Origin of the sequence: Lapillicoccus sp. (genome assembly GCF_039935575.1) — a bacterium.
GTDB lineage: Bacteria > Actinomycetota > Actinomycetes > Actinomycetales > Dermatophilaceae > Lapillicoccus.
In genome coordinates this window covers 1-55,527 of record NZ_JBDTKA010000060.1, presented here as the reverse complement: position 1 = coordinate 55,527, position 55,527 = coordinate 1, and the positions used below count along the sequence as shown (strand labels likewise).

Genomic DNA, 55,527 nt, shown 5'->3' with positions numbered 1-55,527 from the left:
GTCGGCGGTCTCATCGGCACCCTGCTCATCGGCTTCTTCGCCACCACGGGCAGCCCGACGGGGGCCGCGGGGCTCGACGTCAACTCCGGCCTCTTCTACGGCGGCGGTCTCTCGCAGCTGGGAGCGCAGGCGGAGGGCGCGTTCGCCGTCCTGATCTTCTCGTTCGTCGTGACGTACGCCATCGGCTGGGTGCTCCACAAGACGATGGGCTTCCGGGTGAGCGAGGACGACGAGGTGGGTGGTATCGACCTCGCCGAGCACGCGGAGACCGGCTACGACCTCGTCTCGTTCGGCGGCTCGCGCACCGGCTCGTTCCTCAGCGGGGGGCACCTTGCGGCACCCTCCCCATCCTCCGCCGGCCCGCGGCCCACGGATGCCGCGTCAGCGGCCAACAAGGAAGGAGCCTCGGCGTGAAGCTCATCACCGCAGTCATCAAGCCCCACCAGCTCGACGAGGTCAAGGAGGCCCTCGAGGCCTACGGCATCTCGGGGATGACGGTCAGCGAGGTGAGCGGCTACGGTCGCCAGCGCGGCCACAGCGAGGTCTACCGGGGGGCGGAGTACACCGTGGACTTCGTGCCGAAGGTCCGGCTCGAGGTGCTCGTCGACGACCTCGACGCCGGCGGCGTGATCGACGTCATCCTCAAGGCGGCCCATACCGGCCGCATCGGAGACGGCAAGATCTGGGCCACCCCGATCGACGACGTCGTCCGGGTCCGCACCGGCGAGCGCGGTCACGACGCGCTCTGACGGAAACTGACGGCGTGAGAGCCGGCATGCGGCCCGCGCTCGCGGTGATCGCGTGGGCGCGAGCCAACCGAAAACCTGTCGCACGAAGGACAGCACCATGACCGACGTCACGATGCGGCGGCTCGACCTGGCCGGCACCCGGAGCTTCTCCGCCCCGGGTGCCGGCCAGGCGCGCCGGGCCGCCCTCGCCGAGTTCGGGTTCGAGTGGCTCGGGGACCTCTGGGCCACCGCGTCCGATGGTCGTCAGCTGCCCGGCGTGGCGCTGGCCGCCGTCGGCAGCCTCGCCCGCGGCGACGGCGGACCCCTCAGCGACTTCGACCTCGTGCTGCTGCACCAGACGCGCGCGCTCGGTGCGCACGACCTGACCGCGCTGGCGGACAAGCTCTGGTACCCGATCTGGGACCAGGGGGTCAGGCTCGACCACAGCGTCCGGACCGTGAACCAGTGCCGGTCCGTCGCGGGCGCTGACCTCTCGGCTGCGGTGGGCCTGCTCGACATCACCTTCGTCGCCGGGGACGCCGACGTCGTCAACGCCGCTCGGTCGACCGTCGCCCACGACTGGCGGGCCAACGCACGCACCCGGCTGCCTCAGCTGCAGGAGCAGATCCACCAGCGGCACGCCCGGCAGGGCGACCTGGCCCATCTGCTCGAACCCGACCTCAAAGAGGCGCGCGGTGGTCTGCGGGACATGACCGTGCTGCGGGCCCTCGCTGCGGCCTGGCTCGCCGACCGTCCGCACGGAGCGGTCGACGAGGCATTCCAGAAGCTGCTCGACGTGCGCGACGCCGTGCACGTGGTCACCGGACGCTCTCGTGACCGGCTCGGCCGCGAGGACCACGACTCCGCGGCCGCGCTGCTCGGGTACCACGACGCGGACCTGCTGCTCACCGACATCTCCTCCTCCGCGCGCGTGATCGCGTACTCGCTCGACGGGACGTTGCGGCGCGCGTCTCAGTCCCAGCGGGCCCGCACCCTGCGCGTCGGCCCGCGCCGCCCACGGATGACGCCGCTGGGCTACGGGCTGTTCCTCAGCGACGGGGAGGCGGTGCTCGGCTCAGGGGTCGACCCGAAGAAGGACCCGCTGCTCGTCATGCGTGCCGCCCTCGTCGCGGCCCGCAACGGCGTCAACATCGCGCCGGCGACCCTCGCCAACCTTGCGGCGAGCTGCCCTGCGTTGCCCACCCCCTGGCCGGAGCCTGCACTGGCCGTCTTCGGCGACCTGCTGGCGACCGGCCCTGGCCTGGTCGGCGTCTGGGAGGGGCTCGACCTGTCCGGGATCGTGCAGCGCTGGATCCCCGAGTGGTCGGCGGTCCGCAGCCGTCCACAACGCAACGCCGTTCACCGGCATACCGTCGACCGGCACCTCATCGAGACCGTCGTGCGCGCCAGCGGCCTGCTGCGCGAGGTCACCCGCCCTGACCTGCTGCTGCTGGCGGCGCTGCTGCACGACATCGGCAAAATCGCCGGCTCCCGCGACCACAGCGAGACCGGAGCACCGATCGCCGACACTGTCCTGCGGCGGTTCGGGGTGGACGACGCGGACCGCGAGCTCGTGGTCCACCTGGTGCGCGAGCACCTGACCCTGATCGACCTGGCGACCCGCCGTGACGGCGACGACCCGCAGACGATCGCGGCCGTCTCGCGCGCGGTCGGCGGCAGCCTGGACAACGTGGACCTCCTGCGGGCGCTGACCGAGGCGGACGCGAGTGCCGCCGGACCCGCGGCCTGGACCGACTGGCGTGCCAACCTGCTCGACAAGCTCGTCGTCACGGCCCGCGCCTCGCTCGCCGCCGGGGAGCAGCGCGACGACGTCCCGCGCGACGCGGAGCCGGTGCCGGCGGAGGCGCAGAGTCGGCTGGTGACGGGGCAACCCCTCGTGGTGGTCACCCCGCTCGGCGGGGCGCACCGGATCGACATCTACGACCGCGACCGGCTCGGGCTGTTCGCCGAAACCGCCGGGCTGCTCGCGGCGCAGGGTCACATCGTCCGTTCGGCGATGGTCCGAACCGTCGACGGGGTCGCGGCGAACGAGTGGCACGTCGAGACCCCCGGCGGCGACTCCCCGAACGAGGGCGCGATCGTGCGCGGCCTGGTCCGGCTCGCCGAGGGTGACCGTGAACCGCTGGCCATGCTGAGCCGGCGCCGTCGCGCTTCGGCGTCGGACAGCTCACGGGCTCCGTCCGGCATGTCCGGCTCGCCCGGGCAGTCGCGCGCCATGGTGATCTCGCACGCCTCGGACTCGGCGACGGTGATCGAGGTTCGGGCGACCGACCGGCCAGGTCTGCTCCACGACATCGGCATCACGTTGTCGCGGGCCAGCCTGAGCGTGCGCAGTGCTCACATCGCGACGTATGCCGGTCAGGCGCTGGACACGTTCTATGTCACCGAGTTCGGGGGACGCCCGTTGCCGCCGGCCCGGGTGGCCCAGGCGGTGTCGATGATCATCGACACCTGCGACGGCGACTGACCCGCTCTCGCCCGGTTAGGCTTTCGGGGTGTTTAACTCTCTGTCCGACCGGCTGACCGCGACCTTCAGCAGTCTGCGCGGCAAGGGTCGGCTCTCCGAGTCCGACGTCAACAAGGCGCTGCGTGACATCCGCCTCGCCCTGCTCGACGCCGACGTGGCGCTTCCCGTGGTGCGGCAGTTCGTCGGCGCGGTGCGCGAACGGGCGCTCGGCGAAGAGGTCAGCACGGCGCTGAACCCCGCCCAGCAGGTCGTCAGGATCGTCAACGAGGAGCTCATCGCCATCCTCGGCGGTGAGACGCGGACGATGCGGTTCGCCAAGACCCCGCCGACCGTGATCATGCTTGCGGGCCTCCAGGGGTCCGGTAAGACGACGCTTGCCGGCAAGCTCGGCGCCTGGCTGCGCGGCCAGGGCCACACCCCACTGCTCGTCGCCGCCGACCTCCAACGGCCGAACGCGGTCACCCAGCTGCAGGTCGTCGGCGAGAGAGCCGGCGTGCCCGTCTTCGCACCCGAGCGGGGCAACGTCGGTGGCCACGACGCCGTCCTGTCCTCCGGTGAAGGGACGCGCTCCTTCGGTGACCCGGTCGCGGTCTCGCGCGCCGGCATACAGGAGGCTCGCACCAAGCAGTTTGACGTCGTCATCGTCGACACCGCTGGTCGCCTCGCGGTCGACACCGTGCTCATGCAGCAGGCCGCGGACATCCGCGCGGCGATCCAGCCCGACGAGGTGCTGTTCGTCATCGACGCGATGATCGGTCAGGCCGCGGTGGAGACGGCGCTCGCGTTCCAGGAGGGCGTCGACTTCACGGGGGTGGTGCTGTCCAAGCTCGACGGCGATGCCCGCGGTGGCGCAGCGTTGTCGGTGGCGGGAGTCACCGGGCGGCCGATCATGTACTCGTCGATCGGTGAGAACACCAAGGACTTCGAGGTCTTCCACCCCGATCGAATGGCCGGTCGGATCCTCGACATGGGCGACGTGCTCACCCTCATCGAGCAGGCCGAGCAGGCGTTCGACCGCAGCCAGGCCGACGAGATGGCACGCAAGTTCCTCGCCGCGGAGGACTTCACCTTCGACGACTTCCTCCAGCAGATGGCCGCCATCAAGAAGATGGGGTCGCTGAAGGCGATGCTCCGAATGATGCCCGGCATGTCGGGGATGCGCGAGCAGCTCGACGCCCTCGACGAGCGCGAGTTCGACCGGGTCGAGGCGATGGTGCGGTCGATGACGCCGTTCGAGCGCAGCCACCCCAAGCTCATCGACGGGTCGCGGCGGGCGCGGGTCGCGCGGGGTTCCGGCGTGTCGGTGTCCGAGGTCAACCAGCTGCTCGAGCGGTTCCGCGAGGCCCAGAAGATGATGAAGTCGCTGGCCCGCGGTGGCGGTGGCGGCCTGCCCGGTATGCCAGGAATCCCCGGCGCGCGCAAGGGCGGCAAGGCGGCGGCCCCGGTCCGGCGCAAGTCCAAGAGCGGCAACCCGGCCAAGCGCGCCGCCGAGGAACGCGAGGACGCCCAGCGGGCGGCGGGGGCTCGGACGGCTGCGGCCGGCAAGGCGTTCGGTATGCCTGCCGACGATGACGGGGGAGACGTTCCCGAGCTGGACCCGGCCAACCTGCCGGCCGGTTTCGAGAAGTTCCTGGGCGGCCGTTGACCTCTGATGGCCGGGGGGTGAAGTCAACCTGCGGATCAGATGCGGTCCGGTGTCGTCCTGACAGCACCTATCGGCATCTGACCGGCAGGATGACCGTACGCCAGCCCTCGGGTTCGGGTCCGGGGCGTCGTCCACAACCCCTGGCCGACTCGTCCCACGATCCACAGGCAGCCAAGTGCGTCTGGTGGACGTGGTTAGACGACAGCAGGCTCTCCTCATGGATCTCCCCGCTCCCCTCGCGGCCCTGGCGTCCGCTCAGCTCGGTGTCCTCAGCCGGGCGCAACTGCTCGACGGTGGGGTCAACGCCTCTGCTGTGAGGTGGGGAGTCGGGACTGCGTGGACGGTGCTCCTCCCAGGGGTCGTGATGCTGCATACCGGCGTTCCCAGTTATCAGCAGCGACTCGTTGCAGCCCTCTTGTACGCGGGGACAGGCAGCTGGTTGGCCGGCCATACCGCAGCTACCTTCTACCGGATCCCGTTCTGCGAGCCCCGGCTGCCCGTCGAGGTGCTGGTGCCGGCACCGAGGCGTTCGCGAACCGTGGCCTGGGTCAACGTCCGGGCCACGACCATCACCGGAGAACGGCTGGTCGAACGCGGGCCCTTGACGCTGTCGTGTCGTGCTCGAGCCGTCGTCGACGCGGCGGCGGACTGCTCCGACGACCGAGCGGTGGCCGCTCTGATGATCTCGTCGGTCCAGGAACGCCTGGTCAGGCTCGACGACCTCCATCACTGGGCGAGACTGCGTCGACGCAACGGCAGCCGTCGGTTGGTCGCCGCGCTGGAGGCATCAGCGCTCGGCGCATGGTCGATTCCGGAGGCAGAGCTCGGCTTCCTCCTCAAAGCCACCGACCTTCCCCCGGCTTGGGCGAACCCAGGACTGTCTGGCAGCAGGGGCGCCGACTGACGACACCGGACCTGTGGATCGACGATGTGGCACTCGCGGTGATGGTCCACTCGCGGGAGTTCCATGGCGAGCACCTGGACTGGGAGGCGACCGTGGACAGCGACGAGGACCTGCGGGAATCGGGCGTGGAGGTTGTGGCGGTGACCCCTATGGCGATCCGCCGGTATCCAGCGCGCGTGGTGCAGCGGATCGAGCGTGCCTACGCACGTGCCTCTGCCCGCCGGCGCCCGCTCGTGACAGCGACTCCCAAGATCACCGTTCCGGTGTGAGCGGGCGAGCCGGAGAGGGCACGGCGACCAGATGACGCCGGTCGGTTAGGTTTCTGCAATGGGCCACGACGTGCTGCACCTCACCGGTCGCATCCTGGTCGGCCCCGACGACGAACGCCCCGAGGCCTGGGTCGTTGGCGGCCGACTGACCTTTACCCCACCCATCGGTGGCACGCAAGGCAGGGACGTCCAGACGGTGGACGGCTGGGTGCTCCCCGGCCTCGTCGACGCTCACTGCCATGTCGGGCTCGGTCCGCAGGGCGCCGTGGACGCGCAGACGGCCGAGCAGCAGGCCAGCACCGACCGCGACGCCGGCACCCTGCTCATCCGCGACGCCGGCTCGCCGGTCGACACCCACTGGATCGACGACCGGGACGATCTGCCACGGGTCATCCGCGCCGGCCGGCACATCGCGCGGACCCGCCGGTATATCCGCAACTTCGCTCACGAGGTCGAGCCACCGGACGTGGTCGAGTACGTCCGCCGCGAGGCTCGTCGCGGCGACGGCTGGGTCAAGCTCGTGGGGGACTGGATCGACAGGGAGACCGGTGACCTCGCGCCGTCGTTTCCTCGGGAGACGGTGGTGGCTGCCGTCGCGGCGGCGCACGAGGAGGGTGCTCGGATTACGGCGCACTGTTTCGGCGAGGAGTCGCTCGAGGATTTCGCCGCGGCGGGGACCGACTGCATCGAGCACGCCACCGGACTCCAGCCCGGCACCATCGAGGCGTTCGCTGCCCAGGGGATCGCCATCGTCCCCACTCTGGTCAACGTCGCTACCTTCCCGGCGCTGGCGGCCCCGGCTCGAGCGAAGTTTCCGACCTACTTCGCGCACATGCTGGACCTGCACCGCCGCCGGTTCGAGACGATCGCTGCCGCGCACGACGCCGGCGTGCCGATCTACGTGGGCACCGACGCGGGAGGGAGTCTGCGGCACGGGCTCGTCGCCGAGGAGGCCCTCCAGCTGTCGACGGCCGGGCTCAGTCCTGTCGAGGTGCTGACGGCGGCCTGCTGGGGGGCGCGGGACTGGCTTGGGCGTCCCGGGCTCGAGGAGGGCGCGTCGGCGGACCTCATTGTCTACCAAGCAGATCCGCGTGATGACCTGAGGGTGCTGGGCTCACCCCGAGCGATCGTGCTGCGTGGGTCGACGGTGAGATGACGGGAACTCGCCCGATGCGAGCACCCGGCGAGCGTGTGTGGGTCGCGGACGCCATGCACACCGACGAGGCCGCATACATCTCGGCCAACCGCATGTCGCGGCCACGGATCAGCGAGTGGAACCCGGTCGATATTTTCGGCCTGCCCTCGCTGATCCGCGCGTCGTCGCGACACCATCACACCCTCCTGATCCATACGCGGGAGCCAGTCGGCGACCACGACCTCGTTGGAAAAGTCAATATCACCAACGTCGTTCGCGGTCGAGCAGACTACGGGACGCTCGGCTACGACGCGTTCGACCCGTATTCGGGACAGGGACTCTTCGCCGAGGGGCTCGCCCTCGCCGTGGGGCTGGCTTTCGCCCCTGAACCGGGCGGCATGGGACTCCACCGCCTCGAGGTCAACGTCCAGCCAAGCAACGTGCGCTCGGCAATGGTGTTGCGACCTTTGGGTTTTCGGCTGGAGGGCCACTCGCCGCAATACCTGCGTATGCCTGACGCCTCCGGTCGGGAGGCCTGGCGGGACCACGACCGCTACGCCCTGCTGGAGAGCGAGTGGCCGCCCTCGGCGACGTCAGCCCGGACCGGCCCACGGGTCGTCGCAGTCGTCAACGGAGTTCCCGGGTCGGGGAAGTCCACGCTGGCTGCGCGACTCGCCGCGGAGCTGGCTGTTCCGCTCCTCTCCAAGCACGTCGTCAAGGAGGCTGTCGCCGACGCGCTGCCGGCCGAGTTCCTGAAGCAGCACGGGGCCGGACGCTCGGCGCTCGGGGCGGGGGCCAGTGAGGCGCTGTGGGCGCTACTCGCCCATTCGCCTGCGGGCGCGGTCGTCGAGAGCTGGTTCTGGCCGGGCGACGAACGCTACGTGGTCGACGGGCTGCAGCAGGCCGGCCTCGACCCCTCCAGTGTGCCTGAGGTGTGGTGCGACCTCCCCGTTACCGTCGCCCGCGAGCGCTTCGAGGCGCGGGCGGCCCGCGGGGACCGACATCATGCCCACGGGACACAGGTCGGGCTCGAGGACCTGTGGATCCGGGTGGCCGACGCCGCGCGTCCGTTGGGGTTGGGACCGGTGCTGCGCATCGATGCCAGTGCACCGCTGACGGACCGCGACCTGGTCCGCCTCGCACTCCAGGTGCGCGCCGCTGCGTTCGCGGGTCTTCACCCGCTCGGCTGACGAGTCCGTCGTGTCTGAATCCGGGTGTCGGGACGGGTTCTGGCGCACCCGCTCGGCCGACTGGTCCGCCCGTCCTCGCGATTCTGGCAGAATGGACCGCTGTACCCGTCCGGCTGGGCTCTCGCCCGAGCCGGATGCCTACCCCCGAGTGTCGGCTCCCCGCGTACCCCATCCGGTTGTGCGGTCTCGCCGATGCTCACCACACAGAAACAGGAGTGACCACGACTGTGGCCGTCAAGATTCGCCTGAAGCGGATGGGCAAGATCCGTGCACCGTTCTACCGGGTCGTCGTCATGGACTCGCGCACCAAGCGCGACGGCCGGGCGATCGAGGAGATCGGCAAGTACCACCCCACCGAAGAGCCCTCGCTCATCGAGATCGACTCCGAGCGGGCCCAGCACTGGCTCAGCAACGGGGCGCAGCCGACCGAGGCCGCGCTCGCGCTGCTCAAGATCACCGGCGACTGGCAGAAGTTCAACGGCACCGAGGGTGCCGAGGGAACGCTGAAGGTCAAGGCGCCCAAGAAGAGCAAGAGAGAGCTCTACGAGGCGGCCATCGCGGCCGCTGGCGGCAGCAGCCTCGACGTCAAGGACCCGACGCCTCGCAAGAAGGCGGCGCCGGCCAAGAAGGCAGCGCCCGCCGCGCAGCCCGCGCCCGCCGCGCAGCCCGCGCCCGCCGCGTCGGAGAGCAGCGCAGAGAAGCCAAACCCGGAAGAGACCTCGCAGGCCGCGGCCGCCGAGGCCACCCCGGTCGCTGCTGACACCGACTCGGGTGCCGCGTCCACCACCAGCGTCGACGCGGCCGACATCCCCGAGGACACCTCCTCCAGCGCCGCTGACGCCGAGAAGAGCGAGGCCTGAGGGTGCTCGAGGAGGCTCTCGAGCACCTCGTCAAGGGCATCGTCGACCACGAAGACGACGTGGTCGTGCGCCGCAAGGAGCTGCGTCGCGGTGATCTCCTCGAGGTACGCGTGCACCCCGACGACCTCGGTCGTGTGATCGGCCGGTCCGGTCGCACAGCCAGCGCGCTGCGGACCGTCGTGAGTGCGCTTGCCGGTGGCGGTTCGGTGCGAGTCGACATCGTCGACACCGACAAGCAGGGCTGAGCCCCACTGCTCGGTGTGGATGGCAGCACGGATGAACGAACCGCAGTCGGGGTGATCGCCCCTTCTGCGGTTCATTCATCTGCCCCCTTACGGAGGCACCACCGCCGTATGCCTGCTGAGAGGATCGCTGTCATGGCAGGAACCGAGCTGGTCGTTGCTCGCATCGGGAAGCCGCACGGGTTGCTCGGTGAGGTCACCGTGCAGCTGCACACCGACGACCCCGAGAGGCGGCTGGTCACCGGCGCGACGTTCGCCACGCAAGCGCAGCCGGGGAGCGGCGTGCCGCGCACGCTGACCTTGCGCTCGACGCGGGTGCACAACGGCACCTGGCTGCTGGCGTTCGAACAGATCCCGGACCGGACCGGCGCCGAGTCGCTGCGGGGGACTCAGCTGCTTGCCGACGTCGACGACCTGCAGCGGTTGGACGACGATGACGACGAGGGCTGGTACGAGGACGAGCTGCTCGGTCTGGCCGTCGTCACCCGCGACGGCCGACAGGTGGGCACGGTCAGTGGTCTGCAGACCGGGACGGTCCAGGACCTGTTGGTCGTGGCCCTGACAGGAGGCGGCGACGCATACCTGCCGTTCGTCGAGGCGATCGTCCCGGAGGTCGACGTGCCGGCCGGGCGAGTGGTCGTCGCCCCGCCCGACGGCCTGCTGGAGCTCAACACGTGAGCCTGCGTGAGCCTAGGACCCGGGTCGGCCCGTGAGGGTCGACATCGTCTCGATCTTCCCGGACTACCTCGCGCCCCTGCGTCTGTCGCTGATCGGCAAGGCCCGCGACCAGGGGCTGCTCGACGTCCGCGTGCACGACCTGCGGGACTTCACGCACGACCGGCACCGCACGGTGGACGACTCGCCCTACGGCGGAGGCGCCGGCATGGTGATGCGGGCCGAGCCCTGGGGCGAGGCGATCGACGCTCTGCTGCAGTCCGGGGAGGGGGTCCCACACCTGCTCGTCCCGGGGCCGGGCGGTACCCCGTTCACGCAGGCCATGGCCCGCGAGCTGACGGCCGAAACCTGGTTGGCCTTCGCGTGCGGGCGCTATGAAGGCATCGACGAACGGTTCGTCGAGGACGCGGCCGAGCGGATGCCGGTGACGGTGGTCTCGCTCGGCGACTACGTCCTGGGCGGCGGCGAGGTCGCGGTGCTCGCGGTCATCGAGGCAGTGGCGCGGTTGCTTCCCGGAGTCATCGGCAACGCGGACTCGCTCGTCGAGGAGTCCCACGAGGACGGCCTGCTGGAGTACCCCGTCTATACGAAGCCGGCGTCCTGGCGCGGCCATGAGGTGCCACCGGTCCTGTTGTCCGGCAACCACGGCGCGATCGCGCGCTGGCGTCACGAGCAGCGGCTGTCGCGCACTGCCGCCCGGCGGCCGGACCTGCTGCACGCATCGGCGGGAATGCTCCCCGGCGACCTCGCTCCGATGCTGGCGACCCCCGCCGACTCCCCCGAGCTACTGGTCCTGCAGCGGGCCTGCTGGGTGCCAGAAGGTCGCAGCGCGGACAGCTGGGAGATACCGCCTCTGGTCGAGACACTCGACGAGGTCGTCACGTCCCTGGGCACGTGGCGCACCTGGGTGGTGCGCTCGGGAGGTCGGCTCGTCGGGTCGGTACGCGGGCGTTCCGTGCCGGACGACGCAACCGTCTGGGAGACCGGCCGGCTCATGGTCGCCCCGGACGTGCAGGGCCGAGGGATCGGCCGGTCGCTCCTGGGGTACGCCGAAAGCGCTGCGCCCGAGGGAACGCGCCGGTTCTGGATCAACACCGGTGCGCGGTCGGAGCGGAACCTGCGGGCCTACAGGAAGGCGGGGTACCGGGTGGTTCCGGGGGAGGGGCGCTTTCCCGGTACCGTCGACCTGGTCAAGGCCGCGCCCGCTCGCAGCTGACAACAGAGTCGGCGGCTGACCCGACCCGCGCTCGTGGGGATTTCGTCCCGGGCGCCCTGGTCTGGCAGAATCGATCCTTGCGTCCGGTATAAGACGCGCCCCTGCCGCAGGGGGAGCGTGAGCAGCAGCTCACGCGAGGCCGACCGGAACGCACTCCACGCATACGCAGACTCTCTCCCGGTCTGCACCAACCCGCGGTGACCTGTGGCACCCGAAGAAAGCGAAGCAGTCATGCATCAGCTCGACTCCGTCGACAGCGCCTCCCTGCGCACCGACGTCCCGGCCTTCCGCGCCGGCGACACGCTCAAGGTGCACGTCAAGGTGGTCGAGGGCACCCGCTCGCGGGTCCAGATCTTCCAGGGCGTTGTCATCCGTCGGCACGGCGGTGGGATCGGCGAGACGTTCACCGTCCGCAAGGTGTCCTTCGGCGTCGGTGTCGAGCGGACCTTCCCGCTGCACACGCCGATCATCGACAAGATCGAGGTCGTCACCCGCGGTGACGTGCGTCGCGCGAAGCTCTACTACCTGCGCGATCTGCGCGGCAAGGCCGCCAAGATCAAGGAGAAGCGCGACTCCGTTCCCGTCAAGGGTGCGAAGAAGGCCGCTGCGGCCCCTGCGGCCCCTTCGGCCCCTGCGGCGGGCGCGTCGCCGGCCGCATCGCAGGGTTCTGCCGCACACTGACCTCCGCCCGACCTGGCTCTGGGTCCGTGGACGGTACGGAGCCGGAACCGGTCACACCGCTGAGTCGGCTGGGTCGGCCACATCGGCGGAGTCGCCGCGGCGGCTGGTGGTGGTATGCCGCCGCCACGCTGGTTCTGTTGTTGCTGCTGCGCACCTTCGTTGTGCAGTCGTTCTCCGTCCCGAGTGGGTCCATGCAGCCGACGATCGAGCCGGGCGACCGTGTCCTGGTTTTCGCGCCTGCCGGCAGGCTCGTCCGCGGCGAGAGCATCCACCGCGGCGACATCGTCGTGTTCGACGGTACCTCTGCCTTCGCCTCCGGCCCGCCGGTGCAGTCGAGCCCGTTCGTCGACGTCCTCGACGCCCTCTCCTCGGTCCTGACGCTGGGAAGCGGTACCGACTACGTCAAGCGCGTGGTCGGACTGCCGGGTGACCACGTCGTCTGCTGCGACAGCACCGGCCGGATCGTCGTCAACGGGACCCCGGTGGACGAGACGGTATACCTGAACGAGGGCGACCGGCCGAGCGACGTGACCTTCGACGTCACCGTGCCGAAGGGCGCCGTCTGGGTGATGGGCGACCACCGCGGCGACTCCAGCGACTCGCGCTCCTATCTCGGACGACCCGGCGGCGGCATGGTTCCGCTGGATGACGTGATCGGACAGGCGACGGTGCGATACTGGCCGCCCGGTCGCCTCGGATCCCTCGGCGAGCCCGGCCCTCTCGCCACCATCCCTCGATCGCCCGGAGCAGGTCAGTGACTCGCCAGCCAACGTCGCCCAGCCCCCTGACTGCCGGGCCTGACGCGCGTGGCTGACGACAGCGCGTCGCCGGTGAGCGCGAATGAGCGGGCCCGATCGGCCTCGGATAAGGACGTCGATGACTTCGAGGACTTCGACGACCTCGACGACAGCAAGGGTTTCCTCGAGAACGTCTGGGGCGGGGTCAAGGAGATCCTCCTCATCGCCGTCATGGCGATCGCGCTCTCGTTCGTCGTCAAGACCTGGCTCATCCAGGCGTTCTACATCCCGTCGGGGTCGATGGAGAACACCCTGGTCAAGGACGACCGGGTCATCGTCAGCAAGCTGACACCCGGACCGTTCGACCTCAGCCGGGGCGACGTCGTCGTCTTCACCGACCCAGGCAACTGGCTCGGGACGGCGCCACAGACGCAGGAGACAGGCCCGCGGGCGTCACTGCACCGCGCACTGCAGTTCGTCGGCCTCCTTCCCGACGACTCCGACGACCACCTGATCAAGCGGGTCATCGGGCTGCCGGGCGACCACGTCGTGTGCTGCGACCAGAACGGCCAGCTGACGGTCAACGGCGTGCCCATCACCGAGACCTACGTCAAGAACGGCGACCTCCCGAGCGGCAGCAAGCCCCCGTTCGACATCCGGGTCCCCGCGGGCAGAGTATGGGTGATGGGTGACCACCGCAGCGACTCGTCCGACTCCCGGTTCCACGACAACGGCACCGGAGCCACCGGGTCGGTCCCCATCGACGACATCACCGGACGAGCCGTGATGATCGTCTGGCCGATCGACCACGTGCGTTGGCTCTCCGTGTCCGAACGGATCTTCGCCGACGTCCCCTCGTCGGGCGGCCCGGTGCCCCAGCCCAGCTCGACCGGCGGAACCGGCTGACGCCGACCTCTGTCCTGTGGCCGTCGTCCGGAGTAAAAAGCCCTCGCTGCGGGTCGAGCGCGCCCTCCAGCGCGACGGGCACCGCGTCCTCGCCGGCATGGACGAGGTCGGCCGCGGCGCCCTCGCCGGGCCGGTCTCGGTGGGAGTCGTCGTCATCGACGAGTCCTGTCGCTCCGCCCCTGCAGGGGTCAAGGACTCCAAGCTGCTCACCCCGGCCCACCGCGAGCGGATGGTTCGCCCGATCCGTCGGTGGGCCTACGCCTACGCGGTCGGTCATTCCTCTCCTGCGGAGATCGACGAGGTCGGGATCATGGGAGGCCTGCGGCTCGCCGGTTTGCGTGCCCTCACCTCGCTGGGCGAGGCCGGCGTGGTGCCCGACCTGGTGATCCTCGACGGCAACCACGACTGGCTCACCCCGCCCTACGAGCTCGGGCTGTTCGCGTTCGCGACCGAGGCCGGGCCGAGCGTCCCGCCGGTGACCACGATGGTCAAGGCGGACATGAAGTGCTCGTCGGTTGCCGCCGCGTCCGTGCTGGCCAAGGTCGAACGTGACGCGATGATGGTCGCGATGTCCGACGACCACCCGGTGTACCAGTGGGCGGTCAACAAGGGCTATGCCGCGCCCGAGCACATGGCGGCGCTCGAGGCGCACGGTCCGTGCGTCCAGCACCGTCGCTCGTGGCGACTGCCTGCGATGATAGAACTGGTCGAACCGACGGCGCCCACCCCGGAGCCGGCGGGTGAGCCGACATCGCGGGGAGCCGCAGGGGACGAGGCAGCTGTGAGCATGGGTCACCGATGAGCTCCGAGGACCTCGAGAAGTACGAGACCGAGATGGAGCTGCAGCTCTACCGGGAGTACCGCGACGTGGTCACGCTGTTCTCGCACGTCGTGGAGACCGAACGCCGGTTCTACCTGTGCAACTCGGTGGACATGAAGGTGCGTGGCGACGGCGGCGAGGTGTTCTTCGACGTGACGATGCACGACGCCTGGGTGTGGGACATCTACCGGCCGGCCCGGTTCGTCAAGACGGTACGGGTGGTGACGTTCAAGGACGTCAACATCGAGGAGCTGCCCAAGTCGGACCTCGAGCTGCCGTCCTGACGTTCGGCGCGCCCGAGGTTGTCCACACGGTAGTGCACGTTCGTCCCACTATCCCCAGGTCCGTGCCTGCCGCGTGACCTGGCCGCCGTCGCCCGCGAGGGTGGCGCCATGGAGACGACAGGGATGCCGTGGCAGACGGCGAACGCGGTGGGCGGCTACGGCGAGCGGATGGCCGCTCGCTACCTGACGGACCTCGGGTTGGAGGTGCTGGACCGCAACTGGCGCTGCGAGCTGGGTGAGATCGACATCGTCGCGCGCGACGGGACCTGCCTGGTTGTGTGCGAGGTCAAGACGCGTCGCAGCACGACCTTCGGCGACCCGGTCGAAGCGGTCGACCACCGCAAGCTCGCCCGGTTGAGACGGCTTGCCGGCGCCTGGCTCGCCGAGCACTCCGCTCACTCCGCTCACTTCGCGCACCCAGCGCACCCAGCGCACCCAGCGGTGGTGACGCGTGGATGGGCGGAGGAGGTGCGGGTCGACGTCATCGGAATCCTGCGCCCCCGGCGCGGGCCGTGCCGGATCGAGCACCTGGTGGGGGTGCTGTCGTGACTCTCGGGTGTACGCGTGCCGTCGGGTTGCAGGGCATCGCCGGGTTCGTCGTCGATGTCGAGGTGGACGTCTCGAGCGGGTTGCCCGCCTTCACGATCGGCGGGAGCCCCGACCGGTCCTGTGCCCAGGCACCCGGTCGCGTCAAAGCTGCCGCGGCCAACTCCGGTCACGCGATCCCCAACCGACGCGTGACGGTCAACCTGTCGCCGGCGTCGATGCCGAAGCTCGGGTCCGGGTTCGACCTGGCGATCGGCGTGGCGGCCCTCGTCGCGTGCGGCAAGATCGCACCCGAGGTGGTATCCGACGTCGTGCACATCGGTGAGCTGGCGCTCGACGGTGCGGTGCGCCCGGTGGTCGGCGTGCTGCCGCTGGTCCTGGCGGCGGCTCGCGCCGGTGTGGGCCACGTGGTCGTACCCATCGCCAACGCCCCCGAGGCCCGGCTGATCCGAGACGTCCAGATCCATCCCGTCGCCCACCTGTCCGAGCTGGTGGCGCGCTACGCCGAGCTGCGCCAGCGCCGGGTCCCGACGCCGGTCGCCGAGCCCCCGATGGTTCACCGCGACCCACCACAGACCCCCGACCTCGTGGACGTGATCGGCCAGACCGACGCGCGGCACGCTCTCGAGGTAGCTGCTGCCGGCGGGCACCACCTCTACCTCGTGGGTCCGCCGGGCACCGGAAAGACGATGCTCGCCGAGCGACTGCCGGGGCTGCTGCCGGAGCTCGACGACCAACAGGCGATGGAGGTGAGCGCAGTCGCCTCCGTCCTCGGTCGGTTGGGTCCGTCGAGCAGCCTCCAACGCCGCCCGCCGTTCGTTGCGCCGCACCACAGCGCCTCGCTCGCCGCCCTGCTCGGAGGCGGCAGCACCCGGGTCCTTCCTGGCGCGATCACCCAGGCGCACCATGGGGTGCTGTTCATGGACGAGGGACCCGAGTTCGGCGGGTCGGTGATCCAGGGACTGCGCCAACCGCTGGAGTCGGGCCAGGTGGTGGTGGCCCGCGCGTCGGGCGCGTTCACCTTCCCCTGCCGGTTCCAGCTCGTCATCGCGGCGAACCCGTGCCCGTGTGGGCTCGGGTTCGGAAAAGGCACCAAGTGCAGGTGCTCGGCCCTGCAGCAGCGCCACTATCGGAACCGCCTCAAGGGGCCGGTGCTCGACCGTATCGACATCCAGGTGTTCGTCCCCGCACCCTCGCGGGCCACCCTGGTGCTCAGCCCGGGCGAGACCAGCGCGGCGGTGGCGGCGCGGGTCGCCGTCGCCCGGACGCGGCAGCTCGAGCGGTGGGGGCGGACCGAGTGGCGGCTGAACGCCCACGTCCCGGGACCGCTGTTCCGCGCCGGTCGTTACCGGCTGCCACGTGATGTGACGCGGGCGCTCGACCGGGCCCTGGACCGGGGACAGCTGACCCTGCGCGGATACGACCGCTGTCTGAAGCTGGCCTGGACGTTGAGCGACCTGTCCGGCGTGGACCGTCCGACGGCCGACGAGATCGGTTCCGCACTCTGCCTGCGCCAGCCCGACGCGCTGGCCGCATGAGGAGGGAAGTCCAGTGAGCTCCAGTGAGCACGACGTGACCAGCGGGGCGACGGGCGGCGTCGGTCCGCAGGAGCGGGCCGCACGAGCGACATGGTCGCGGCTGGCAGAGCCGGGGGACCCGCGCGCGACCGAGCTGGTCGCGACGTATGGCGCCGTCCTGGCCCTGTCCCTCGTCCTGGACGGTGACCCGAGGACGCCCGAGATTTTCCGGATCCGCGCGTCCCGGCGAGAGGGGCCTCCCGAGATCGAGGCCGCCGCGGCGCTTGGCGCCCGGGTACTCTGCCCGGGAGACGACGAGTGGCCGGTGGGTGTCGACGACCACCCCGAGCCGCCGCTCTGCCTCTGGGTCCGTGGCCCGGCGGACCTGTCGATGCTGGCCCGCCGGTCCGTTGCGGTGGTCGGAGCACGCAACTGCACCAGCTACGGGGACCACGTCGCCTCCGACCTCGCTGCGGGCCTGGCCGAACGCGGCTGGACTGTGGTCTCGGGGGCCGCGTTCGGCATCGACGTGGCAGCGCATCGGGGTGCCCTGGCCGTGGGCGGGGCGACCGTCGCGGTGCTGGCGGGTGGGGTGGACCGGCACTATCCGGTGGCCCATGATGAGCTCCTCCGGCGTCTCGTGGAGGTCGGGGCGGTCGTCTCCGAGCCGGCCCCGGGCTCCGCGCCGACGGCCGGACGGTTCTTGCTGCGCAACCGGCTGATCGCCACGATGACGCGCGGCACGGTGGTGGTCGAGGCCGGGCTCCGGTCGGGATCCCTCAACACCGCCCGATCGGCGGCCAGCTGCGGTCGACCCGTCGGCGTCGTTCCGGGACCGATCACCTCGGTGGCGTCGGCGGGGTGTCACCAGGCGGTGCGTGAGGGGGTGGCCCAGATCGTCACGGATGTGGAGGAGGTACTCGATCTCATCGGTTCGATGGGGGTGGACGCGGCGCCCCGGCGCAGCGCACCCGTCGCGGCTGTCGACCTGCTCGACCCCGAGGACGCCGCGGTGCTCTCGGCCGTCCCGGTCCGCAGGGGCGGGAGCGTGGACCGGGTCGCTGTCGCCGCTGGGGTGTCGTCCACGGCCGCCCAGGCCGCACTGGGCCGGCTCCTGCTCGGCGGGCTGGTCGTCCGGGACACGGTGGGCTGGCGCAAACCCGGGGCGGGACGTCGATGAGCGCACCGACCCGCGGCTCGGTCGTGCTCGGTCGTGCTCGCTCGTGCTCGCTCGCGCTCGGTCGTGGCGCGCTCGCGGCTCGGCCGCGGCTCGGCTGTTGGTTCTAGGCGGACGACGTTTCGTCTGGGACCGTGGGGCGGGTGGGGACGTCGGACGAGCGCTCGGAGCTGGTGGCGGCTTTTGTGCGGCACCTGCGCTCGGAACGTGGGCGCTCCGAGCACACCCTGCGTGCCTACGGGTCCGATGTGGCCGCCCTGCTGGAGTTCGCTGCCGACCGCGGCGTCGACGACGTCGAGGCGCTCAGGCTCGCGGACCTGCGGGCCTGGCTCGCGGCGCAGTCGACTGCTGGCGCGGCCCGGTCCACGGTGGCACGACGGGCCGCTGGCGCTCGCACGTTCTTCCGCTGGACTACACGCACGGGTCACACGAGCGCTGACCCGTCGCTGCGACTGGTGGCGCCACGCCGGTCAGGGTCGTTGCCAGGTGTGCTGCGCCAGGGCGAGGCAGAGCGCCTGCTCGACACAGCGGCGGTAGCGGCGGATGACGGCGACCCCGGGCACGTTCGCGACCGAGCCGTGCTCGAGCTGCTGTATGCCAGTGGGATCCGGGTCGGGGAGCTCACCGCCCTCGACGTCGACGACGTGGACCGCGCCGTCGACCTGGTCCGGGTGGTCGGCAAAGGCGACAAGGAACGCATGGTGCCGTTCGGGCTGCCGGCCCGCCGGGCCCTAGATGGCTGGCTCTCTCGTCGGAGCGAGCTCGCGACGTCCGACAGCGGTCCGGCGTTGTTCCTCGGCAACCGGGGCAGACGTGTCGACCCCCGCCAGGTCCGTACCCTCGTTCACCGGATGCTCGCGCAGGTGCCGGGCGCGCCAGATCTAGGCCCGCACGGGTTGCGACACAGTGCCGCTACCCATCTGCTCGAAGGGGGCGCAGACCTGCGGATGGTCCAGGAGCTGCTCGGACACGCGAGTCTCGCGACGACCCAGATCTACACGCACGTCTCCATCGACCGGCTGAGGCGCTCCTACGAGCAGGCACACCCGAGAGCGTGACCGGCGGCGGAACACGCCGGGCGAGCCACCGGCCAGCGTCCCCCTTGACTCGTGACCTGGGGACGATACTGACAGGCGCCACACGCACTCGAGCGGAGACCATGTCGACCCTGGACACCCATCTCTCCCCGCCGGGCGCCGACCGTCCGGGGCCGGAAGAGCGCACGTCGTCCTCGTCCGCATCCACGTCGGTCGACCGTTCGACGTCGGATCTGGGACTAGGCGCCAGGCGACAGGCACTCGAGCCGGACGCATCGCAGGCCGGGTGGCGCAGTCGCCCAGAACGGGCCGAGACTACGTGGCCGGCTTCCGGACGGGTCGAGCTGCGCCGCCGCGACTCGAAGGACGGCCGCGAGCGCACCGTCCCTGACCGGGTTCGCCGTCGTCGCCGTCGCAACGCCCGGCTGCGACGGACCGCGGTCGTCGCCTTGACCGTCCTGCTCGCCGGCACAGTCATCGCCAGATGGCACGAGGACCCGGCGACGATCCTGGCCTCCGGGGCGACCGTGGGAGCGTTGACCGCTCAGGGCCCGGCCGCGCTGGACCAGGGCGAACCGGCCGACGACGTGGTGCAGGGCAGGACGGCCGACGGTGACCTGCCTGGTCCGCCGATCACCACGACAACGCCTGCGGCACCTTCCTCAGCAGGGGCGACAGCACAGACGACGGGAACCGCGACAGCGCCGTCCAGCGCTCCGTCGATCGGGGTCTCGGCACCGGTCCCCGCGTCCACCTCGGTGCTCCAGAGCGGGGCTGGCACCTTCACGCCGATCGAGATCCCTGACGGCCCCGTGAAGTCGACCGGTCGCACGGTCACCTACGGGGTGGACGTCGAGGACGGGCTTCCGCAGTCCCGCGATGAGTTCGCCGAGGTCGTGCACGCGGTGCTCACCGACTCCCGCGGGTGGCAGACCCAGGACGACATCAGGTTCGTCCCCCTGAGCATCGCCGACCGTGCCGCCGGCGCCCACGTCGACATCCGCGTGACGTTGGCCAGTCCTGCCGCGACGCAGCGGCTCTGCGCACCGCTCGATGTCACCACCGACCAGGTGTCCTGCTGGAACGGGTCCCGCGCCGTCCTCAACCTCACCCGTTGGGTCACCGGCGCCGTCACCTACGGCATCGACCTCACCTCATACCGTGCGTACCTGGTCGGCCACGAGGTCGGCCACGGGCTCGGCTACCAGCACACCCATTGCCCCGGACCCGGACATCGCGCGCCGATCATGGTCCAGCAGACCAAGAGCCTCGAGGGATGCGTGGCCTGGCCGTGGCCGCACCAGGCCTGACCGGACCGGGCCGGGACCTCACCGGACCTGACAGGACCTGACCGTCAGCGACTGGCGGGCCGCGCGGGTCTGGCGAGACCGTCTCCTCGACCGACCGACCTGACTCGACCAGACCGCTTGGTCACGGCCCGTCCAACGGCAGCAGTACCACCGGTCTGAGACCGAGCAGGGCCAGTGGGTCGAGGTAGGTGTCGCCGCGCAGCACTCCCCAGTGCACGCACGTCCCCGGAGTGCAGTGGCCGGCCTGCGCGCCCAGCGTCCCGATCTCCTGGCCCCGCACCACCACGTCACCGACGGCCACCTGGGGCTCGACGGGCTCGAGGGTCGCCCGTAATCCCGCGGTCGTACTGACCACCACGACCCCGCGCCCGGCGATCGTCCCGGCGAACGTGACTCTGCCGGACACGGGCGCCATCACGGCGTCGCCGACCGACGCGGACAGGTCGACGCCTCGGTGACCGGTCAACCAACGGGCCAGGGGTGGGTCGAACGGGTGGACCACCGTCGGCTGCCCGGCCAGCGGCCAGACCCAGAGGCGGCCAGCCGGGGCCACGACACCGAAAGGCAGGACCTCGGCTGGCGCCGTGCTGAGGACCGGGAGCTGCGTATTGTCGGCGACCTCACGACCCGGGTCGACGGGTCGCGCCGCGGCCCTCGGGGTCGGCGCCAGGATCAGCATGATCGCGGACACGCAGCCGATGACCAGCAGCGCGAGCGGGTTCGTGGTGCGCCTGGGCCGGTGCGACTGAGTCATGGGTGCAGCCTCGTCACAGCCGGAACGGGCACCAAGCGCAGCGGCCGGCCCTGTGGACGACGGGGCGATCGGGGCCAGGGGTGTGGACAAACCCCACGTCACCCCAGCTCCGGGACCGCCGTCGTCAGACCCGGTCAGTTGGTGTCCAGCCGGCGGTTCCCAGCTCCCGCAGCCGGCGGGCCGCTTCGACGAGCACCTCGTCCCGCTTGCAGAACGCGAACCGGATCAGCGTGCGGGCGGCGTCCACGTCGTCGTGGAACACCGACACGGGAACCCCGACGACGCCACACAGGCGAGGCAGCTCCCGACAGAACTGCAGGCCGTCCAGCGCGCCTAGCGGGGCCGCGTCGGCCACGACGAAGTACGTCCCCGCCGGCCGCGACACCGTCAGCCCGGCGTCCGACAGGCCCTGGCAGAGCAGGTCCCGCTTGCCCTGGAGCGACCTGGCCAGACCGGCATACACCTCGTCGCCGAGGCCGAGGGCCAGCGCCACGGCCGGTTGGAACGGTCCGGAGGCGACGTAGGTGAGGAACTGCTTGACAGTTCGGGCCGCAGCAACCGCACGCGCCGGCCCCGTCACCCAGCCGACCTTCCAGCCCGTCGCGGAGAACGTCTTGCCGGACGAGGAGATCGAGATCGTGTGCTCCGCCATGCCGGGGAGTGTGGCCACGGGGATGTGCTCGACGCCGTCGAAGACCAGGTGCTCGTAGACCTCGTCGGTGACCACCCAGGCGTTGTGCTCGCGGGCCAGCGCGCAGACGAGGTCGAGCTCGGCGCGCGTGAAGACCTTGCCGGTGGGGTTGTGCGGGCTGTTCAGCAGCACCAGCCGGGTTCGTGACGAGAATGCCGACCGCAGGGACGCCTCGTCCACCGCGAAGTCGGGGAAGCGCAGCACCGAGGTCCGTCGCACCGCACCCGCCAAGGCGATCGTGGCGGCATACGAGTCGTAGTAGGGCTCGAACGTGACGACCTCGTCGCCGGGTTCGCAGAGAGCGAGGACCACGGCGGCGATGCCCTCGGTCGCGCCGGCGGTGACCAGGACCTGGTTCGCCGGGTCGAGCTCGATGCCGTAGAACCGCTTCTGGTGCCGGGCGACCGCCTGCAGCAGCTCGGGCACCCCCGGCCCGGGTGGGTACTGGTTGCGCCCTCCTCGGATCGCGGCTACCGCGGCGTCGAGCAGCTCCGCCGGGCCGTCGGTGTCCGGGAACCCCTGACCGAGGTTGATCGCACCGGTGCTCGCCGCGAGCGCCGACATCTCCGCGAAGATCGTCGTCCCGAACCCGCGCATCCGCTCGATCAGCAACGGACCGTCCACGGTGTCAGGCATGCAGCCACCGTATGCCGTGGCAGCCGCCCCCAGCCTCAGGACCTCGCTGGCAGCCAGGACGGGTCGAACCCGCACGCCCGTATGCGGTAGAGCCGGTAGCGCCCTGCGGCACCCACCTGTTCGAACCCGTCCACCCCGCCCAGGGCGGCCATTCCCGACGTCCGGTCGCTGAGGCTCAGCCAGTACCGCACAGCCCCGGTGACGGCGTACTGGACATTCTTGCGGCGCAACGCGTCACACACCTGCGTGTTGGTCGCCGCCTCCTTCAGGTGCAGGCCGATCAGGGCGCTGTCGGGATCGGGGTCCAGCAGCAGCGAGTCGAACAGGACCGGTCGGTCGAAGAACGCGTAGAGGAACGCGGACCCGTTGGCCGGGACGTCGGTGGTGACGACACCCGGCGGGATGAGGGCGGCCAGACGTCTGAGCTGGGCCACCTCGGTGGGAGAGAGCAGCCGATGCGTGACCTCGGGCGGATGGTAGTACCGGTCGACGAGGTAGTAGGCCTTGTCGTGGTTCGCCCCGCCGGTGACCAGCAGGAGCAGGACGAGTGCGGCGCCCACCGCGGTCGCTCGCGTCGCCCTCGGCTGCCGGGTGGTTCTCCTGGCCGGGGGAGAGAACGTCGTCAGCGCGCGTTCGACGAGCCGGGCCGACCACTGGGTGCCGGCGACGGCCAGCAACGCTGTCGGAACCGCCGCGAGTGCGGCCAAGCGGACCTTGTCGTTGTACCAGTAGCCCGTGATGATCGCCCCCCACCCGGGGCGTCCGGTGGCCGCTACGAGGAACAACAGGATGCAGGTGACCCACCCGACCAGCACCCATCGCAGCCGGACGACGCGGGCGCACACCACGACACCGAGGGCGATGAAGACCAGCAGACCCCAGGGCATCCTGTCGACCTGCAGCCCCAGCAGCGCCACGTCGCGCAGGCTCTCACCGAACGGCTCGGACGCCCCCCAGTCGTAGCTCGCCGTGTCCGCTACCTGGCGGGAGAGTCGCGGCGCGGCCAGCAGGCCCGTCACGACGACGATCACGAGCGTGGCCAACAGCGCAGCGGCACGCTGCCGCCCGACGCCCGAGCCTCTCTGCACCAGTCGTACCAGCAGGAGCAGCCGGGTGCCGAACGCGAGAACGACGAGCATGACGAGGGAGACCAGCGCGTTCGGGTGGGTGAGGGTGAGCCCGGGCAGGGCGGCGATGGTGACGGCGACGGCACCTCGCCGGTTCAGGCCCGCGACGGGCCCGACGACTCCGACCGCTACCAGTGCCGGGCCGAGCACGCCGGGCAGCAGGGCGGTGGCAAACAGGTTGGGCCACAACACTCCCCATCCCATGAGGAGGTAGGGAAACGTCGTCAGCGCGCCAGCGACCAGTCCGGCCGAGAGCAGCACCACCGACGACCGTCCGAACGACAGCCGAGCGAGGGCGACGAGGCCCAGGGGCCAGACGACGGCCGCGGCCGCGAGGGCAGTGAGGTTTGCGGCCGTGACGATGCCGTCGCCTGCGGCCAGGTGGGGAACCAGCTGCGCGGCAGTCACGGCGACGTCGTGGAACCCGCTCGGGTAGCCCACCTTGCCCCCGGACCCCAGCGACGAGAGGTTGCCGTCCGACAGGTACTGGCGGATCCGGTTCAGGTGCGCCACGACGTCGGTGCTGTCGACCAGCTCGCCCGGCGAACCCATACCGGGAACTGCAGCCACAAGGACGGTGACGGTGCCGACCGCGGCGCCCGCGAGGGCGGTCCAGCGGGTACGCGTCGGGTCGGCGCGGGGGTGACCCCTGGCGTCCGACGCCCCTGACGGGAGCGCTCGTGGCCTAGACCACCACCGAGTGGCGAGCGCCACCAGGACCCCGATCAGCGCCGCCGGCACGACGTACCAGGGGGTCCAGACCAGCCCGAGGAACGGCGCCAGCACCGTCCCGAGCGTGAGTGAGGTCATCCCGAGCGCGGGGGCGACCCCCCAGCCCGCGGGACCGCGCAGCCCCGCGGCATACGCGATTGCCAGTCCGGGCACCAGGACGATCGCCACCACGAGGACGAACCACGGGGCCGCCGTCAGCCATGCGGTCATGCACTCATGCTTTGGTCAGGCTCCATCGGGTGGCGGGGCGGTCGGGGTGCACGATAGGCGATTTCCGTGTGACGGGTGGCGCGGCTTACCATGGGAGCACGGTCTCCACCCCTGGGGACCGAATTCGCGCGCCTTCTCCCACCTCCGAGTTCTCTCACGAGGCGGGGCCGGTGCACCCGGTGTGGTCCGGTACGCCGAGCAGTCACTGAGCTGCGAGGTCCGGTATGGGTGCTCGTCAGGCGCCAGGCAGGTGGCCCCTTCGGGGGAGCTCACCGACGAAACCGACCCAACGATCTTTAGGAGGACCACGGCATGGCCGTCGTCACCATGCGCCAGCTCCTCGACAGCGGCGTCCACTTCGGGCACCAGACCCGTCGCTGGAACCCCAAGATGAAGCGCTTCATCATGACCGAGCGCAACGGCATCTACATCATCGACCTGCAGCAGTCGCTGACGTACATCAACAACGCGTACGAGTTCGTCAAGGAGACCGTGTCCCATGGCGGCTCGATCCTGTTCGTGGGCACCAAGAAGCAGGCCCAGGAGCCCATCGCCGAGCAGGCGACCCGCGTCGGGATGCCCTACGTCAACCACCGCTGGCTCGGTGGCATGCTCACCAACTTCAACACGATCTCCAAGCGGCTGACCCGCCTGAAGGAGCTCGAGGAGATCAGCGCCGACGAAGCGAGCTCCGGCCGTACCAAGAAGGAGCTGCTCATCATGAGCCGCGAGCGGATCAAGCTCGAGAAGACGCTGGGCGGCATCCGCACCATGCAGCGCGTCCCGTCGGCCGTGTGGATCGTCGACACCAAGAAGGAGCACCTCGCCGTCGACGAGGCCCGCAAGCTCGGCCTGCCGGTCATCGCGATCCTCGACACGAACTGCGACCCCGACGAGGTCGACTACAAGATCCCGGGCAACGACGACGCGATCCGCTCCGTCACGCTGCTCACCCGGGTCATCGCCGACGCTGTCGCCGAGGGCCTGATCGCCCGCGCCGGTGGCCGGGCGTCCGGTAGCGACGAGGCCGTCGGAGCCGAGGAGCCGCTGGCCGAGTGGGAACGTGAGCTCTACGCCGAGGCCGCTGCTGCCGACGCCGGTGTCGTCGCCCCCGCGGCGACGGCCGCGCCCGAGGCCGTCGCCGACACGACGACGGACACTGACACTGACACTGCGACCGACACGACGACCGACACCGACACAGCGACCGACACGGCAGTAGTGGTCGCTCCGGAGCAGGCCCCCGAGGTCACGCCCGACGCCGACATCGCGCAGGAGGTCGCCGAGACGGCCGGCGAGCAGGTCGACGCCGAGGATGTCCAGCCCGGCGCCACGGTCGCCGCGCCGGACGCCAACCCGAGCGAGGTCAGCGAAGCGAGCGACCAGCCCGCCAACGCCTGAACGACGTCCCCGGCCGGCTCGTCGTCCTCGCGGACTGCGCTCCGGCCGGGCATCGTCGTGCCCGGCGCGTTCCAGGCGTCAGAACCACCCACCACCTCAGTCAGAAATGCGAGAGACAGCGACAGACATGGCGAACTACACCACCGCTGACATCAAGACGCTGCGTCAGCAGACCGGCGCCGGCATGCTCGACGTCAAGAAGGCCCTCGACGAGGCCGACGGCGACCACGTCAAGGCCACCGAGATTTTGCGGACCAAGGGTCAGAAAGGTGTGACCAAACGCGAAGGTCGCACGACCTCCAACGGCCTGGTCGCCGCCAAGGCCGAGAACGGCGTCGGCACGCTCGTCGAGATTTTGTGCGAGACCGACTTCGTCGCCAAGAGTGCGCCGTTCATCGCGCTCTCCGAGCAGGTGCTCCAGCAGGCCATCGACAGCAGCGCAGCGGACGCCGACACCCTGCTGAGGAGCACCCTGGCCGACGGCCAGACCGTGCAGGAGCTCATCGACGGCGCCAACGCGACCATCGGCGAGAAGATCGAGGTCAAGCGGGTGGCCCGACTTGCCCCCGAGAGCGGCAACGTCGCGGCGTACCTGCACAAGACCAGCCCCGACCTGCCTGCTCAGATCGGCGTCCTCGTCGCGATCGCCGGTGGCGACGACCAGGTCGCGCGTGACGTCGCCATGCACGTCGCCGCGTTCTCCCCGACCGCGTTGACACGCGACGAGATCCCGGCCGACACGGTCGAGAACGAGCGTCGCATCGCCGAGGCGACGGCCAAGCAGGAGGGCAAGCCCGAGGCCGCCCTCTCGCGGATCGTCGAGGGCCGGGTCAACGGCTACTTCAAGGAGAACGTGCTCGTGGAGCAGGCCTTCGCCAAGGACCCGAAGAAGTCGGTGGGCCAGGTGCTCAAGGACGCCCAGGCCGAGGCTCAGGCCTTCGCCCGGTTCCGCGTCGGGTCCTGACACCACGGTCCACCACGCACCCCGTATGCCGGTCGCCCCACACGGGTGGCCGGCATACTCAGTCTTTCGAGGCCGTCAGCTGCAGCCGCATCACCCAACGCCACTTGGCGATCTTCCGATCGCGTTCGAAACCGAGCTCTTCGAACAGGTTCTCGGGACCGGTGTGGAGGTAGGCGCCCTGCTGAGGGTCGCGATCCGTGACCTGCTCGGGGTATGCCTCGACCACCCCGCCCCCTGACTTCTCGATCGCGCCCAAGGCACCGGTCAGCGCGGCTCGGGCGACTCCGTGCCGACGATGACCCTTCCCGGTGAAGATGCAGCCGATCCGCCAGTGCGGCAGTTCGACGAGCTCTCTCTCGTAGACCTTGAGGTTCTTGATGGAGGGCAGCTCGGCGGGAGAACCGAACTGGCACCAACCCACGCAGTCCCCGCCGTGGTACACGAGCATCTGGTGCACTGTGCCCTTGCGCACGTGAGCCTGTTTGCCGGAGCGGTTGCCCGCCGCGCCACGACCCGCGCCGACGCCCTCCGGGTGAAAACCCATGCACCAGCAACCGCCCCACACGCCGTTGTTCGCCTCGACGAGCGCGGCAAAGTCGTCCCAGGTCTCCTCGGTCAGCAGCTGCGTCGTGTATCCCGACTCCGTCGCCATGGCCTTCATCGTGCACCACACCGGCCCGGCGACCACAGGTGTGGGTCGGGCGACCCGGGCGACCGGCCGCCAGCAAGGGTGGCCGGCCGGCCTCGTGCCTGGGAGGCTAGGCCACTGTGCCGGCCTTCGAACCCTTTCGGGCGACCCGCTACTCCCCAGCGATGGACCTCGCCGCAGTGACCGCACCGCCCTATGACGTGCTTTCGGACCGTGACGTCGAGGTGCTAGCCGCTCGCGCCCGGCACAACATCGTGCGCGTCGACGTCCCGCAGGGCGGGGACAACCGGTACGACGTGGCCGCGGCGAGCCTGCTCGACTGGGTCGCCGACGGGACGTTGGTCACCGACCATCTCCCCTCCTTCTCCATCTACCGCCGCAGGTTCACGGACGCCACCGGCCAGCCGCGAGAGCTGAGCGGGGTGATCGGTGCGCTCGAGGTGGTCGACGAGGGCTCGCGTGGCGTCCTCGCCCACGAACGGACCACCCCCAAGGCCTCGACCGACCGCCTGGAGCTGACGCGGGCCACCGAAGCCAACCTCTCTCCGGTGTGGTGCCTCCATGCCTACGCGGGACTGTCCGACCTCCTCGCCGAATCCGGCGAGCCGGTGGGTGCCTGCACTGTCGACGGTGTCGAGCACCGCGTGGAGAGGGTCGTGGATCCGCAGCGGATCGGGCTCATCCGAGAGGCGGTCGGCTCCGGGCCGGCGCTGATCGCCGACGGCCACCACCGGTATGCGGTCGCCCGCCAGTACCGCGACGAGGTGCGCGCTGCCACGGGCCGCAACGACACGCAGGCCGAGCTGACCCTGGCTTTCGTCGGCGAGCTGGCTGCCGACCAGCTCAGCGTCGAGGCCATCCACCGGCTCTACACCGTGGTGACCGCCGCCGACCTGACCAGGTTGCTCGACCGCTGGTTCTCGTATCAGCCGACCGGAGCCGGGCTGGACACGCTTCGTCCCGACGTGTTGAGCAAGATGGACAACGACGGCCGGCTCGTGGTGCTGCGCCCGGACGGCTGGGGCTGGCTGCTCCCGCGACCGGGTGTCTTCGACGGCATACGAGCCCTCGACGGGGTCTGGCTCGAGCAGGCGCTGGCCGGTTCCGGGGCCGAGGTTGCCTACCAGCACGGGCTGCCCGAGGTGGTCGCCGCCGTCCGTGATGGTCGTGCCAGCGCCGCCGTGCTGATCCGGCCGGTCTCCGTAGCGGAGATCAGACGCACGGCCGACCACGGAGTGCTCATGCCGCCGAAGTCGACGTACTTCACACCCAAGCTGCGCACCGGACTCGTGCTTCGCCAGATGAGCGGGCTTGACTGACTCGGGCTCAACTTCCCCGCATCCCTACGGCGCCCCCCCGCGTGGCGAGAAGATCAACAATCGCCGCTGGGGGCTTGGCCGTACGCATTCTGGTATCTGTCGTAGAGCGCGTCGATATCGGCCTGGGCGATCGGCTGCGGCTCGCCGAGCTGCCGGGCGATGTGCACCGTCCGCGCAACCTCCTCCACCAAGGCTGCTGCCTTGACGGCTGCCCGACCGTCTGGACCGATGGTGAACGGACCGTGGTTGCGCATCAGCACCGCGGGACTGCGCGATCTGGCCAGGGTCTCGACGATCCCCCGACCGATCGAGTCGTCACCGATGATCGCAAACGGACCGACGGGCACCGGACCTCCGAACTCGTCGGCCATCATCGTCAGGACACACGGGATCTCCTCGCCGCGCGCAGCCCAGGCGGTGGCGTACGTGGAATGGGTATGCACCACGCCGCCTACGCGCGGCAGGTGCGCGTAGACGTAGGCGTGCGCCGCCGTGTCGGACGAGGGGAGGTAGTCGCCGTCGACGAGGTGGCCGTCGAGGTCACACACCACCATCGCGTCAGGTGTCAACGCGTCGTAGGAGACGCCAGACGGCTTGATCACGAACAGGTCTGCACCGGGCACTCGTTGGGAGACGTTGCCCGCAGTCCACACCACGAGCTCCCATCTCGCCAGCTCGGCGTGCAGCGCGCAGACCTCGTCACGCGCGCGCTGGACCTCACCTCGAACCCTAGGACCGAAGTTCGACAGCTCTGAGCTCACCCCCTGACCCCGGTGTTGAGGTCCATATCCGCCACGTCCTATCGCTGCCTGATTGCGTTAACAAGTGTAGCGCTAGAGAGGTTGTCACGTGGCTAAAGCGCCGGAAAGCTCGGCATGCGTGGCTGGTGTTATCGTCACCAACGAAAGTCGGTTGGGTGCCCAGCCGCGCTCCTCACCAGAGAAGGCCCCGTTCATGACCGGCTCGGCTGCACTGCACCTCGACCCCGCCTTTGTCGTCGCCCCGGTGCGGAGGCGCATCTTCGGCTCGTTCGTCGAACACATGGGGCGGTGCGTCTATACCGGGATCTACGAGCCGGGTCACCCCACCGCCGACGCCGACGGGTTCCGGGGCGATGTGCTCGACCTGGTCCGCGAGCTGGGGGTGTCCGTGATCCGCTATCCCGGCGGCAACTTCGTTTCCGGCTACCGCTGGGAGGACGGCATCGGCCCCGCCGCCGAACGTCCCGTGCGCCGCGACCTCGCGTGGCACACCCTGGAGACCAACGCCGTGGGCATCGACGAGTTCGCCCGCTGGGCCAAGCGCGCCGACGTGGAGGTCATGTACTCCTTCAACCTCGGCACCCGCGGGATCGAGGAGGCACTCGACGCGCACGAGTACATCAACCACGAGAAGGGCACTGCGCTGTCGGACCTGCGCCGGACCAATGGGTCGGACACCCCCTACGGCGTCAGGCTCTTCTGCCTGGGCAACGAGATGGACGGTCCCTGGCAGACGGGTCACAAGACGGCGCACGAGTACGGCCGCCTGGCCGCCGAGGTGGCCCGAGCGCTGCGCAGCGCCGAGCCCGATCTCGAGCTGGTCGCCTGCGGCAGCTCCGGTTCGGAGATGCCCACCTTCGGCGCCTGGGAGGCCGAGGTGCTCGAGCTGACCTACGACCAGGTCGACTACATCTCCGCCCATGCGTACTACGAGCCCCTCGACGGCGACCTCGGCAGCTTCCTCGCCTCCGGTGTCGACATGGACCATTTCATCGACAGTGTCGTAGCCACCGCCGACAGCGTCGGCGCCCGGCTGAAGAGCCCCAAGAAGATCAACATCTCGTTCGACGAGTGGAACGTCTGGTACCAGTCGCGTTTCACTAACGAGGGCCCCGGCGATGACTGGATCGCCGCGAAGCCGCTCATCGAGGACGTTTACAACGTCGCCGACGCCGTGGTCGTCGGTGGGTTGCTGATCTCGTTGCTGCGACACAGCGACCGCGTCGGCGTCGCCTGCCTTGCCCAGCTGGTCAACGTCATCGCACCGGTGATGACCGAGGCCGACGGCCCCTCCTGGCGGCAGACCATCTTCCACCCGTTCGCCATTACGTCGCGGCTCGCCCAGGGCGTGGTGCTCCGCGTCGAACCGCACTGCGACACCTACGTGACGTCGCGTTACGGTGAGGTGCCCCAGCTCGACGCGGCAGCGACATACGACGAAAAGACCGGCGACGTCACGGTGTTCGCCCTCAACCGCAACACCGAGCAGACCTTGACGCTAGCCACCGCCCTGACCGGGTTCGGCGACCTGCAGGTGGCCGAGAGCTGGGTCCTCGGCGGCGGAGACCCCTATCTCACCAACACCAAGGACGAGCCCGACCGGGTCGCGCCCGTGGCCCTCGAGTCGGCCCGAGTCGTCGATGGCGCGTTGCAGGCGGACCTTCCGCCGATCTCTTGGTGCGCCATCCGCCTGACGACGACCGGATAGCCGACAGGTTCGATGACCGCCGAGACCCGTCCGACCATGTCCGACGTCGCCCGACTCGCTCAGGTGTCGCCGATGACGGTGTCGCGGGTAGTGACCGGCAACGGTGCGGTGAACCCCGCCACCCGCGAACGGGTGAACAAGGCGATGCGACAGCTGCGGTACACCCCCAACATCGCCGCCCGCGCCTTGGTCAGCGGTCGTTCGGGCACTATCGGCGTCATCACGCTCGACACCAGCCAGTACGGCCCCGGCGCCGCCCTCCTCGGCATCGAACGTGCCGCCCGCCAACGCGGTTATGGCGTGACCATCGCCACCTTGCCGAAGCTCGACCGGACCTCGATGACCGACGCGATCGACGCCTTCGTGCAGCGTTCCATCGACGGGGTCATCGCGATCGTGCCCCACCTGTCGGCGGCGGACGCGCTCGCCGAGACCAGGCCACAGCTGCCCGTGGTGGCCGTCCAGGGCACCGGGTCGGCACGGATTCCCGCCGTCACCGTCGACCAACGGACTGGTGCTTTTCTCGCTACGACCCACCTGTTGGACCTCGGCCACGAGACGGTCTGGCACGTTGCCGGTCCTCAGGACTGGTTCGAGTCTCGAGAACGCGAGCGAGGTTGGCGCGAGGCGCTCGCCAGCCGGTCAGCGCCCTCACCGCCGTTGGTCCACGGCGACTGGTCGGCGGCCTCGGGGTATGCCGCGGGGCACCAGATGCTCGCGGCTGACCGTCCGCCGACCGCGGTGTTCGCCGGCAACGACCAGATGGCGCTGGGGATCCTCCACCTGCTCTACGAGCGCGGCCTGTCCGCACCGGCCGACCTGAGCGTCGTGGGCTTCGACGACATCCCCGAGTCGGCCTACTTCTCACCCGCCCTGACGACCGTGCGCCAGGACTTCAACGAGCTGGGACGGGCCGGGATGGCGCTCCTGCTCGACATCTTGTCCGCCGAAGGCCACTTCGGCATGGAGGTGACGTTGATCGAGCCAGACCTGATGCTCCGGTCGAGCACAGCGCCACCGCCGTCGAGACATCCATCGACGCATCCATCGACGCATCCATCGACACATCCATCGACACAGGGATAGGTACCCACGTCATGCCGCACCTGAACGACGACGACGTCTCGCAGTCACGGAAGGCCATCGTCGCAGGCGAGACCGCCCTCGGGATCGAGCTGGGCTCCACCCGCATCAAGGCCGCGCTGATCGGGCCGACCAGCATGCCCCTCGCGACGGGGAGCCACTCCTGGACCAACCAGCTCGTCGACCGCCTGTGGACCTACGACCTCGACAGCGTGACCGAGGGAGTCCAACGCTGCTACGCCGACCTGGCCCGCGACGTCTACGACCGCTACGACGTCCCCCTCACGTCGGTCGGGGCGATGGGCTGCTCAGCCATGATGCACGGGTACCTGGCGTTCGACGCCGCCGGCGAGCTGCTGGTGCCGTTCCGTACCTGGCGCAACACGAACACCGACGCTGCGAGCCGAGCCCTGACCGACCTGTTCGGCCAGAACATCCCCCATCGGTGGAGCGTGGCTCACCTCTACCAGGCGATCCTCGACGACGAGGAACACCTCTCACGCCTCGCCCACATCACCACGCTGGCGGGGTATGTCCACTGGCGGCTGACCGGTCAGCAGGTGGTGGGCGTCGGAGACGCGAGCGGCATGTTCCCCATCGACTCGACGACGGGGCAGTTCGACGAGACCCTCGTGGCGCGGTTCGACGAGCTGATCGCGGACCGGCGCTATCCGTGGCGTTTGTCGCAGATCGTCCCGACCGTGCTGTCCGCCGGCCAGGACGCGGGGACGCTGACCGCATCAGGAGCCCTGCTGCTCGACCCGAGCGGGGCACTCGAGCCCGGCGCGCCCCTGTGCCCTCCCGAGGGCGACGCGGGCACGGGCATGGTGGCCACCAACACGGTGGACGTCGGCACCGGAAACGTCAGCGCCGGTACGAGCATCTTCGCCATGGTCGTCCTCGAGCGCCCGCTGCGCGGGATGCACCGGGAGGTGGACCTGGTGACGACACCGTCGGGCGATCTCGTGGCCATGGTGCACTGCAACAACGGCACGGGTGACCTCGACGCGTGGGTCGCGGTCTTCGGGGAGTTCGCCACCGCTCTCGGCGTCGAGGTGGACAGCGGCCGCGTCTTCCAGCTGCTCTACACCGCGGCCATGTCCGGGGATCCGGACGGCGGCGGACTCCTGGCCTACAACTATCTCTCCGGCGAACCCATCGCCTCGCTCGAGGAGGGGCGACCACTTGTCGTCCGTTCGCCGGGCAGCCGGTTCACCCTGGCCAACTTCGTCCGAACCCATCTGTATGCGACCCTCGGGGCGCTGCGCATGGGCATGGACGTCCTGCGTGCCGAGGACGTCCGCCCGCGCAACCTCTACGCGCACGGTGGCTTCTTCACCACCGCAGGTGTCGGTCAACGCGTCTTGGCCGCGGCCCTCGACACTCCCGTCTCGGTGGGGGAGTCGGCGGGTGAGGGCGGTCCGTGGGGGATGGCGCTGCTGGCCGCATACCTTCGTGAGCAGCGGGACGGGCGCGATCACGAGACGCTCGGCGAGTACCTCGCGCGGAAGGTGTTCCACGGCGGCTCTTTCGAGACGATCACCGCGGACGCGAGCGAGGTGGAGGGTTTCGACTCGTTCATGGACCGCTACAGCCGAGGCCTCGAGGTGGAGCGGCGCGCCGTCGAGCTGCTCTGACGGAAGTGATCGTAGGCCCGCGATGAGCCGGTCCGGGCGGGCGATCGTAGGCTGACGCGGTGGACTCCCAGGCGACTGCCGCGCATACCTCGTCGCCGGCGCCGACGTGGCGCGTGCTGCTGTCCTATGCCCGCCCGCACTGGCGGATGCTCCTGGTCGGAGGCCTGCTGAGCGTGGCCACGGCGGCCAGTGGCCTCGGGCTCCCGCTCGTCGTGCGAGAGCTGATCGGCAACCTGGGCGGCGACGGACCCGTGAAGGGCCTCGTCGCACTGATGTCGGTGCTCGTGGTGGTCAACGCGGCCCTCGGCGCGCTCGGCGGATACGTCCTGCGCCGCACCGCCGAGTCGGTGGTTCTCGCGGCCCGTCGGCGCCTCCTCTCGCGACTGCTGCGACTGCGCCTCTCGGCTGTGGAGCGGCACGAGCCCGGCGACCTGATGTCTCGAGTCACCGCCGACACCACGCTGCTTCGCGAGGTGACGATCGACTCTCTGGTCGGAGGAGTCACCGGGGTTCTGACGCTCGCGGCGACGGTGGTTCTGATGGCCCTGCTGGACCTCGTCATGCTCGCGGTGACGCTCGCAGCTCTGGGGGTTGCGGTCGTCGTGATCGGCGTCCTGGTGCCCCGGATCAACCAGGCGTCCCGACGCGCGCAGGAGTCGGTCGGCGCGATGGGCGCGGCGCTGGAGCGGATGTTCGGCGCGTTCCGCACGGTCAAGGCCTCGGGCGCTGAGACGCGAGAGGGGGAGCGGCTGGACGCTGCTGCCACGGAGGCGTGGCGGGCGAGCGTCCGCGCCGCGAAGTGGGGGGCGATCGCCGGCAACACCGCGGGCCTGGCCATCCAGGTGGCCTTCATCGCGGTGCTGACCGTGGGAGGCGCCCGCGTTGCGGCCGGCACCATCACGGTGGGGACGCTGGTCGCGTTCCTGCTCTACGTGTTCTTCCTGATCTCGCCGGTCAACCAGCTCGCGGGAGCGGTCACGCAGTACCACGTCGGCGCCGCCGCGGTCGCCCGGATCCAGGAGGCCGAAGCTCTGCCCGTGGAGTGCGTCGAGTCTGCTGGGCCGACGGCCGAGCTGCCCCAGCCCGGCAGTATGCCGGTCGCCATCAGCTTCGACCGGGTGCGGTTCCGGTACGACGCCGGTCTGCCGGTCGTGCACGACGGGGTCAGCTTCGCGGTTCCTCCGGGCGGGATGTCCGCCTTCGTCGGCCCGTCCGGGGCTGGCAAGAGCACGGTGTTCTCGCTCATCGAACGTTTCTACGAACCGGACGGCGGCCGCATCCTCGTCGACGGCATCGACGTGCGCGACTGGCCGGTCGCGCAGCTGCGCGCGTCGATCGGCTACGTCGAGCAGGATGCGCCCGTCCTGTCCGGCACGCTGCGGGAGAACCTGCTGTTCGGTGCGCCCGACGCCACCGAGGAGAGCCTCCAGCAGGTGCTGCGGACCACCCGGCTGCTCGCCATGGTCAGCAACCTTCCCGACGGTCTCGACACCACCGTCGGACATCGCGGGATGAAGCTGTCCGGCGGGGAGCGACAGCGCGTCGCCATCGGCCGCGCCCTGCTGCGCCGACCCCGCCTGCTGCTGCTCGACGAGGCGACCTCCCAGCTCGACGCGGTCAACGAGGCAGCCCTGCGTGACACGGTCGCCGACGCCGCCGCCACCACCACCGTCCTGGTCGTCGCCCACCGGCTGTCCACCGTCATGCTGGCCGATCGGATCATCGTGATGGAGGCCGGCGGGGTCCGCGCCGTCGGCACGCACGCGGAGCTCCTCGGGAACGACCTGCTCTACCGGGAGCTCGCCGCGACACAGTTCCTCGTCCCCGTCCACTGACGCTGGTTCGAAGGGATGTGACAGGATCCGTGACGCACCGTGTCTTCCTGGAGGTTCCGCGTGACGTTCGACGCCCCGGCCCCGACCTTTCGCCGGGTCCTGCTCAAGCTGTCCGGAGAGGTCTTCGGCGGTGGACGGATCGGTCTCGACCCAGCCGTCGTCAAGGAGATCGCCGAACAGATCGCTGTGGCGGTCAACGGCGGTATGCAGGTGGCCATCGTCATCGGCGGCGGCAACTTCTTCCGTGGCGCCGAGATGCAGGCGCGCGGCATGGACCGGACCCGGGCCGATTACATGGGCATGCTCGGCACGGTCATGAACTGCTTGGCCCTGCAGGACTTCCTGGAGAAAGCCGGGATCGAGACGCGCGTGCAGACCGCCATCACCATGGGTCAGGTGGCCGAGCCCTACATCCCCCGTCGGGCCATCCGGCACCTCGAGAAGGGCCGGGTGGTGATCTTCGGGGCGGGTGCGGGGATGCCCTACTTCTCCACCGACACGGTGAGTGCCCAACGCGCCCTGGAGATCAAGTGCGACGTCGTCCTGATGAGCAAAAGTGGCGTCGACGGGGTCTACGACGCCGACCCCCGGCTGCACCCCGAGGCGAAGAAGCTCGACACCTTGACCTTCGACGAGGCGTTGCAGCGCGGGCTGCGGGTCGTCGACCATGCTGCGTTCGGCCTCTGCCACGACAACAAGCTGCCCATGGTCGTCTTCGGCATGGAGGGCGAGGGGAACATCACCCGTGCCCTGCAAGGTGAGAGGATCGGCACGCTCGTCACCCCGAGCTGAGCGAGTGGCCCGAGCGTCGGCACGCCTACGAGAAAGCGGCGGAAACCATGATTGACGAGACTCTCTTCGAAGCCGAGGAGAAGATGGAGAAGGCCGTCGAGGTCGCCAAGGAGGACTTCGGCAGCATCCGGACCGGACGGGCGACCCCCGCGATGTTCAACAAGATCCTCGTCGACTACTACGGCGCGCCGACCCCCCTGCAGCAGCTGGCGTCGTTCCAGACCCCCGAGGCGCGGACCATCCTGATCAGCCCCTTCGACAAGTCGTCGATGCACGAGATCGAGAAGGCGTTGCGCGACTCCGACATCGGCGTCAACCCGAGCAACGACGGCAACATCATCCGGTGCGTCCTGCCCGTGCTCACCGAGGAGCGTCGCCGCGACTACATCAAGCTCGCGCACTCCAAGGCCGAGGAGGCACGCGTCTCGATCCGCAACGTCCGCCGCAAGGCAAAGACCGACCTCGACAAGCTCGTCAAGGACGGTGACGTCGGCGAGGATGACGGCACCCGCGGTGAGAAGGACCTGGACGGCCTGACCAAGCGCTACGTCGACTCCGTAGACACGCTGCTCAAGAGCAAGGAGGGCGAGCTGCTCGAGGTCTGACGACCCCGCGCGCCCCGCCCCACCGCAGTGATCGGGAGATGACCGACGGATGACCGACCCAGCGTCCCGGCCGAAAGACGGCGCCGAGACCGGCGACGGGCTCGTCGCTCCGGTCACGACGGAGGCGCAGTCGGTCAAGGTCTCCCGTGCGGGCCGCAACCTGCCGGCGGCCGTCAGTGTCGGCGCGAGCCTGGGCGCGGCGGTCATCATCACGCTGTTCGTCGTGCCGAAGTGGTCGTTCGTCGTCCTGGCCACCGCGTGTGTATGCGTTGGGGTCTGGGAGCTGTGCCGTGCACTCGAGGCCGGTGGGTTCAACGTCCCGGTCGTCCCGAGCCTGGTCGGCTGCGTGAGCATGGTCGCGGCGGCCTATGTCGGCGGCGGACAGGCGCTCACGGTCTGCTTCGCCCTCACCTGCCTCGCCATCCTCGTCTGGCGGGTCGCCGACGGAGTCACCGGAGCGGCGCGAGACGTCATGGGTGGGGCAGTCGTCGCGGCGTACCCGTCGTTGCTCGCCAGCTTCAGCTCTCTGCTGCTCGCCCCCTCGGACGGTTCGTGGCGACTGTTCACCTACGTCGCGCTCACCGTGGCGAGTGACATCGGTGGGTATGCCGTCGGTGTCCTTGCAGGACGCCACCCGCTGGCGCCGACCATCAGCCCCAAGAAGTCGTGGGAGGGTTTCGCCGGTTCGGTCGTCGCCTGCATGATCGTCGGTGCCGTGTGCGTGCACTTTCCCCTCCACGGCTCCTGGTGGGTCGGTGCGCTGGTTGGTGCGGTGGCCGCGGTCGCCGCGACGGCGGGCGACCTCATCGAGTCCACGATCAAGCGCGACCTCGGGATCAAGGATATGTCCAACATCCTCCCCGGCCATGGGGGTCTGATGGACCGGCTCGACTCATTGGTGATGACGGCGCCAGTGGTCTGGGCGCTGCTCGTCGTGCTCGTCCCGGTCGGTGGCGGGTGACCCTCGGCGTCGTTTTGATGACGGAACGGATGAGGGAACCACCGGCGGTGTGATCACCCCGTCTGCGGTTCTGTCAGCTGCTCCACCAGGCCTGAGTCCGGCGCTTGCGGTTCGTCGATCGAGCCGCCGGGCTGAGAGACTGTCTCCCTCATGTCCGACCAGCCCGCCACCGGCATACCGCTGCCTGAGCCGACCGTTGCTGCCCCCCGTCCGGGTCAGCTGAATTTTGCCCCCCCACGCCGTGGGAAGCCGCCGCGTCACCTCGCCGACCTCGCTCCGGACGAGCGGAAGGCGGCCGTGGAGTCATTGGGACACAAGGGGTTCCGCGCAAAGCAGCTGTCCACGCACTACTTCGAGCGGTTGGTCGACTCACCCGACGAGATGACCGACCTGCCCGAGGCAATCCGCGACGACTTGGTACGCGACCTGCTCCCGACGCTGCTCACGCCAATCGTCCAGCGCACCGCCGACGACGGTGCGACCATGAAGTCGGCCTGGCGCCTGCACGACGGGGCCATCGTCGAGTCGGTGTTGATGCGCTATCCCAACCGGGTCACGATCTGCATCTCCAGCCAGGCTGGCTGCGGGATGAACTGCCCGTTCTGCGCGACCGGACAGGCGGGTCTGACGCGCAACATGTCGACCGCGGAGATCGTCGAGCAGGTGGTGCACGCCGCCCGCATGCTGCGCCGGGGCGAGCTGGGCACCGGGGCGGACGAGGAGCGCACCGCTCCGCTGCGCGTCTCGAACGTCGTGTTCATGGGGATGGGCGAGGCGCTGGCCAACTACCGAGCCGCGATCGGCGCGATCCGGCGGCTCACCGACCCCGCACCGGACGGGCTGGGGATGTCGGCTCGCGGGATCGTCATGTCGACCGTCGGCCTGGTGCCGGCCATCGACAAGCTTGCGACGGAAGGCATACCCGTCACGTTGGCGCTGTCGCTACACGCTCCTGACGACGAGCTGCGCAACGAGCTGGTGCCCATCAACACGCGGTGGTCGGTAGACGAGGCGCTCGAGGCGGCACGCCGCTACTTCGAGACGACCAAGCGCCGGGTGTCCATCGAGTACGCGCTGATCCGCGACATCAACGACCAGTCGTGGCGTGCAGACCTGTTGGGGCGCAAGCTCAACAAGCTCGGCCGCGGCTGGGTGCACGTCAACCCGATCCCGCTCAACCCGACCCCCGGCTCGAAGTGGACCGCGTCGCGGCCGGGTGTCGAGCAGCAGTTCGTCGAGCGGCTGAGAGCCGCGGGCATCCCGACAACGATCCGCGACACCCGCGGCCAGGACATCGACGGCGCCTGCGGTCAGCTCGCGGCGTCGACCGCCTGACTTCGAACACCGTGCTGAGTCAAGGGCGTTGGCCGAGGGTGTAGCGCACGTCCTGCCAGAACGTCACCGACCCGTCGGCATCAGCAGCGGCCTGTATGCGTCGGCTCGCCTCCGCCCGGACGTCACTGCGCCGGCCCTCCGGGACCGACATCCAGAAGGCCCGCTGGCCCACCGACATCGAGAACGCATACCAGTGGCCGGCGTCGTCGAACCGCACCTCGACTCGACGTGTCACGGTGCGCAGGTCGACGAACCCGGCGTCCCCGAGGAGTTGTTCGACGCCGGCGTCCGAGCCGAACGGGCCGGACGCCCCGCTGGTCCGCGCGTCGAGCTGCTGCGGCGGCAGGTAGGGGTCGAACACGTCGTCGACCCGGGACCACGCCGGGTCCTGCTCCCCGAATGTCGTGATGCCGAGCCGCCCACCAGGGACGAGCAGGTCCCGCCATTGCGCCAGGGCGCTGGCCGGGTCGGGCAGGAAGAACACGACGAGCGAGGAAGAGACAAGGTCAGCGGGCGACCCCAGCGACGTCGCATCCGGGTGCTGGGCGTCGAGCAGAATCACCTCGACGTTGGAGAGGCCGTCGGCCGCCACCAGGTCACGGCAGTGCTCGACCATGCGAGACGAAAGGTCGGCGCCGACCACCGACCCGCGTGAACCGACCCGACGGGCGACGGGGAGCAGCACGGCGCCTCGGCCACAGCCCAGGTCGAACGCGCGCTCACCGGGTTGCGGGTTCAGCTCGTCGACGAGTCCGGCGGCGATCGGGCCGAAGAAGTCCACACCGACCTGGTCGTAGGTGTCTGCCACCGCGTCGAAAAGGCGGGCCAGGCGCTGCGTCTGGTCGCTCATTCGACCAACGTCCAGCTCAATGTCGCCTGCCCGGCGAAGTGGTGACACGGGTCGGCCAGGACCTGGGCGGTGAACGCGTAGGACCCGGCCTCCACCGCGCCCAGCACCGTGTCGCCGCAGGACGGCGTCGTGGGCGATGTGTCGCTGTGCAGGACGACCCGGCCCGGTCTCGTGACCGTGAGGTCGCCTTGGTCCTGCGGGGCAGTGTCGACCGTGCCGCCCGCGTCGAGACGGAAGGACACCGGCGGAGGAGCCGCGGTTCGCCCGACGACAAGGACGAGGCCCGAGCCCTGGAGCACCCATGCCCCGTGCAGCGGGTTCGTGGTCACGACCGGCTCGCTGCTGCTCGGTGGCGGGCCGGGGTGGGCGAGACCACCGCGTGAGACGGGGGACAGTCGCAGCAGTGTGAACGGCGGCAACAGGTCGGTCGGCGTGCAGGGACCGGAGGGCACCTGCGTCAACCGGATCCACCCCTCGGCCAGGCGACGGACCGTGAACGTGCCGTCGCACCCCGCTCTCGTCAGCACACCGTGGGACACCACCAGCGTGTCCCCGTCCACCCGGTAGGTCCCCCCGTCCGAGCGCGCGGGGGATAGCAGCTGGTCCGCCCCGACGACGGGGACCACGCTGCCGTCGGGGCGGAACACCACGGCATCCGGGACGGCGCCGTCGACGCCCTTCCAGAAGCCGACGATCTGTTCGGTGAGTGGTGTGCCGATGGCGTGCGACTCGACCACGGACGGTGGTGGGTCCGTCCGCCGCGACCAGAGCAGGCACCCGACTCCGACGGCCATCACGACGACAGTGGTTGTCACGGCCGCGCACCGCCGCGCCCGGTCCCTCGCACGTGGCGCCGAGGCCCCGGAGGGGTGCCGGGCCGGGGGCAGCGACAGGCTCGGAGCCGGCGACGAGCCAGCAACGTCGGTCATCGCCACCTCCATCGGTGGGTGCGCTCACGCGGGCGGCGCGTCGCGGGTCCAGCCTGACCAGCCTGCGTGCTCAGGTCAAGGGTGGCACGACGCCGTCAGTCTGGAGACGGGTGATTATCGGCCGGACTTCCGACCGATATCACCCGCCCGCGTGCGCTGGGAGACGCGCAGACTCCAGGAACGACAAGGTCGGTCAGTCGGTGGCGTTCAGCCGGGCCATCTCGTCGTCGGTGAGAACGAGGTCGGCTGCGGCGACCGAGTCACGGATCGTCTCCGGCCTCGACGAGCCCGGGATCGGGACGACGACCGGGGCGGTCGCTAGCATCCAGGCGAGCGTGACCTGTTGCGGGCTCACGTCCCGCTCGTCGGCGACCTGCTGGAAGGGCGCGAACCGCGACCCGAGGTCGCTCGCCTTGGAGATCCCGCCCAACGGTGACCAGGGCAGGAAGGCGATGCCCAGCTCGGCGCAGAGCTCCAGCTCGGGGGTCGAGCTGCGGTAGGCCGGCGAGTACTGGTTCTGCACGCTGACCAGACGGCCGTCGAGGACCTTCTGAGCGAGGCGGATCTGGTCGGGGTTCGCGTTGGAGATGCCCGCCATCCGGATCTTGCCTGCGTCGAGCAGCTCACCAATGGCCCCGACCGACTCGGCGTAGGGGACGTTGGTGTCGGGTCGGTGCAGCTGGTACAGCCCGATCGCCTCGACGCCGAGGCGCTTGAGTGAGGCGTCGCAGGCCTCTCGCAGGTGCGCTGGCGAGCTGTCGATCGTCCAGGACCCGTCACCCGGGCGCAGGTGTCCGCCCTTGGTGGCGACCAGCACCTCGCTGGAGTCGCCGCTCCACGAAGCGAGAGCCTCGGCGATGAGCGACTCGTTGTGGCCGACGTCATCGGCGTGCAGGTGGTAGGCGTCAGCGGTGTCGATGAGCGTCACGCCCGCGTCCAGGGCGGCGTGGATCGTGGCCACCGAGCGTGCGCGGTCGGGCCGGCCCTCGATGGACATGGGCATCCCCCCGAGGCCGATGGGGGAGACACTGACGGTTCCGATCTGGCGGGTAGTCATGCCCGCCACGTTATCCGTTCGTGATGATCGCGACGACTTCGCACGGGTCGTCGACCAGGTGTATGGCGCGAGCCATACCGCGCCCGGCGGCGAGGGTCTGCAGCAACGGCCAGACGGGGATGGCCGAGGTCCAGTGCTCGACACCGACGAGCACCAGGGGAGGCAGGACGACATCGGGCGCGGCGTAGTAGAGCCGCGTGGCGAGCTGGAACACCTCCTGGACCGTCCCCGCCGAGCCGGGCATGACGATCACCCCCGCGTTCGACCGGGCGAGGAGGCCGTCCTCACGGACCGCGTTCGAGAAGTACTTGGCGATACCTTCGGCGAACACGTTCGGCGGCTCATGCCCGTAGAACCAGGTCGGGACTCCGAGCGACCGGGGCAGCGGAGTCGGCGCGCCCGCCTGGGCGATCGGTTCGGGGGAGCCGTCCCGGGGAACCACTCGGGGTCCCAGCTCCTCCAACGCCTCGAAGGCTGCCACGGCCCAAGCGCCCACGTCGGGACGGAAGGACGGCACCGGCCGGAGCCGGTCCAGCGCCGCCTCGACGGCGTCCGCGGAGGGAGCCGCGGCGCCGAGGTTCGCGGCCTCCATCGCCCCCGGTCCACCACCGGTGGCGACGAGCAGGCCAGCACCGGCCAGGGAGAGCCCGAGATGCGCCGACATGGCATACGAGGTCGAACCCCGTTCTGCCGCATGACCTCCCATGACACCGACGACACGGCGTCCCTCGACCCACTCCTCGAGGGCGTCGCTGACGGAGTCGTCGTGGATGGCCTTGAGGAGGCTGGCGTACGCGTCGCCAGCCAGGCGCATGTCCCGTGACCACGCGTAGGCCCGGGCGTCCGGTGTCGAGGCATACCCACCGGGTCCGCCGATCCCGGCGTAGAGCTCACGTCCGGTGTAGAGGTGCGCCCGGAAGACGTTGACCGGCACGTCGGGGTCACCCGGGAAGACGACCGCGCCGTGGGTCTGCAGATGCGACAACAGGTTCGGGGGGACGGCCCCGCCCAGGACCACCAGACCGGTCAGGTCGTCCTCGCTCCCCAGCCGGCTCGCGACCGGCCCGAGGTCGAGGTCCTGCAGGCGCAGGCCGGCGAGCGGTCGACCGTCGTCGAGCCAGGTCTGGAACTGGGCGACCGAATGCATCTCCACGCCTGGATCGTGTCACTAGTCTCGGAGGATGAGCGACGACGCGGTCAGATCGGTCACCTACTCGGAGACATACACCCGCAGCATCGAGGATCCACAGGGCTTCTGGAGCGAGGCTGCCCGCGACATCGACTGGATCACCCCGCCCGACCGGGTCCTCGACGACAGCCGGCCGCCCTTCTACCGGTGGTTCCCGAGGGCGACGCTCAACACCTGTTTCAACGCCGTCGACCGGCACGTCGCGGGTGGCCGCGGCGACCAGGTCGCGATCCACTACGACTCGCCCGTCACCGGGACGAGGCGCTCGATCACGTATGCCGAGCTGCTCGCCGACGTTCGCCGGCTCGCCGGCGCGCTGGTGGGCGCCGGTGTCGGCAAAGGGGACCGGGTCGTCGTCTACCTGCCGATGATCCCCGAGGCTGTGGTCGCCATGCTCGCCTGCGCGCGCATCGGCGCGGTCCACTCGGTCGTCTTCGGCGGGTTCGCTCCGGCCGAGCTGGCCGCCCGGATCGACGACGCACAGCCCAAGATCGTCCTCACCGCGTCTTGCGGCGTGGAACCGAACCGGGTCGTGGAGTACAAGCCGATGGTCGACGCAGCCATCGCCCGGACAACCCATCGACCGGATCTTTGCGTGGTCCTGCAACGTGAGCAGGGACGGGCGGAGATGGGCCCCGGGGACGTAGACTGGACGGACTTCGTTGCGTCACCGGCCGCCACAGCCGGGGCCGAGTGTGTCGAGGTCGCCGCGACGGACCCGCTCTATGTCCTCTACACGTCGGGCACGACCGGGAAGCCCAAAGGGATCGTCCGCGACAACGGCGGCCATGCCGTCGCGCTTCGCTGGTCGATGGAGCACCTCTACGACGTACACCCGGGCGAGACCTGGTTCACCGCGAGCGACGTCGGGTGGGTCGTCGGCCACTCGTACATCGTCTACGCGCCGCTGCTCACCGGCTGCACCACCGTGCTCTACGAGGGTAAGCCGGTCGGCACCCCCGACGCGGGATCGTTCTTCCGGGTCATCTCCGACTACGGGGCTGTCGCGATGTTCACCGCCCCGACGGCATACCGGGCCATCAAGAAGGAGGACGCGACCGGTGCGCGAGCCGCGTCCTACGACCTGTCGTCGTTGCGGACGCTGTTCCTCGCGGGCGAACGTCTCGACCCCGACACCTGGCAGTGGGCGAGCGACCTACTCGGCGTGCCCGTGGTCGACAACTGGTGGCAGACCGAGACGGGTTGGCCGATCGCGACCAACCCGCGCGGCATCGAGCCTCTGCCGATCAAGCCAGGTTCACCGTCGGTGCCCGCACCCGGGTATGCCGTCGCGATCCTCGGCGACAACGGTCAGCCGGTCGGGCCTGGCGTCGAGGGTGCGATCTGCCTCCGGCTGCCCATGCCACCCGGGACGCTGCCGACGCTGTGGGGTGACGACGACCGCTATGTCTCGTCCTACCTGTCGACGGTCGAGGGCTACTACCTCACCGGGGACGGCGGCTACCTCGACGAGGACGGGTACCTGTTCGTCATGGGTCGCACGGACGATGTCCTCAACGTCGCGGGACACCGCCTGTCGACGGGGTCGCTCGAGACCGCGCTCGCGGGACATCCCGACGTGGCGGAGTGCGCCGTCATCGGGGTCGCCGACGCGCTCAAAGGCCAGGTGCCGCGCGGGCTGGTCGTCGTCAAGGCGGGGGTGGACGTCGCTGCGGACGGCGAGCGGATCTGTCGTGAGCTCGTCGCGCGGGTCCGTGACGAGGTCGGCGCGGTCGCGGCGCTACGCCAGGTCGACATCGTCACCGCCCTGCCCAAGACCCGGTCCGGCAAGATCCTGCGGCGGACGATGCGCGAGATCGCCGACGGCGGCTCGCCTGCCACACCGCCGACCATCGACGACTCCTCGGTGCTCGAGACGCTGACTCCGGTGTTGCGGTCCGGAGCCTGACGGCCACCTGGATCCAGCCGCCACGATCAGTGACGCGTCGGCCAGCTCAGCCGTCTGCGGCCCGTGGCGGGCGGTGTCGACGGTCGCGAACTTAACGTCGCTCTCGGGAGTTGCCCGGATTCGTGACCACGAACCGAAAGGTCTTCCGATGCAAGCCACAGCCTTCACCTTCGCGATCATCGCCTTCGTCTTCGCCGTGATGAGCTACGCCGAGATCAACAGGCTCAAAAAGCGTCTCGCCACCCTCGAGGCCGCCACTCCATCACCGACGTCACCGACGTCACCGATGTCACCGACGTCACCGCAGCCGTAGCGCAGACCCACCCGAGCCTGGTCTCGACGACGTCACGGCTGACAGGATCAGCCGGTGCTCGGAGTGCTCCAGGGTTTTGCGACGATCGCTGCCGTCGTCGCACTCGGCTGGGCACTGGCTCACTTTCGGTTTCTCGACATCGGTGCACAGGACTTCCTTTCCAGGCTGGCCTTCTACGTCGCATCGCCGGCCCTGCTGTTAGTCGTCATGTCCCGAACTCCGATCGGGGCGATCGTCTCGGCGAACCTGGCCGCCTCGACAGCCTCTGTGGTCGTGACCGCCGGTGCCTACATCGCCATCTCCCGGCTGCGCTGGAGGCTGCCGCTCGGGGAGACGGTGGTCGGGAGCCTGTGCGCGGCCTACGTCAACGCCGGAAATCTCGGGATTCCCATCGCGCTCTACGTGCTCGGGGACATCTCGCTCGTGGCGCCGACCCTGTTGCTCCAGCTGCTGGTCCTCACCCCGGTCGCGATCGCCCTGCTCGACAGCGACGCCAGAGGAGAACGCCCGGCGATGCGCGCCAGCCTGCGCAGCGTCATCCGAAACCCGATCACCATGGCCGCACTCGTCGGAGTCGGGATCTCGGCCGTCTCTACGCATCTACCGAAGTCCACCGTCGACGCCCTCATGTCGCCCGTGGCCGCCGTTGGCGACATGGCCGTGCCCGCAATGCTCATCGCGTTCGGGATCTCGCTGCGTCTCGGTCCCAAGCCCGGCGCCGGCGGGTCGACCTCGCACGTCGCGACGGTGGTGGCGCTCAAGCTGGTGCTCCAGCCGGTGGTAGCGGTCGGCTTCGGGTATGCAGGGGTTGGGCTCCGTGGGCACGCGCTCTTCGCGGCGGCAGTGACAGCGGCGCTCCCGACTGCGCAGAACGTGTTCACGTATGCCAACACCTACCGCCGCGGGACCTACCTCGCGAGGGACGCGATCTTCGTCAGCACGTTCGCCTCGGTGCCGGTCATCCTGCTCATTGCGCTGATCTTCCAGGGCGCCTGAACCGACTCTGGGAGCCGGCCGCTCGGATCGACGCGCGGCAGACTCCCAGAACTCGTTCTGGCACCTGAGCTACTGGCCGGTCCGGCCGTCGACGCACTCGCGCAGCAGGTCAGCGTGGCCGCAGTGCCGGGCGTACTCCTCGATCATGTGCACCACCACGTCCCGCACCGAGACCTCCTCGTCGCCGCGCCGCACGACACGGCCCATGTCGTTCTCGGCGGCGAGCAGCTCTTCTGCATGCAAAATTTCGGCCTGCCAGGTCGCGAACGCTTCCACGACGGCCTCCCGGTCGGGGACGGCGCCGTTGAAGTCGTGGTCTCTGTCCTCGGACTCGTAGAGCCGAGGCACGTCCTGCTCGGCTATGCATCGGCGGAACCAGCTCTGCTCGACCTTGGCCATGTGTCGCACCAGCCCGAGCAGGGACAAGGTGGACGGCGGCACCGACCGCATGGCGAGCTGCTCGGCGTCGAGTCCGTCGCACTTCATCTTCAGCGTGAGGCGGTAGGCGCGGAGGTAGTCGACGAGGTTGGACTTCTCGTCGGTGACGGTGGTCCCGTTGTCGCGTGGGTCGTTCTCGGGATCGACCCACATGTCGGGATAGACGGTGGCTTCGCTGGGTGGCATCCAGCGAGTATGCCGCGCCCAGCGGCATACTCGCCTGGCGTTTTCAGACGTGCTCGAGAGCGCCCTCCAGGACGGACCGCAGCCGAGACGTGATGTCGGCGAACTCGGGCTCGCCGATGGTCAGCGGCGGCGAGAGCTGCACGACCGGGTCGCCGCGGTCGTCCGCGCGACAGTAGAGACCCGCGTCGAACAGCGCCTTCGACAGGTAGCCGCGCAGCAGCCGTTCTGCCTGGTCGTCGTCGAACGTCTCCCGCGTCTGCTTGTCGGCGACCAGCTCGATCCCGTAGAAGTACCCCTCGCCGCGGACGTCCCCCACGATCGGCAGGTCCAGCAACGTCTCGAGCGACGCGCGGAACTTCGGGGCGTTCTCGCGGACGTGCTGGTTCAGGCCCTCCCGTTCGAAGATGTCCAGGTTGGCCATCGCCACGGCCGCCGACACCGGGTGACCGCCGAACGTGAACCCGTGAGAGAACGACGTCGTCCCGTGCCGGAACGGCTCGAACAGGCGGTCGCTCGCGATCAAGGCGCCGATGGGGGAGTACCCGCTCGTCATCCCTTTGGCGCAGGTGATCATGTCCGGCACGTAGTTGAACTCGTCGCAGGCGAACATCGACCCGATCCGCCCGAACGCGCAGATCACCTCGTCCGAGACGAGCAGCACGTCGTACTGGTCGCAGATCTCCCGGACCCGCTCGAAGTACCCGGGCGGCGGCGGGAAACAGCCGCCGGAGTTCTGCACCGGCTCGAGGAACACGGCCGCGACGGTGTCGGGGCCTTCGAACTCGATGGCCTCGGCGATCCGGTCCGCAGCCCAGCGCCCGAACGCCTTGGGGTCGTCGCGCAGGTGTTCCGGGGCGCGGTAGAGATTGGTGTTGGGCACCTTGTGGCCACCGGGGACGAGCGGCTCGAACATCGCCTTGGCCGCCGGTATGCCGGTGATCGAGAGCGCTCCCTGCGGCGTGCCGTGGTACGCGACCGAGCGGCTGATCACCTTGTGTTTGGTCGGCTTGCCGGTCAGCTTGAAGTACTGCTTCGCTAGCTTCCAGGCGGTCTCCACGGCCTCGCCGCCGCCGGTGGTGAAGAAGACCCGGTTGAGGTCACCGGGCGCGTACGCCGCGAGCCGCTCGGCCAGCTCGATGGCCCGCGGGTGCGCGTAGGACCAGATCGGGAAGTACGCCAGCGTGGACGCCTGTTTCATCGCCGCCTCGGCCAGCTCGACCCGGCCGTGCCCGACCTGCACGGTGAACAGGCCGGCGAGGCCGTCGATGTACTCCTTGCCGCGGTCGTCCCAGATCAGGTGCCCCTCGCCGCGGACGATCACGGGCATGCTCCCGCCCTGGCCGCCGGACGCGACCGGTTCGTAGACCGAGTGCCGGGTGAAGTGGCCCCACAGGTGCTCTCGCGCGGCGTCGGCGTAGGGCGTGCCGGCCGGGGTGAGTCCGAGCTCGGGCGTCGGTTGCCCGCTGGACTGGTCGGTAGTCGGTTCGGTCACGGTCTGTGCGGTCGTGGTCATCGTGTTCCCCAGTTGTAGTGCTGCTTGTTGAGCTTGAGATAGACGAAGGTCTCCGTGGCGGTGACCCCCGGGAGGGTGCGGATCCGGCCCATGAGCAGGTCGAGCAGGTGGCCGTCGTCCTCGCAGACGACCTCGACCAGCAGGTCGAAGCTGCCGGCGGTCGTGACGACGTAGGACACGTCCGGCATGTCGCAGAGCGCCCCAGCCACCTCGGTGGTGTCGCCAGAGACCCGGATCCCGATCATCGCCTGCCGGGTGAACCCCACCTGCAGCGGGTCCGTGACCGCGACGATCTGCATGACGTCGGCGTCGATGAGCTTCTGGACCCGTTGCCGGACTGCCGCCTCAGACAGCCCGACGGCTCGCCCGATAGTTGCGAACGGCTGACGCCCGTCGTCCTGAAGCCGCTCGATGATGCTCTTGGAGACCTCGTCGAGCACGGGCGGAGGGACAGGCATACCGTCGATCGTGGCTGTCCTGGACCGAAAACACAAGTAGCGACGACGAAATCCGTCGCGAACCACTGGATCGGCAGGGGAATCCGTGGTTGGTTGGGTGTCGTGAGCATGCCAACGAACGCGCCCCGGAACCTGCGCAACTTCGTCGGGGGTGACTACGTCGAGCCGAGGACGGACGCCCGCAGCGAGATCGTCGACCCCAGCACCGGCTCGGTGGTGGCCTCCGCACCGGTTTCCGACGCCGCCGACGTCGACGCGGCATACCAGTCGGCGGCGACCGCCTTCGAGACCTGGGGCCAGACCACCCCGAGTGAACGGCAGCAGGCCCTGCTGAAGTTCGCGGACGCCATCGAGGCACACACCGAGGAGCTCGTGCATCTGGAAGCCGAGAACACCGGCAAGCCGTGGGCGCTGACGGCGAGCGAGGAGATTCCGCCGATGGTCGACCAGCTGCGGTTCTTCGCGGGGGCGGCGCGGGTGCTGGAAGGCAAAGCGGCGGGGGAGTACCTGAAGGGCCACACGTCGTGGGTCCGGCGGGAGCCGATCGGCGTCGTCGGACAGGTGACGCCGTGGAACTACCCGATGATGATGGCGATCTGGAAGATCGGGCCGGCGCTCGCGGCCGGTAATACCGTCGTGCTCAAGCCCAGCGACACGACTCCGGAGACCACGCTCAGGCTCGCCGAGCTGGCGGGCGAGTCCCTGCCGCCGGGGACGTTCAACGTCGTGTGCGGTGACCGCGACACCGGTCGCGCGCTGGTCGAGCACCCCACTCCGGCGCTGGTGGCCATCACCGGCTCCATCCGTGCCGGTATACAGGTGGCCGAGAGCGCGTCGCGCCAGGTCAAGCGGGTGCACCTCGAGCTGGGCGGCAAGGCTCCGGTGGTCGTGTTCGACGACGCCGATCTCGAGAAGGCGGTCGAGGGGATCGCGATCGCCGGCTACTTCAACGCGGGTCAGGACTGCACTTCCGCGACCCGGGTGCTTGCGGCGCCGCGGATCCACGACGACTTCGTCGCGGCGCTGTCGGAGTATGCGGCGCGCTCGGCCAAGGTCGGTATGCCGGACGACGGGGACGCGCTGTTCGGTCCGGTCAACAGCGCGGGCCAGCTCGACCGGGTCACGGGCTTTCTCGACCGGCTGCCCGACCACGCATCCGTCGGGGCTGGCGGTCACCGGTTGTCCGGGGTCGGGGGGCTCGGCGACGGGTTCTTCCTCGAACCGACCGTCGTCTCCGGGCTGCGCCAGGACGACGAGGCCGTGCAGGACGAGATCTTCGGGCCGGTCATCACGGTGCAGCGCTTCGACGACGAGGCAGAGGCGGTCCGCTGGGCGAACGGCGTCGACTACGGGCTGGCGTCGAGCGTGTGGACGAAGGACTTTGGGCGGGCCATGCGGATGAGCAAGGCGCTGGACTTCGGCTGCGTTTGGATCAACACGCACATCCCGCTGGTGGCGGAGATGCCGCACGGGGGGTTCAAGCGGAGCGGGTACGGCAAGGACCTGTCGATGTACGGGTTCGAGGACTACACCCGCGTCAAGCACGTCATGGCCAACATCGAGTCGTAGCCACGCGTGACAGGACAACTCGCTCGAGGAGGCCAAGGGTGACGTGGCAGCGTGTCAGTCCCGGTGCGTGGACTACGTCGTAGCACGTCCCGTACAGGGACCATGAGGTCCCGTACAGGGACCAGGAGTGAGATCCTTCACCGAACCAGGCTTACTGCACGCGTGAACACGCGCCACCCGCTGACCCGCGGCTTGCCCGTTGAGCGACCGATAAGCCTTCGGCGTGCGGTGTTGGCGGCGCAGTGGTGGAGATCCTGCATTCGTCTTTCGGAGCAGGGTTGACTCTCACACTGTGTGAGGCGGGAGAACGGTGTCATGTTGATCGGAGACTTTGCTCGACTCGGGCAGGTGTCGGTGCGGATGCTGCGCCACTACGACCAGATCGGGCTTCTGAAGCCCGACAGCGTCGACGTGTGGAGCAGCTACCGCTCCTACTCACCCGAGCAGCTATCCGTTCTCAATCGGCTGGTGGCACTCAAAGACCTCGGTCTGAGTCTGGAACAGGTCCGCCGCGTCCTGGCCGACCCGGTCGGCGTCGATGAGCTGCACGGCATGTTGCGCCTGCGCCGCGCCGAATTGGAGAACGAGATGCGTGCTGCCGGCACCCGGCTGGCGGCAGTCGAGTCACGGCTCCGGATGATCGAGAAGGAGAACGAGATGTCCGCTGACTACGTCGTCAAGCCGGTGCCGGCAGTGCGGTTGGCCGCAGTGACCGACACCCTGGACCCGGCCGAGCTGGGACAACACATCGGCCCGATGTTCGACCAGGTCCAGTCACGGCTCGACGCGGCACACGCCAGCTTGACCACGCCGATCGCCACCTATGCAGAAACCGAGGCGGGCATGGATGTGGTCGTCGGGTACGCCTACGACGGCGCGCCGCTGCCCGGCCTGAATCTGATTGACCTGTCAGCCGCGACCGCTGTGTGTGGTGTCCACCTTGGGCCCATGAGCAGGATCGGCGAATCGTGGCAGGCGCTGCACCGGTGGGTGGCCGAGAACAAGTACGAGTATGCCGGCCCTTGCCGTGAGCTCTACGTGCGGGCGGAGTCGCAGGACCAACAGGATTGGGTCACCGAGCTCCAGCAACCCGTGCAGCGGGCCTGACGACCCCTTCGTGCGATTTCTGTAAGCAAGGGAGCCTGGTGGTCGCAAGATGGTCATCAGGCTCCCTGCGGACGTCGGCAAACGCATCCCGCGCCAGGTGCGCGCGGCTTCGCTCGCGGCCGGTAGACATCCGGTCATCCGTTCCGATTGCCGAGGCTCCCGGGTGACCGCATCGGTCCTATCGAGACTTCATGGAGCCGCCGCGGCTGTCTGATGTGTGAGTCGTTGTCGGGGTCTTCTGCAGGCCTCGATCGGAGGCCTGGCTGCCGGTGGCGTCGGATTCAAAGACCCCGATGGCGGAGTCGTTGAGATCGGCTACGGACTGGCGCCGTCCGCCGGGGGGACACGACTCGTCCTCGACCTGTAAATCGCTACCGGCCGGTCCCGCCGATGGCTGACGTGGAGGACCGCACCCCAATGACGGCGCACCAGGTTGTCGGATCGCTGCGTGAGGCGGCGCCTGATCTCGCCGTAGAGGCGGTCCCGCTGCCAGGCCTGCATGGCGGTGTGCCCGGAGAACGTGTCGAGCAGACGGATGTCGAAGTGGCGGACGGGTCACCGCCCTCTGGGAGCACATGGGCGGCGCTCCAGAACGCGAGGTGGCCGCCAGGGCGCAGGAAGTCGAAGGCTCGCTGGTAGCGCACCGCCGGGTCGATCAGTGCCACGCCGTCGCGGCGAAGACGAGGTCGAACCGCTGGCCGAGGGGTGGCTGCCAGGTCTCGAAGGCCCCGCAGAGGAACCTCCACATTCGGCAGTGCCTCCTGGTTGCGCCGGGCGACCGCCACCAGGTCTGGGCCGATCTCGACGCAGGTGATCAGGAAACGGCGCCGGGCAAGGGGAATGGTTGCCTTGCCGGTGGCGCATCCCACTTCCAAGAGGCGATCACCTGCCCGGATCCCAGCCTCCTCGACAAGAGCGTCGTAGAGCGCTTCGGGGTACTCCGGCCCAGCCTGCTGTTACAACTCGGCCGCGGCGTTGAAGGCCGTGCCCAGACGCTGCCGGTCCGCTGCCACCACGACCATCATTGCCCGCCCGTCCCGACTTGGTTGGCGGCGCTCTCTGTTACCGGCCCTGGCGGGTGGGTCGGGTCCGGTCAGCATCCGGCTATCGGGCCACTGATCAGCTCAGCGACCCAGTCAACCTCCTGCATCAGGAGCTCGAGCGCGCCTCCCTGCGGCGAGTACCCGAGACGTTCAGAGGCTGAGGTGCTGAGCATAATCGGATGCGCGGACCGCCAAGGGTGATCGCCCACCATAGGGTCGGATCCGGAGCCGACCAGCTCGAGGCTTCCGTCCCAGCCCAGCCGTTCGCCGATCGCCCGCACGATCTGCTCGGCGGTCGGAGTGTCGGGGTCTGCACTGTTGAGGACGCGTTGCCCGGGCGCATACGCAACCGTCTCGATGAGTGCGGCAGTGTTCGCGGCGCCGGTCAGGTGGTCGATCGATGCCCCACGGTCCGCGAGCGTGACCGTGCGGTCGCGGCGCATCATGCGCTCGACGAACAGGCGGGTCCGGGGGTTGCGCGCCCAGCGTCCGTGGACCTTGGACGGGCGAATGACCGTCACCGGCAGACCGCTGTCCAAGGCGACGTGCTCGGCGGCGACTTTCGAGGGTGCGTACCCCTCCCGACTCAAAGGGTCCACGTCGTCACCCGCCGGAGGAAGCGTCGCGGTGTCCTCGACGATCGGTTCGTGAAACCACGGCGGTTCCGCACTGTTGAGGTGACGGGCTTCTGCGTCCACGTAGACGGCGCGGCTCGAGATCAGGACCGGGCTGGTGACCGACCCCATCACGGGCAGCAGGGCGCGGACATCCGCGCCGCAGTAGGCGACTAGATCGACCAGCAGGTCAGCTCCGCCACCGACCAGTCGTTCGATCTCAGGAACCTCGCTCCGCTCGACTCGGTGGAACCGCACGCCGGCCACGGCCAGTTCCTGCGGCATCGACTCGGGGTCGCGGCCGGTGACATCGACCGACCAGCCGGCCGCCGCCAGCCGGGCTGCCAAGGCTCCACCGATTGCTCCTGTCCCGCCCAGAATCACCGCACGCATGGCAGCCCTACCTGTCAGATCGCCGCACCGTCAAACGCAGTGACTCTATGACGTCTGGGCAATCTCGTGAGCCGCACTCGGCCAGGCAGTCAGCCGGAGCGACGCGGAACGCGCGCCCGGGTCCAAGCTGACCGTGCAGGCTGCCTTGGCTGCCTACCGACGGCAGGCGGCGGCCACCGAAGCCACGGTCACGGCCATGCCGCTCGACCAGCCCTGCCGGTCGGAACCGGGAGCCAATCTGTGTTGAGTGCCTCACCTGGTAGGCGAGACCGCTCGCCACGCGGGCCACCCGCGAGCTGCACGGCGGCGCCACTGGAGAGTGACCGGCGCGCCGGTGGCCGCCCTGCGCTCTCGGGCCGGTCCCGCAACGGGATTCCTCGTGCGGTGCGCGTCTGGATCAGCACATGAAAGGCTGGGCGCGAACGAGCGTCCACCAGTTCGGAGGAAGTGAGTCGTGACTCTCTGGGCCGCTGTCCACGCCGAACGCCGCGCCCTCGCCGACGATCTTGAGCAGTTGGACCGAGAGCAGTGGGCGCAACAGTCGTTGTGTGGTCGATGGACGGTCGAGGAGGTTGTAGCCCATCTGACGGCAGCCGCAAGCATCGGCCGGCTGCGTTGGCTCGCCAGTATGGTGGGTGCCCGGTTCGACCCCTCCCTCCACAACCAGCGGCGGATGGCCGAGCACCGGGGAGCAGACCCCGACCAGACGCTCCAGCAGTTCCGGCGAGTCGTCACCAGCACCACTGCGCCCTCGGGTCACGTCCCAGCATGGCTCGGCGAGGTCGTCGTGCATGCCCAGGACATCCGACATCCACTTGGAGTCGAGCGCGCCCCAGCGATCGACAGGGTCACCGAGGTGGCCGACTTCTTTGCCCGTCGCGACTTCACCGTGAACAGTCACAAGGCCATCAAGGGCCTACGCCTCGAAGCTGTGGACGGGCCTTTCGCCACCGGCGATGGGCCTCTGGTCACGGGGACGACTATCGCCCTCACCATGGCAATGGCCGGCCGTGCCCCGTATTGCGATGAGCTGGCCGGCGAGGGTGTCGCCACTCTGCGTGGCCGCAGTATGACCGCGTGAGCAGCACGATCGGAATGTCTCGAAAGCCGAACCCCCGCGGCAGAAGCGGACTGTTCGCCACCTTGCTCAACAGCGGTCCGAAGTACGTGGCCTCCCGCGGCACACCCGACCTCTCGTGGGCCGGTTCCACCCAGCTCGGCCCGGACCTCGCCGGCGCGGTGCGCGAGATCCGTGACCGGCACCAGCATGTGAAGGTCGTCGGTAGCCTGGACCTGGTGCAGACGCTGCTGCACGAGAAGCTCTTCGACCGTCTCGACCTCTGGGTGCACCCGGTCATGCTCGGCGTCGGCAAGAAGGTGTTCGACGCAGGCGCGG

At 69.7% G+C, this 55,527-nt stretch carries 50 protein-coding genes and 3 pseudogenes; 40 read left to right on the top strand and 13 right to left on the bottom strand.

Features of this window, described 5'->3' with window-relative positions; genetic code table 11:
- The 22 genes and pseudogenes from ABI385_RS07360 to ABI385_RS07255 all read left to right on the top strand — a co-directional run.
- Positions 1–414: pseudogene (locus ABI385_RS07360) on the top strand (ammonia channel protein); the annotation flags it as partial.
- Positions 411–749 (top strand): P-II family nitrogen regulator, encoded by a 339-nt coding sequence (locus tag ABI385_RS07355; protein ID WP_348103092.1) that lies wholly within the window; start codon positions 411–413, stop codon positions 747–749. The pseudogene ABI385_RS07360 and the gene ABI385_RS07355, both read left to right, overlap by 4 nt.
- Positions 750–846: 97 nt before the next feature.
- A complete protein-coding gene (locus tag ABI385_RS07350; protein ID WP_348103091.1) occupies positions 847–3,216 on the top strand; it encodes a [protein-PII] uridylyltransferase in 2,370 nt (789 codons plus the stop codon).
- Positions 3,217–3,244: 28 nt separating this feature from the next.
- Positions 3,245–4,861, top strand: coding sequence for a signal recognition particle protein (gene ffh / locus ABI385_RS07345; protein WP_348103090.1), 1,617 nt, complete (start codon positions 3,245–3,247; stop codon positions 4,859–4,861).
- A gap of 217 nt (positions 4,862–5,078) precedes the next feature.
- Positions 5,079–5,765, top strand: coding sequence for a hypothetical protein (locus ABI385_RS07340; RefSeq protein ID WP_348103089.1), 687 nt, complete (start codon positions 5,079–5,081; stop codon positions 5,763–5,765).
- Positions 5,723–6,034: a hypothetical protein gene (locus ABI385_RS07335; RefSeq protein WP_348103088.1), complete on the top strand. Its 312-nt coding sequence runs from the start codon at positions 5,723–5,725 to the stop codon at positions 6,032–6,034. Before ABI385_RS07340 ends, ABI385_RS07335 begins: the two co-directional genes overlap by 43 nt.
- A gap of 58 nt (positions 6,035–6,092) precedes the next feature.
- Positions 6,093–7,190, top strand: coding sequence for an amidohydrolase family protein (locus ABI385_RS07330; protein WP_348103087.1), 1,098 nt, complete (start codon positions 6,093–6,095; stop codon positions 7,188–7,190).
- Between the two features lie 14 nt (positions 7,191–7,204).
- Positions 7,205–8,359, top strand: coding sequence for a GNAT family N-acetyltransferase (locus ABI385_RS07325; protein WP_348103086.1), 1,155 nt, complete (start codon positions 7,205–7,207; stop codon positions 8,357–8,359).
- Between the two features lie 227 nt (positions 8,360–8,586).
- Positions 8,587–9,075: pseudogene (gene rpsP / locus ABI385_RS07320) on the top strand (30S ribosomal protein S16); the annotation flags it as partial.
- 146 nt (positions 9,076–9,221) lie between these two features.
- Positions 9,222–9,464, top strand: coding sequence for an RNA-binding protein (locus ABI385_RS07315; RefSeq protein ID WP_348103085.1), 243 nt, complete (start codon positions 9,222–9,224; stop codon positions 9,462–9,464).
- Between the two features lie 132 nt (positions 9,465–9,596).
- Positions 9,597–10,139, top strand: coding sequence for a ribosome maturation factor RimM (rimM, locus tag ABI385_RS07310; protein WP_348103084.1), 543 nt, complete (start codon positions 9,597–9,599; stop codon positions 10,137–10,139).
- Between the two features lie 31 nt (positions 10,140–10,170).
- Complete coding sequence (trmD, locus tag ABI385_RS07305) at positions 10,171–11,352, top strand: tRNA (guanosine(37)-N1)-methyltransferase TrmD (protein WP_348103083.1); 1,182 nt, start codon at positions 10,171–10,173, stop codon at positions 11,350–11,352.
- A gap of 231 nt (positions 11,353–11,583) precedes the next feature.
- Positions 11,584–11,928, top strand: a pseudogene (gene rplS / locus ABI385_RS07300) (50S ribosomal protein L19); the annotation flags it as partial.
- 131 nt (positions 11,929–12,059) lie between these two features.
- Entirely contained in the window at positions 12,060–12,791 is a 732-nt protein-coding gene (lepB, locus tag ABI385_RS07295) for a signal peptidase I (RefSeq protein WP_348103082.1), read from the top strand.
- A 72-nt stretch (positions 12,792–12,863) separates the two neighbouring features.
- Positions 12,864–13,676, top strand: coding sequence for a signal peptidase I (gene lepB, locus ABI385_RS07290; RefSeq protein WP_348103081.1), 813 nt, complete (start codon positions 12,864–12,866; stop codon positions 13,674–13,676).
- A 16-nt stretch (positions 13,677–13,692) separates the two neighbouring features.
- Positions 13,693–14,478 (top strand): ribonuclease HII, encoded by a 786-nt coding sequence (locus tag ABI385_RS07285; RefSeq protein ID WP_348103080.1) that lies wholly within the window; start codon positions 13,693–13,695, stop codon positions 14,476–14,478.
- On the top strand, positions 14,475–14,780 hold the full coding sequence (locus ABI385_RS07280) for a DUF2469 domain-containing protein (RefSeq protein WP_348103079.1): 306 nt from the start codon (positions 14,475–14,477) through the stop codon (positions 14,778–14,780). The genes ABI385_RS07285 and ABI385_RS07280 overlap by 4 nt, the downstream gene beginning before the upstream one ends.
- Before the next feature lie 108 nt (positions 14,781–14,888).
- Positions 14,889–15,329: a YraN family protein gene (locus ABI385_RS07275; protein WP_348103078.1), complete on the top strand. Its 441-nt coding sequence runs from the start codon at positions 14,889–14,891 to the stop codon at positions 15,327–15,329.
- Complete coding sequence (locus ABI385_RS07270; RefSeq protein WP_348103077.1) at positions 15,326–16,864, top strand: YifB family Mg chelatase-like AAA ATPase; 1,539 nt, start codon at positions 15,326–15,328, stop codon at positions 16,862–16,864. The genes ABI385_RS07275 and ABI385_RS07270 overlap by 4 nt, the downstream gene beginning before the upstream one ends.
- Positions 16,865–16,877: 13 nt before the next feature.
- A complete protein-coding gene (gene dprA / locus ABI385_RS07265) occupies positions 16,878–18,023 on the top strand; it encodes a DNA-processing protein DprA (RefSeq protein ID WP_348103076.1) in 1,146 nt (381 codons plus the stop codon).
- Between the two features lie 140 nt (positions 18,024–18,163).
- A complete protein-coding gene (locus ABI385_RS07260; RefSeq protein WP_348103075.1) occupies positions 18,164–19,078 on the top strand; it encodes a tyrosine recombinase XerC in 915 nt (304 codons plus the stop codon).
- Between the two features lie 101 nt (positions 19,079–19,179).
- Positions 19,180–20,367, top strand: a complete 1,188-nt coding sequence (locus tag ABI385_RS07255; RefSeq protein WP_348103074.1) for a DUF3152 domain-containing protein — start codon at positions 19,180–19,182, stop codon at positions 20,365–20,367.
- Between the two features lie 121 nt (positions 20,368–20,488).
- Here ABI385_RS07255 and ABI385_RS07250 read toward each other — a convergent pair whose 3' ends face one another.
- From ABI385_RS07250 to ABI385_RS07240, 3 genes are all read right to left on the bottom strand, one after another.
- The gene (locus ABI385_RS07250) at positions 20,489–21,121 is read right to left on the bottom strand and encodes a peptidoglycan DD-metalloendopeptidase family protein (RefSeq protein ID WP_348103073.1); all 633 of its coding nucleotides are present in this window, start codon (positions 21,119–21,121) and stop codon (positions 20,489–20,491) included.
- A 124-nt stretch (positions 21,122–21,245) separates the two neighbouring features.
- A complete protein-coding gene (locus tag ABI385_RS07245) occupies positions 21,246–22,448 on the bottom strand; it encodes a pyridoxal phosphate-dependent aminotransferase (protein WP_348103072.1) in 1,203 nt (400 codons plus the stop codon).
- 35 nt (positions 22,449–22,483) lie between these two features.
- Positions 22,484–24,517 carry a DUF6541 family protein gene (locus ABI385_RS07240; protein ID WP_348103071.1) on the bottom strand — a complete coding sequence of 678 codons (2,034 nt, stop codon included), beginning with the start codon at positions 24,515–24,517 and terminating at the stop codon, positions 22,484–22,486.
- Positions 24,518–24,829: 312 nt separating this feature from the next.
- Here ABI385_RS07240 and rpsB point away from each other — a divergent pair, with 312 nt between their 5' ends.
- Entirely contained in the window at positions 24,830–25,918 is a 1,089-nt protein-coding gene (gene rpsB / locus ABI385_RS07235; protein ID WP_348103070.1) for a 30S ribosomal protein S2, read from the top strand.
- 127 nt (positions 25,919–26,045) lie between these two features.
- Positions 26,046–26,882 carry a translation elongation factor Ts gene (tsf, locus tag ABI385_RS07230; RefSeq protein WP_348103069.1) on the top strand — a complete coding sequence of 279 codons (837 nt, stop codon included), beginning with the start codon at positions 26,046–26,048 and terminating at the stop codon, positions 26,880–26,882.
- 58 nt (positions 26,883–26,940) lie between these two features.
- Here the strand turns inward: tsf and ABI385_RS07225 are convergent, their stop codons facing one another.
- Positions 26,941–27,534: a GNAT family N-acetyltransferase gene (locus ABI385_RS07225; protein WP_348103068.1), complete on the bottom strand. Its 594-nt coding sequence runs from the start codon at positions 27,532–27,534 to the stop codon at positions 26,941–26,943.
- Between the two features lie 116 nt (positions 27,535–27,650).
- Here ABI385_RS07225 and ABI385_RS07220 point away from each other — a divergent pair, with 116 nt between their 5' ends.
- Positions 27,651–28,850 (top strand): DUF1015 domain-containing protein, encoded by a 1,200-nt coding sequence (locus ABI385_RS07220; RefSeq protein ID WP_348103067.1) that lies wholly within the window; start codon positions 27,651–27,653, stop codon positions 28,848–28,850.
- Between the two features lie 53 nt (positions 28,851–28,903).
- Here ABI385_RS07220 and ABI385_RS07215 read toward each other — a convergent pair whose 3' ends face one another.
- Entirely contained in the window at positions 28,904–29,599 is a 696-nt protein-coding gene (locus ABI385_RS07215) for an L-ribulose-5-phosphate 4-epimerase (protein WP_407068239.1), read from the bottom strand.
- A 205-nt stretch (positions 29,600–29,804) separates the two neighbouring features.
- Between ABI385_RS07215 and ABI385_RS07210 the strand changes: the two genes are divergently transcribed.
- From ABI385_RS07210 to rlmN, 8 genes are all read left to right on the top strand, one after another.
- Positions 29,805–31,319, top strand: a complete 1,515-nt coding sequence (locus tag ABI385_RS07210) for an alpha-N-arabinofuranosidase (protein ID WP_348103094.1) — start codon at positions 29,805–29,807, stop codon at positions 31,317–31,319.
- Positions 31,320–31,331: 12 nt separating this feature from the next.
- Positions 31,332–32,405: a LacI family DNA-binding transcriptional regulator gene (locus tag ABI385_RS07205; protein ID WP_348103065.1), complete on the top strand. Its 1,074-nt coding sequence runs from the start codon at positions 31,332–31,334 to the stop codon at positions 32,403–32,405.
- Positions 32,406–32,416: 11 nt separating this feature from the next.
- The gene (locus tag ABI385_RS07200) at positions 32,417–34,039 is read left to right on the top strand and encodes an FGGY-family carbohydrate kinase (protein WP_348103064.1); all 1,623 of its coding nucleotides are present in this window, start codon (positions 32,417–32,419) and stop codon (positions 34,037–34,039) included.
- A gap of 59 nt (positions 34,040–34,098) precedes the next feature.
- Positions 34,099–35,874 carry an ABC transporter ATP-binding protein gene (locus tag ABI385_RS07195; protein WP_348103063.1) on the top strand — a complete coding sequence of 592 codons (1,776 nt, stop codon included), beginning with the start codon at positions 34,099–34,101 and terminating at the stop codon, positions 35,872–35,874.
- A gap of 60 nt (positions 35,875–35,934) precedes the next feature.
- A complete protein-coding gene (gene pyrH / locus ABI385_RS07190; protein ID WP_348103062.1) occupies positions 35,935–36,666 on the top strand; it encodes a UMP kinase in 732 nt (243 codons plus the stop codon).
- Between the two features lie 47 nt (positions 36,667–36,713).
- Positions 36,714–37,271, top strand: coding sequence for a ribosome recycling factor (gene frr / locus ABI385_RS07185; protein ID WP_348103061.1), 558 nt, complete (start codon positions 36,714–36,716; stop codon positions 37,269–37,271).
- 49 nt (positions 37,272–37,320) lie between these two features.
- Entirely contained in the window at positions 37,321–38,232 is a 912-nt protein-coding gene (locus tag ABI385_RS07180) for a phosphatidate cytidylyltransferase (protein ID WP_348103060.1), read from the top strand.
- Between the two features lie 150 nt (positions 38,233–38,382).
- Positions 38,383–39,567, top strand: coding sequence for a 23S rRNA (adenine(2503)-C(2))-methyltransferase RlmN (rlmN, locus tag ABI385_RS07175; RefSeq protein WP_348103059.1), 1,185 nt, complete (start codon positions 38,383–38,385; stop codon positions 39,565–39,567).
- 19 nt (positions 39,568–39,586) lie between these two features.
- Here rlmN and ABI385_RS07170 read toward each other — a convergent pair whose 3' ends face one another.
- The 4 genes from ABI385_RS07170 to ABI385_RS07155 form a co-directional block, all read right to left on the bottom strand.
- Positions 39,587–40,417 carry a methyltransferase domain-containing protein gene (locus ABI385_RS07170; RefSeq protein WP_348103058.1) on the bottom strand — a complete coding sequence of 277 codons (831 nt, stop codon included), beginning with the start codon at positions 40,415–40,417 and terminating at the stop codon, positions 39,587–39,589.
- The gene (locus ABI385_RS07165; RefSeq protein WP_348103057.1) at positions 40,414–41,232 is read right to left on the bottom strand and encodes a hypothetical protein; all 819 of its coding nucleotides are present in this window, start codon (positions 41,230–41,232) and stop codon (positions 40,414–40,416) included. Before ABI385_RS07165 ends, ABI385_RS07170 begins: the two co-directional genes overlap by 4 nt.
- A 307-nt stretch (positions 41,233–41,539) precedes the next feature.
- Positions 41,540–42,403, bottom strand: coding sequence for an aldo/keto reductase (locus ABI385_RS07160; RefSeq protein WP_348103056.1), 864 nt, complete (start codon positions 42,401–42,403; stop codon positions 41,540–41,542).
- 10 nt (positions 42,404–42,413) lie between these two features.
- Positions 42,414–43,550, bottom strand: coding sequence for a Rossmann fold nucleotide-binding protein (locus ABI385_RS07155; protein ID WP_348103093.1), 1,137 nt, complete (start codon positions 43,548–43,550; stop codon positions 42,414–42,416).
- A 34-nt stretch (positions 43,551–43,584) separates the two neighbouring features.
- Between ABI385_RS07155 and ABI385_RS07150 the strand changes: the two genes are divergently transcribed.
- The 3 genes from ABI385_RS07150 (at position 43,585) to ABI385_RS07140 (ending at position 46,810) form a co-directional block, all read left to right on the top strand.
- The gene (locus ABI385_RS07150) at positions 43,585–45,501 is read left to right on the top strand and encodes an AMP-binding protein (protein ID WP_348103055.1); all 1,917 of its coding nucleotides are present in this window, start codon (positions 43,585–43,587) and stop codon (positions 45,499–45,501) included.
- Positions 45,502–45,649: 148 nt separating this feature from the next.
- A complete protein-coding gene (locus ABI385_RS07145; protein WP_348103054.1) occupies positions 45,650–45,814 on the top strand; it encodes a hypothetical protein in 165 nt (54 codons plus the stop codon).
- A 54-nt stretch (positions 45,815–45,868) separates the two neighbouring features.
- Positions 45,869–46,810 carry an AEC family transporter gene (locus ABI385_RS07140; protein WP_348103053.1) on the top strand — a complete coding sequence of 314 codons (942 nt, stop codon included), beginning with the start codon at positions 45,869–45,871 and terminating at the stop codon, positions 46,808–46,810.
- A 69-nt stretch (positions 46,811–46,879) separates the two neighbouring features.
- On the opposite strand, the gene ABI385_RS07135 is transcribed toward ABI385_RS07140, so the two are convergent.
- From ABI385_RS07135 to ABI385_RS07125, 3 genes are read right to left on the bottom strand one after another with little or no spacing between them, the layout of a single operon-like run.
- Positions 46,880–47,434 (bottom strand): DinB family protein, encoded by a 555-nt coding sequence (locus ABI385_RS07135; protein WP_348103052.1) that lies wholly within the window; start codon positions 47,432–47,434, stop codon positions 46,880–46,882.
- A 43-nt stretch (positions 47,435–47,477) separates the two neighbouring features.
- Positions 47,478–48,947, bottom strand: coding sequence for an aspartate aminotransferase family protein (locus ABI385_RS07130; RefSeq protein ID WP_407068238.1), 1,470 nt, complete (start codon positions 48,945–48,947; stop codon positions 47,478–47,480).
- On the bottom strand, positions 48,944–49,405 hold the full coding sequence (locus tag ABI385_RS07125; RefSeq protein WP_348103050.1) for an Lrp/AsnC family transcriptional regulator: 462 nt from the start codon (positions 49,403–49,405) through the stop codon (positions 48,944–48,946). Before ABI385_RS07125 ends, ABI385_RS07130 begins: the two co-directional genes overlap by 4 nt.
- Positions 49,406–49,513: 108 nt before the next feature.
- Here ABI385_RS07125 and ABI385_RS07120 point away from each other — a divergent pair, with 108 nt between their 5' ends.
- Complete coding sequence (locus tag ABI385_RS07120) at positions 49,514–50,974, top strand: gamma-aminobutyraldehyde dehydrogenase (protein ID WP_348103049.1); 1,461 nt, start codon at positions 49,514–49,516, stop codon at positions 50,972–50,974.
- A gap of 315 nt (positions 50,975–51,289) precedes the next feature.
- The gene (locus tag ABI385_RS07115) at positions 51,290–52,081 is read left to right on the top strand and encodes a MerR family transcriptional regulator (RefSeq protein ID WP_348103048.1); all 792 of its coding nucleotides are present in this window, start codon (positions 51,290–51,292) and stop codon (positions 52,079–52,081) included.
- Positions 52,082–53,174: 1,093 nt separating this feature from the next.
- On the opposite strand, the gene ABI385_RS07110 is transcribed toward ABI385_RS07115, so the two are convergent.
- Entirely contained in the window at positions 53,175–54,131 is a 957-nt protein-coding gene (locus tag ABI385_RS07110) for an NAD-dependent epimerase/dehydratase family protein (RefSeq protein ID WP_348103047.1), read from the bottom strand.
- A 454-nt stretch (positions 54,132–54,585) separates the two neighbouring features.
- Between ABI385_RS07110 and ABI385_RS07105 the strand changes: the two genes are divergently transcribed.
- Together ABI385_RS07105 and ABI385_RS07100 are read left to right on the top strand one after the other, a co-directional pair.
- The gene (locus ABI385_RS07105; RefSeq protein ID WP_348103046.1) at positions 54,586–55,212 is read left to right on the top strand and encodes a maleylpyruvate isomerase family mycothiol-dependent enzyme; all 627 of its coding nucleotides are present in this window, start codon (positions 54,586–54,588) and stop codon (positions 55,210–55,212) included.
- On the top strand, positions 55,209–55,527 hold a 319-nt coding region (locus ABI385_RS07100; RefSeq protein ID WP_348103045.1), incomplete at its 3' end, for a dihydrofolate reductase family protein. The genes ABI385_RS07105 and ABI385_RS07100, both read left to right, overlap by 4 nt.

Excerpts from the sequence above, each read along its gene's own strand:
- ABI385_RS07350 (WP_348103091.1), top strand. The coding sequence starts at position 847 with ATGACCGACGTCACGATGCGGCGGCTCGACCTGGCCGGCACCCGGAGC.
- ABI385_RS07340 (WP_348103089.1), top strand. The coding sequence starts at position 5,079 with ATGGATCTCCCCGCTCCCCTCGCGGCCCTGGCGTCCGCTCAGCTCGGT.
- ABI385_RS07330 (WP_348103087.1), top strand. The coding sequence starts at position 6,093 with ATGGGCCACGACGTGCTGCACCTCACCGGTCGCATCCTGGTCGGCCCC.
- ABI385_RS07325 (WP_348103086.1), top strand. The coding sequence starts at position 7,205 with ATGCGAGCACCCGGCGAGCGTGTGTGGGTCGCGGACGCCATGCACACC.
- rimM (WP_348103084.1), top strand. The coding sequence starts at position 9,597 with ATGGCAGGAACCGAGCTGGTCGTTGCTCGCATCGGGAAGCCGCACGGG.
- ABI385_RS07280 (WP_348103079.1), top strand. The coding sequence starts at position 14,475 with ATGAGCTCCGAGGACCTCGAGAAGTACGAGACCGAGATGGAGCTGCAG.
- ABI385_RS07275 (WP_348103078.1), top strand. The coding sequence starts at position 14,889 with ATGGAGACGACAGGGATGCCGTGGCAGACGGCGAACGCGGTGGGCGGC.
- ABI385_RS07255 (WP_348103074.1), top strand. The coding sequence starts at position 19,180 with ATGTCGACCCTGGACACCCATCTCTCCCCGCCGGGCGCCGACCGTCCG.
- ABI385_RS07250 (WP_348103073.1), bottom strand. The coding sequence starts at position 21,121 with ATGACTCAGTCGCACCGGCCCAGGCGCACCACGAACCCGCTCGCGCTG.
- ABI385_RS07245 (WP_348103072.1), bottom strand. The coding sequence starts at position 22,448 with ATGCCTGACACCGTGGACGGTCCGTTGCTGATCGAGCGGATGCGCGGG.
- ABI385_RS07240 (WP_348103071.1), bottom strand. The coding sequence starts at position 24,517 with ATGACCGCATGGCTGACGGCGGCCCCGTGGTTCGTCCTCGTGGTGGCG.
- rpsB (WP_348103070.1), top strand. The coding sequence starts at position 24,830 with ATGGCCGTCGTCACCATGCGCCAGCTCCTCGACAGCGGCGTCCACTTC.
- tsf (WP_348103069.1), top strand. The coding sequence starts at position 26,046 with ATGGCGAACTACACCACCGCTGACATCAAGACGCTGCGTCAGCAGACC.
- ABI385_RS07225 (WP_348103068.1), bottom strand. The coding sequence starts at position 27,534 with ATGGCGACGGAGTCGGGATACACGACGCAGCTGCTGACCGAGGAGACC.
- ABI385_RS07210 (WP_348103094.1), top strand. The coding sequence starts at position 29,805 with ATGACCGGCTCGGCTGCACTGCACCTCGACCCCGCCTTTGTCGTCGCC.
- ABI385_RS07205 (WP_348103065.1), top strand. The coding sequence starts at position 31,332 with ATGACCGCCGAGACCCGTCCGACCATGTCCGACGTCGCCCGACTCGCT.
- ABI385_RS07200 (WP_348103064.1), top strand. The coding sequence starts at position 32,417 with ATGCCGCACCTGAACGACGACGACGTCTCGCAGTCACGGAAGGCCATC.
- frr (WP_348103061.1), top strand. The coding sequence starts at position 36,714 with ATGATTGACGAGACTCTCTTCGAAGCCGAGGAGAAGATGGAGAAGGCC.
- ABI385_RS07180 (WP_348103060.1), top strand. The coding sequence starts at position 37,321 with ATGACCGACCCAGCGTCCCGGCCGAAAGACGGCGCCGAGACCGGCGAC.
- rlmN (WP_348103059.1), top strand. The coding sequence starts at position 38,383 with ATGTCCGACCAGCCCGCCACCGGCATACCGCTGCCTGAGCCGACCGTT.
- ABI385_RS07170 (WP_348103058.1), bottom strand. The coding sequence starts at position 40,417 with ATGAGCGACCAGACGCAGCGCCTGGCCCGCCTTTTCGACGCGGTGGCA.
- ABI385_RS07160 (WP_348103056.1), bottom strand. The coding sequence starts at position 42,403 with ATGACTACCCGCCAGATCGGAACCGTCAGTGTCTCCCCCATCGGCCTC.
- ABI385_RS07155 (WP_348103093.1), bottom strand. The coding sequence starts at position 43,550 with ATGCATTCGGTCGCCCAGTTCCAGACCTGGCTCGACGACGGTCGACCG.
- ABI385_RS07150 (WP_348103055.1), top strand. The coding sequence starts at position 43,585 with ATGAGCGACGACGCGGTCAGATCGGTCACCTACTCGGAGACATACACC.
- ABI385_RS07145 (WP_348103054.1), top strand. The coding sequence starts at position 45,650 with ATGCAAGCCACAGCCTTCACCTTCGCGATCATCGCCTTCGTCTTCGCC.
- ABI385_RS07135 (WP_348103052.1), bottom strand. The coding sequence starts at position 47,434 with ATGCCACCCAGCGAAGCCACCGTCTATCCCGACATGTGGGTCGATCCC.
- ABI385_RS07130 (WP_407068238.1), bottom strand. The coding sequence starts at position 48,947 with ATGACCACGACCGCACAGACCGTGACCGAACCGACTACCGACCAGTCC.
- ABI385_RS07125 (WP_348103050.1), bottom strand. The coding sequence starts at position 49,405 with ATGCCTGTCCCTCCGCCCGTGCTCGACGAGGTCTCCAAGAGCATCATC.
- ABI385_RS07120 (WP_348103049.1), top strand. The coding sequence starts at position 49,514 with ATGCCAACGAACGCGCCCCGGAACCTGCGCAACTTCGTCGGGGGTGAC.
- ABI385_RS07115 (WP_348103048.1), top strand. The coding sequence starts at position 51,290 with ATGTTGATCGGAGACTTTGCTCGACTCGGGCAGGTGTCGGTGCGGATG.
- ABI385_RS07110 (WP_348103047.1), bottom strand. The coding sequence starts at position 54,131 with ATGCGTGCGGTGATTCTGGGCGGGACAGGAGCAATCGGTGGAGCCTTG.